We start from the raw sequence: 56877 nt of genomic DNA, 5'->3' as shown, positions 1-56877 counted from the left end.
TGCTGGCCCGCCGCTGCGCGCACACCGAGTTCCGCTTCGAGGCCACGGTGGACGCCGACCCCCGCTCGCCCCGCCAGGCCGCCGGACTCGTGCACCTCTACAACACCGAGCTCTGGCACTACCTGCACCTCAGCTGGGACGAGGCGCTCGGCCGCGTGCTGCGCCTCGGCGTCTGCGACCGCGGCAGGTACCGGGAGCCGACGGCCCCCGTCCCGGTCGGCGCCGGGCCGCTGCGGCTGCGGCTCGACGTGCGCGGCGCGGACGCCCGGTTCGCCTGGGCAGCCTGGACCGCCGTCGGCGACGACAGCGACAGCGACGCCGAGGCCGAGGCCGACGGCGGCGGGCCGGACCGGGAGGGCACCGGGCCCGGGCCGCGTTGGCAGGACGTCGGGCCCCGGCTGGACGCCGCCCGGCTCTCCGACGACTACGCCACCGTCGGCGACGAGAGCACCGGCCACTACACCGGTTGGGGATTCACCGGCGCCTTCACCGGCGTGTGCGCCCAGGACCTGACCGGCGCCCGGATGGCCGCCGTGTTCTCCGACCCCGTCTACCGCGCCCCGGCCCCGGTTCCGGCTCCAGCGCGGGTGGGACGGCAGCACGGTGAGCACTGACCCGCCCCGCGGCCGCGCGCACTATCCTGCTGTGACCCGGGGCGGGGCCGGCGGACCGGCCGCCCCCGGACCGCGGACCACGAGGAACGGACGGCAGATGGCGGGCCAGGCACGACACAAGGTGACGATCGGCGAGATCGCCGCCGAGGCCGGTGTCTCCAACGCCACCGTCTCCAAGGTGCTCAACGGGCGCAGCGACGTCTCCGCCGCGACCCGCGAACGCGTCCAGGAGATCATGGACCGGCACCACTACCAGCGCCGCCGTCCGCGCCGCCGCGGCGGCATCGTCGACCTGGTCATGAACGAGCTGGACAGCCTATGGTCGATCGAGATCATCCGGGGCGCGCAGGAGGCCCTGGCCGAAGCGGGCGTGAGCATGGTGCTCTCCGCCGTCCACGGCAGCAGCACCGGCACCGGCGAGTGGCTGGAGCAGATCGCGGGCCGCCGCTCGGACGGCGCCATCCTGGTGGTCTCCGACCTGACCCCGCGTCAGCGCGCCCGGCTCGCCGCGCTGAAGGTGCCGTTCGTGCTCGTCGACCCGGTCGGCAGCGCGGACGCCGGAGTGCCCACCATCGGCGCCACCAACTGGGCGGGCGCGATCTCCGCCGTCGACCACCTCATCGGCCTCGGCCACCGCCGGATCGCGCACCTCGCCGGCCCCCGCCAACTGCTGTGCAGCCGGGCCCGCGCGGACGGCTACCGGGCCGCCATGGAGCGCGCCGAACTCGCCGTCCCCGACGGCTGGCTGCGCTTCGGGGAGTTCAACGACGCCTCCGGTCGGCGCCAACTGACCGACCTGCTCGACGAGACCGCCGCCGCCGGCGGGCTCCCGCCGACCGCCGTCTTCGCCGCCAGCGACCTCCAGGCGTTCGGCGCGTACACCGCCCTGCGCGAACGGGGTCTGCGCATCCCGCAGGACATCAGCATCGTCGGCTTCGACGACGTCCCCGTCACGCGCTGGAGCGACCCGATGCTCACCACCGTCCGCCAACCGCTCCAGGACATGGCCGCGATGGCCGCCCGCACCCTGCTGCGCCTGGTCGACGGCGAGGAGGTCGACCTGCCGCGGGTCGAACTCTCGACCCGCCTGGTCCAGCGGGAGAGCACCGGCCCGGTGCCCCCCGGACCGGACACCCCGCAGTAGGGCCGCGGCGCCCGAACGGCCGGGCGGACCGGGCGGCCGGGTCGGACCGGTCAGCCGAGGTCGGCCTGCATGCCGGCGAGCAGCCAGTCCAGGGCGCGGTGGAACTCGCGCTCGCGGAGCAGGTGTTCGGGCTCGCGGGGGTGGTCGGGGAGGACGCCGGAGTCGGCGAGGCCCGGGAGGTCGCGGACGGCCTCGGTGATCTCCTCGACCAGCTCCTCGGTGCTGGTGCCGGCCTCGGCGGCCTTCTCGGCCCAGTTCACCTCGGTGGAGGTGAAGCCGTAGGTGTACTGGAAGATCGCGGAGAGGGCGGCCATCGCGTCCGTCCCGGAGAGCGGGGAGGCGCGGGCGATCTCCAGGGCGCGGGCCGAGAAGCGGACCGAGTTCGGCCCGATGTTCAGGTAGTCGGCGTAGATCCGGACCGCCCAGGGGTGCGCCAGCATCGCGGCCCGCCACGTCACGGCGAGGGCGCGCAGGCCGGACTGCCAGTCGGTGCCGTCCCCCGCCCCGGGCAGCACCATCTCGCCTGCCACCACGTCCAGGGCGAGCTCCAGCAGGTCGTCCTTGTCGGCGACGTACCAGTACAGGGACATCGGCGTGACGTCGAGCCGGGCGGCCAGGGCGCGCATCGAGAACTTCGCCTCGCCCTGCGCGTCCAGCAGCCGGACCGCCGCGGCGACGATCACCTCACGGTCCAGGCTGCCCGGACCGCCCTCGCCCGCGCGCGGGGAACGGCGGCCGCGCACCGGCCCCGGGGTGAGCCACACGCTCTTCTTGACCTGCGAGGCTCGCTTGGTGGCCACGCTGCTCCTTCGCTTCGACGGGGTGCCACCACGGTACGGCTCCGGGCCCGTGCGGCGAGCACGGGCCCGGCGGGGGACCGGCCCGGACCGGCCCGGCGGGGGCCGGAGGGAAGGGAGGGGAGGAGGCCGGAGGGGGCGGAGGTCAGTGCGGGGCGGGGACGGCCTCCGGCTCCGGCCGGGCCGCGGGGCCGGCCGGGGCCGGGCGGTCGGCGCGGTACAGCAGGGCGGCGGAGAGCAGACCGCCGAGCAGCACGGCCGCCGCGCCGATCAGCTGACTGGACGTCAGCCCGTGGGCGAAGGAGCTCCGCACCGCGCCGCGCGCGGCCTCGCCCGGGGCGGCGGCCAGGGCCTCCGGCAGCGACTTCGCCGCCGCGGTCGGGACGCCCTCCGGCAGACCCGCCGCGAAGCGCGAGCCGAGCACCGCGCCGAGCACCGCCACGCCCAGACCGCCGCCGAACTCGGTGATCGTGCCCTGCACGCCCGCACCGGCCCCGGCCCGCTCTGGCGGGATGGCGCCCATCACGGCCGCCGCCATCGCCGGGCCGGCGACCGCGATGCCGCAGCCCATCAGCAGCAGCCCGGCCAGCAGTCCCGGGTACCCGTGGCCCGAGCCCATCGCGGCGAGCAGGGCCAGGCCGCCGGCCAGCAGGCCCATGCCGAGGGCGACGGCCCCCGCGAAACCGATCTTCGGCAGCAGCCGGGCGCCCACGCCCGACAGGTTGAGCAGCACGATCACCAGGGCCAGCGGCGACATCCGCAGGCCCGCCTCCCACGGCCGGTAGCCGAGCACCAGTTGCAGGTACTGGGTGAGCAGGAACAGCGAGCCGGCCATCCCGAAGGCGACCAGGATGCCGCCCGCCACCGCGCCGTTGAAGCGCCTGTCCCGGAAGAAGCCCATGTCCAGCATCGGGGTGGGGGTGCGGGCCTCCCAGGCGACGAAGGCCGCCAGCGCGGCCAGGCCGGCCACCGCCGCGAGCAGCACCGGGCCGGAGCCCCAGCCGTGCACCGGCCCGGAGATGATCGCGTACACCAGGCCGACCATGCCGACGGTGGACAGCACCGCGCCCGGCACGTCCGGCCGGCGGCCCGACGGGTCCCTGCTCTCCGGGAGCAGGCGGGCGACCGCGGCCAGGCCGAGCAGCGCCACCGGGATGTTGACCAGGAAGATCGAGCCCCACCAGAAGTGCGCCAGCAGCGCGCCGCCGAGCAGCGGGCCGCCCGCGAAGCCCAGCGAGCTGACCGCCCCCCAGATGCCGACCGCTTTCGGCACCTCGGGGCCGTGGAACACCTGCATCACCACCGCCAGCGTGGTGGTCATCAGCAGCGCGCCGCCGATGCCCATGCCGGCCCGGGCGGCGATCAGCTGCCCGGAGGACTGGGCCAGGGCCGCCGCCGTCGACCCCAGGCCGAACAGCGCGAGACCCACCAGCAGCGCCCGCTTGCGCCCGTACCGGTCGGACAGGCTGCCGGCCGTCAGCAGCAGGCCGGACTGGACCAGCGCGTAGGCGTTGATCATCCACTGGACGTCGGCCGTGCCCGCGCCCAGGTCCTCCGTCAGGGAGGGGACGGCCACGTTGAGCACGGTGTTGTCGAGCAGCACCACCAGCGTGGCCAGGCAGACCACCGCCAGGATGACCCACCGCCGCGGGTGCGGAGCGGCGGTCGGGGGGACGGACGGCTGTGACAAGGGGGCTCCCGGGGACGGCGGGCGCGGCCGGTCGACCGCGCGTTGTACACCGTAGAGGAGTCCTTCTACGGTGTACAACGGATTTCCCCGGGATCGGGCGGGCGGCGCAGTCCGGGGGTGGCGGTTCCGATCAGGGCGACGGCGGCGAGGCAGAGCAGGCCGCCGCTGATCAGGGCGGTGGTGCCCGAGGTGGCGGAGGCGACCAGGCCGCCGCGCAGGTTGCCCAGGTCCGGTCCGGCCTGTCCGACGACCTGCTCGGCCGCGCCGACCCGTCCCAGCAGCGCGTCCGGGGTGTGCAGTTGGACGACGGTGCCGCGGGCGACCACGGACACGGTGTCCGCCGCACCGGCCAGCACGAGCAGCCCCAGCCCCGGCCACGGGCTCGACACCAGGCCGAACAGGGCCAGTGCGACGCCCCAGGCCGCGGCGGCGGCCAGCATCACCGGTGCCTGGTGCGGCCGCCGGGTGAACGCCCCCGACAGGACGGAGGCGGCGACGCCGCCCGCCGCGATCGCGGTCAGGAACAGCCCCAGGGTGCGCGGGCCGCCGTCGAACCGCTCCGCGTTGACCAGCGGGAACAGGCTGATCGGCATGGACAGCACGGTGGCGGCCAGGTCGGTGAGCAGCGCGGCGCGGACGACCGGCGTCCGGGCCAGGAACGCCAGGCCGTCCCGCACGTCGCGCAGCCCCGCGCGGCCCGCCCGGGCGGTGCCGGGAGCGGCGTCCGGGCGCATCCGGGGCAGGCGGAGGGTCGCGTACAGGGCGGCCGCGAAGCTGAGCGCGTCGGCCAGGTAGCAGCCGCCGACGCCCGCCCACGCCACCAGCAGCCCGCCCAGTGCCGGGCCGAGCAGCATCGCGCCCTGGAACGCGACCCGGTTCAGGGCCAGGCCCGCCGCCAACTGCCCGGGCGGGAGCAGCCGGGGCGGGAAGGTCCGGGCGGCCGGGCCCGCGACCGCGACGAAGACGGACTGCCCCGCCACCAGCGCGACCACCCCGGCGGGCGGGAGGTACCCCAGCGGCGCCTGGGCCGCGAGCAGCAGCGCGCACCCGGCCTGCCCGGCGGTGGCCAGCAGGTACGGCGTCCGCCGGTCCGAACGGTCGACCAGCGCGCCGGCGAACAGCCCGAGAACCAGCAGCGGCACCGCCTGGGCCAGGCCCACGGCGCCGGTCCACACCGTGCTGCGGGTGTGCTCCCAGACCTGGAACACGACGGCCACCAGCGCCATCTGGCCGCCGAGGCCGGAGACCGTCCCGCCGAGCCACAGCCGCCGGAACGCGGGCGACTCGCGCAGCGGGGCGACGTCGAGCAGCAGCCGGCGGCCGGTCACCGCCACCGCGGGTCACCGGCCAGCCGTCCGAGGATCCGCTCGTGGAAGCTGCGGCGGGCCAGTGCCCGCTCGATGTCCTCGACCACCCGGCTGAGCGGGTACGGGATTTCGGCCTCCAGCTCGGCGAGCGCGGCCTCGGTGGCCTCCCACTCGGCGGCCAGCCGGCCGACCACCTCCCGCGCCTTCGCGGTCAGCGCGACCTCCTTGCTCCGGGCGTCCGCCCCGGGCGCGGTCTCCACCCAGCCCGCCCGCCGCATCGCGGCCACCTTCTGGCTGAGCGCCGAGTGCGTGTGCCGCACCGACTCGGCCAGCTCGGTGATGGTCATCGGCCCGCGCGCGTGCAGCCGGAGCAGCTCCGGCACGAAACTCGGCCGCAGCCCCTCGACGGGCACCTCGGCGTAGACCCGGCCGATCTCCTCGTCCATCGACGCCTGGAGCAGGCGGAGCGGGCGCCAGAGGCTCAGCTCGGTGGGGTCGACGGGGCCGGCTGGGTCGTGTCGGTCGTCTCGGTCGTCTGGGTCGGCGGGCCCGACCGGGCCGGCGGGGGCGGGGGTCTCGGTCACGCGGGGCACTGTAACAGCGCTTGTACAAGTGCTGTCGCATCTGGTCAGGGCACGGTGGGCGGGGCCGGTTCGCCGGGGAGGGGGGTGCCGGTGCGGACTAGGGTGACGTCCGGGGCCGGGGCGATCCGGGTGCCGGGCGGGAAGGGGAGCGGCTCGTCCGGGATCAGGTCCTGCCAGTCCGGGGCGCCGGGGCCGGGGAGGCGGTAGCGGGCGCCGATGTCGGTGGCCCGGACGGTGACGGCGCCGTCCTGGAAGGAGACCAGCAGGGGGGCGCTGTCGACCGAGAGGGAGAGCGGGAACGAGGACCCCTCCTCGACGGTGAACTGGCCGGAGCAGAACTGGTCGGTGACGGCTTTGAGGTGGGCGACGGCCGGGCGGGGGGCGGCGGGGAGCAGGGGGGTGCGGTGTTCGGTGCAGACGGCGTCCAGCCCTTCGACGCTGGGCAGCGGCGGCGGGGTCGGGCCGGGGGCGTAGCGGGCGCACCCCTCGGTCGGGCAGCGCCAGTTGCGCTGCGCGAGGTGGCCCAGGTCGGCGGAGGACGGCCGGGGGGCGGGCGCGGGGCGCGGCAGCAGCCGGAGGGTTCCGTCGGGTTCGGCGTGCGGGACGAGGCGGGTCACCCACCGGCCCAGCGGGCCGTCCGGGAGGGCCGGGTCGGAGGAGATCACCGGGGTGTCGAGGATCGTGGCGAGTTCGAGCAGCCGGGCCCGGTGCGGGGCGGCGGCCTCGACCAGCTCGTTGTCGATCCAGTCGCGGACGACCGCGCGGTCCCGGCGGTCGAGGCCGTCCAGGACGGCCGGGTCGACGACCGGGTGGATGCCGGTGGCCGGGTCCCGGCGGTGGCCGATCAGGGCCCGCAGGAGCGCGTGGACCTGCTCCACCAGGCCGGCCGGAGTCGAGCGGATCAGGTCCGTGAGGTCGAGCAGCGCGTCGGCGGCACCCGGGACGGTGGTGAACGCGCCTTGGATTCGGTCGAGTCGGGCCGGGTGCGGGGTGGAGTGCGGGGCGCCGAGCCGGTCCAGCGCGGCGGTGGCCACGACCGCCCACCAGTGGCTCCCGGCGGCCAGGGCGAGGTCCAGGGCGAGCCGGTAGGCGTCGGCGGCCCGGGTCCGGTCGACGGACTCGAGGCGGTGACCGCCGTCGACGGCGTCGCAGATCAGCGACTCGTCCCGGCCGGGGCGGAGCGGCACCGCGCCGGGGGTCGGCGTGGCCAGGGGGTCGACCAGCAGGATGCGGGCCCCGACGCCGGTCAGGGCGGACAGCAACTCGTCGGGCCGGGGCGGGGCTCCGCCGTCCGGTCGGCGGGCGCTGAGGATCAGCAGCAGGTCCGTGCGGTGCAGGGCCAGGTGCTCCAGGACGGCCTCCCGGTCGGGTCGTTCGAGCCCCATCCGCTCGCCGAGCTCCTCCCACCGCCGGGCGGGGTCCAGGCCCTCGCCGGGCACGCGGACCTGCCGGACGCGGTCGGTCAGCGGGCCGAGGCAGCGCAGGACCGTGGCCAGCGGCAGCCGCGTGGTGGTGTGGAACTCCCGCGGGGCGGTGTCGTGGCGGCCACCGGTGAGCCAGGACACCAACGCGTCCAGCAGGTGCGCGGGTTCGGGCTCCCGCGCTTCGGCGGGCCCGGCCCCGGGGGTGAAGAACGGCAGCAGGTCGTCCGTGGTGTCCGCCGTGGCGAGGGTGCCGATGTGCAGGCGTTCCCGCAGGTGGACCCCGGTCTCGGGCGACTCGAAGACGCCGACGGCGAAGGCGGTGAGCAGGCCGGACACGTTCTCGGAGAAGACCGGGGCGGGGGAGTTGCGGACCAGCAGGGTGAGGGCCGGTCTCCCCGGCGGCGGGGTGGCGGGTCCGGCGCGCAGCGGGTGCTGGTCGACGATCAGGAGCAGACGGCCGAGGCGGCCGAAGGCGCGGCGGAACTCCTCCAGCCCGACGCGGCGGATCCGGCGGGGGCGGGTGGCGGACAGGCCGTCCGGGAGCAGGAGTTCGGCCTGCTGGCCGAAGGCGGCCATCGAGTGGCCGGCCAGGTAGACCGCCACCAGGTCCCCGGGGCCGAGGCGGACCTGCCGCGCCCAGGCGCGCAGCACGTCCACGGCGCTCCCGTCGCCGGTCGGCCCGGCCTGCTGGTAGCCGAGCCGGCCGAATCCGGTGGCGACCCGGGCGGCCGCCCTGAACAGGCCGGCCGCGTCGGGTTCGCCCTCGCCGGGGACGGCGGCCCCGATGACGCGGAGGAAGAAGCGGCGGCCCGGGGCGGGGACGGGCACGGGGGCACCGGTGTGGGCCCAGGGGCGGGCGCCGGCGGGGAGGGTGAGCGGGCCGTCCGGGTCCGGGAAGAGCGCGGTGAAGCGGGCGCCCAGCACGGCGGCGTGGGCGGCCAGGTGCGCGGAGACGGTGTCCACCACCTGCTGGGCCTCGTCGCGGCGCAGGGTGGCGAGCAGGCGCTCCCGGACACCGGGGGCGAACTCGTAGGCGCGGCCCAGGGATTCGGTGGACGGATCGTCCGGGACGGCGCGCAGCAGGCCGCTGAAGACGATCTCGGCGAGGTCGGCGGGCGGGCTGTCGGGCAGCAGCGCGGACTGCACCAGCCGCATCACGCCGAAGTTGAGCGGTACGGCGGACAGCAGGGCGGCGAGCCGGAACACCCGGGGCTGGGCCTGGGCCAGGAAGGAGTCGAAGTCGCCGGTGGGCAGGGCGGGGCGGTCGTCGGCCGGGGGTCCGGCCGGCGGCCGGGACGGGCGGCCGGGGGCGAGCAGGACGGCGGGCGCGTCGTAGGCGTGCGGCCCGGCGGTGGCGCGGGCCCACGGGGCGAGCCACTCGGGGGAGAGCCCGAGGACCGGCACGGCGAGGGTGCCGGGCGGCTGCGGGGGCGGGACGAGGGCGTACGGGGTGAACCGGGGGTGCGGGTCGGCGGGGGCGGCGGTGCGGAAGCGGCCGGGCTCGGGGGCCAACGCGGTCTGCGCCCACAGGTGTTCGGGCAGGGTGTGCAGGACGGCGGTCGGCCCGGCCTGGGCCCAGCGGCGCAGGGCGGCGCGCAGGCGCGGCCCGGCCCAGTCGGGGTGGACGCCGTCGGTGAGGACGAAGGTGGCGGTGCGGCCGGGCGGCCGGGCGGCGGTGTCGTCCTCCGGGGCGTCGGGGCCGGTCAGGCGGTGCAGCCGGACGTCCCGGAAGATGCCGGAATCGGCCAGCAGGGTGGCGAGTTCGCGGGCCTGCGGCTCCCACAGCGCCGCGCTGTCGCCGTGCGCGTCGACGATCAGCCGGACGCCGAGCCAGCGTTCGACGGCGGGCACCAGGACCGGCCACCAGCGCGGGTCGCGGGCGAGGCGTTCGGCGGTGGCGTCCTCGTCCAGCGCGGTGCGGTCGGCGGACGGCACGCCGCGCTTCAACGGGCGCAGCGCGCGGGCGAGTTCGCGGCGGCGGGGGAGGGCGCGGTCGGTGCCGACCCGGACCGGCGAGGCGGACAGCGGCGGGGTGCCCGCGGCGGGCGCCGGGCCGGGCAGGTGGAGCGGGCGGCGCGGGGCGGGGAGCGGATCCCGCCGCGCGGGGCGGGGGTCGGCCCGGTCGGTGGGGACGGGGCGGTGGACGCCGGGCCGCTGGAGCCTGACCGAGGCGGTGTCGACCTCCCCGGGAGCGGGGGACGGGCCGCCGCCGAGGCGGGCGTGCAGCCACAGCAGGTCGGCGAGTTCGCGCCCGGTCGGGGCGGGGCCGTCCGGACCGGTGAGGTCGGTGAGCAGGGCGGCCAGGCGGTGGACGGCGTCCCGTCCCGGGCCGGGGACGCCGCTCACGGCCGGCCGGGCGGGGCGTCGTTGAGGTGCTGCATGACCAGGTCGAGCAGGCGGTCCCGGTCCGGCCCGGCCGCCCCGGCGGACGGCGCCAACAGGTAGACGGCGTTGAGGAGTTGGTCGGTGGCCAGCTCCCCGGTCGCGGCCCGGGACAGGAACGCCCCGACGGCGGCCTCGGCCGCCGCGCCCGCGCCCGGCAGGTGGGCCTCGACGATCGCGCGCAGCCGCGCGCCGTCCTGGTGCGCCGACGGCAGGTGCAGCCGGATGCAGCGGCGCAGGAACGCGGGCGGGAACTCCCGTTCGCCGTTGCTGGTCAGGACCACGAACGGGAACGCCCGGCACTGCACCGCCCCGCGGGTCACCCGCACTGCCGGCCCGCCGTCGTGCGGACGCACCGCGACGGTCGGCTGCTGGTCGGCGGCCCGGGTCAGCTCCGGGATCTCGAAGCCGCCCTCCTCGAACACGTCCAGCAGGTCGTTGGGCAGGTCCAGGTCGCCCTTGTCGATCTCGTCGACCAGCAGCACCCGGGGCAGCGCGTACGGGGCGAGCGCGGTGCCGAGCGGGCCGAGGCTGACGTACCGCCCGAGGTCAGTGGCGTCGGACGCCCCGGCCGGGGCGTCGGGCCGGTGGCGGGCCAGGCCGGCGTCCTCCAGGCGGCCCAGCGAGTCGTACCGGTACAGGCCGTCGCGGAGCGTGGTGCGGCTGTTGACGGACCAGCGCAGCACCGGGCCCAGCCGCAGTTCGCGGGCCACCGCGTCGGCCAGGGTCGACTTGCCGACCCCCGGGTCGCCGCTGACCAGCAGCGGACGGCGCAGGTAGAGCGCGGTGTTGACGGCGTCGACGGTGCGCTCGTCGGCCCGGTACGCGGCCCGGTGCGGCAGGCGGCGGCGGCCACCGCCGACCGCGTCGCGGTCCACGGCGGCCAGGGTGCCGTCCCGGCCGCCGTCGAACTCCCGCCAGGGCGGCGGGGGCGGCAGGTCGGCGATCCGGTCGTGGGGTCGGTCCACGCCCTGGTAGATGCGCCAGAGGGTCATCGCGGGAGTCCTTCCGTGGCAGGGGCGGGGGCGGGGGCGGTGGATGCGGTGGAGGGGGCGGGGGCGGTCACCGGGGAGGGGGCGGCCGGGGCGAGCCGGGTGCGGGGCAGTTGGCGGGCCGGGTCGTCCCAGAGCAGCACCACCCGGTCGCCGAGCGGGGCGTCGGGGGCGTCCGGGCCCGGGTGCCGTTCCGCCTCGTGCAGCTCGGCCTCGTTGCGCAGGTCGCGGATCCGGTCGGGGGCGGCGTCCCGGTGGGTGTCGGCCAGTGCCGTGCGGGCCGCGCGCAGGAAACGGCCGTCCGGACAGTCGCCCCGGCCGGGGGCGGTGCAGCCGGTGGCGCAGGCGCCCTGGTCGAGCGGGCGCGGGTCGGTGCCGCGCTCCCACAGCATCACCGGCACGCCGGAGGCCACCGCCACCCGGAACGCCTGCGCCAGCGCACCGCCGCGCGGGGCCCCGGCCAGGACCAGCGCGGCCAGCTCCGGAGCGGTGTTGAACGCGGCGTCCAGCGCCTGCGGACGCTGCTGCCGGCCGCGCCCGCACACGCAGACCAGCGCCCGGTCGAGCGACTGCCCCGCCAGGTGCTCCCAGCGCATCAGCCAGGGGCGGTGCAGCCTCGGCTCCTGGTGGCGCTCCAGCGGGCGGACCACCAGCCGGTGCTTGCGGCCCAGCGTCCACCACTCCAGCTCCGGCCAGAGCCGCCAGCCCGCGTAGTCCTCGTCCAGGGCCTCGTGCGGCAGGATCAGCTCCACCAGCGCCGGCCGCCCGGCCGCCCCGTCCAGGGCCTCCAGCGCCTCCACCGTCTCGATCTGCGGCGGCAGCGACTCGGCCAGCAGGCGCAGCGCCTGGGGGAGCGTCAGCTCGGCGGACTCGGGGCCGGCCGGGACGATCTCCTCCGCGCCGCGGAACTGCCACACCCGCACGTGGTAGCGGCTGCGGTCGCGCAGCGAGTGCCGGACCCGGCCTATCACCGAGGGGCGCACCGCAGCGGCCGGACGGGACGGGTGCTGCGGCAGGGCGGACGGCGGGCTGCTGTCGATCCGCTGCCGGGCGGCCTCGCCCCGGCCGGTCTCCCCGGCCCGGATCAGCACCCGGTCGCGCAGCGCGCGGGTGAGCGGCGCGTCCCCGGGCAGGGCGCGCACCAGGTCGGCGCAGTAGGCGAGTTCGGGCGTCAGGTGGTCGCCGCCGAGGGTGACCCGGGCGGCCAGCTCCTGGTAGACGTCGCGGCGGTCGAGCAGCGGCAGGTCCGGTTCGAAGGTGCCCGGCGGGGCGGCGCGCAGGAACGCGGCGCGCAGGTCGGCGGCGGAGTCCGGGGGCAGTTCGGCGAGCAGCGCCAGGAACGCCCGGTCCGCGGCGCGTTCGGCGGTCCGGGCGGCGAACCGTCCGGCGGTCCGGGCGGCGGCGGGTCCGTCCTCGTACCCGGTGGACGGCGGGGCGTCGGCGAGCGAGCGCCAGCGGGCGTCCACGGCGTGGAAGCGGTCGTGCGCGGACAGCACCCGCCGGTACGCCGCCGGGTCGAGCAGCCGCAGCGCCGACACCGGCACCCCGTAGCCGCCCATCGCGCTGTCCTCCTGCCGGGTGGCCTTCACCACCGCCGTCACCCCGCCCGAACGGTGGCTGAGCACCGGCCCGCCCGACAGCCCCGGGTTGACCTCGCCCGCCACCAGCTCCAGCATCGCCCGCCCCGGCTGCCCGGTCCGGCCGCCCGCTGCCAGGACGGCCGTCCGCGGACCGAGGTCGCGGGTGAAACCGGTCGCCGTCACCCGCGTCCCGGACGGCGGCGCCTCCGGATCCAGCCAGACGCACGGGTGGCCGGGCGGCGGGTCGGCCAGCTCCAGCAGCGCCAGGTCCGGGAACGGGTAGAGCGGTCGACCGGCGGCCTCGGCGGCGTCCGGCGCGGCGGCGAGCACCGTGGCCGGGTGCGCCGCGCCCTCGTACTCCACCCAGGCCCGCTCGCCCGCCGCGCCGCCGGCGACGTGGGCGCAGGACAGCACGAAGCCGGGCGCGACGAAGAACCCGCTGCCCTCGGTCCGGCCGTCCACCCGGACCCGGCAGCGTTCCAGCAGCGCCTGCAGGGCGGTCAGCGGATCGAAGTTCCGCATCGGGCGCGGGCCCCCGCCGCGCTCAGGCCCCGGCGGCGGGGCCGCGGGGCGCACCGGAACCGCCGGGCGCACCGGAACCGCCGGGCTCGTCGGACCCGCCGGACCTGCCGGGCGCGTCCGGCCCGTCGGACCCGCCCGGCTCGTCCGGCTCCTCGGCCGGGGGCTGTTCGGCCGGGGGCCGCTCGGCGGACGGGCCGCCGGAGGTCCACTTGAGGGCGACCTTGAAGGTGGCCTTCCCGCCGACACCGGTCAGCGCGGCCACCACACCGCCGCGCCCGGCGGCCAGCTCCAGCCCGAACTCGACCGACACCTCGTCGGGCCGGACCGCCGCGACCGCGTCGCGCACATTGGCGGCGACGGCGTGCAGCGACTCCTGAAACCCCTCCAGCCGGGTGGCCAGCTGGTCGCCCAGCCCGGTGTCGCGCGGACCCGACGGGCCGTCCACCAGCGCCCAGACCGTCTGCCCGTCCGGCATCGCCAACTCGACCAGCTGCTGCATCTCCCCGCCCCTCGCCACGGCGCCGCTCCCCACGGCGGCCCCCATGCTAGTGCCGCGGACCGGGCCGGAGCCCCGGAACCGGGCACCCGGACCGGGCGGAGGGGGTGCGGGCGGAACGCGCCGCGCGGCGGAGGCCCGGCGGCGCACGGCGGAGGCCCGGCAGGGCGCGGCCGACGCCCGGCGGGGCGCTCTCCGCGGCCGTCCGTCGTCCGGAGGTGATCGGTTCCGTCGGCGGGGTAGGCGGTGCGGCGGCACCGTACTGCCGTAGCTTCGAACCCGTTCAGGACTTGACCGAGTAGGGCGAAGCATGACCGAAAGAAGGCCGTCGCTATGACCGATCGCGGTTCCCCCGCGCTGCATCCCGCAGTGAAGGGCCCCGCCCGCCTGGCCCTGATCGTCGGGGCACTGGGGGTGGTGTTCGGGGACATCGGGACCAGCCCGATCTACACCCTCCAGACGGTGTTCGACCCGGACGACCCGCACCCGGTGCCGGTCAGCACGGACAACGTGTACGGCGTGGTGTCGCTGGTGTTCTGGTCGGTGGTGGTCGTCGTGCTGGTCACCTACGTGCTGCTGGCGATGCGCGCCGACAACGACGGCGAGGGCGGCATCATGGCGCTGATCACCCTGATCCGGCGCTCGGGCGCGAAGGCCGGGCGGAAGGCGGCGGCCGTGCTGACCGTGCTGGGGATCTTCGGCGCGGCGCTGTTCTTCGGCGACAGCATGATCACCCCGGCGATCTCGGTGCTGTCCGCCGTGGAGGGCCTGGAGGTCGTCCAGCCCTCCCTGAAGGACGCGGTGGTGCCGCTGACGGCGGGCATCCTGGTCCTGCTGTTCCTGGCGCAGCGCCGGGGCACGGCGGCGGTGGGGCGGGTGTTCGGGCCGGTGATGATCCTCTGGTTCACCGTGGTCGGGGCGTGCGGCGTGCGCGGCATCACCGCGCACCCGCAGATCCTGCGCGCGCTGTCGCCGACGTACGCGCTGGGCTTCTTCGTCGGGCACTTCGGGACGGCGTTCTTCGCGCTCGCCGCGGTCGTCCTCGCGGTCACCGGGGCGGAGGCGCTCTACGCCGACATGGGGCACTTCGGCCGTCCCGCGATCACCCGGGGCTGGCTGTTCCTGGTGTTCCCCGCGTGCATCCTCAGCTACCTGGGACAGGGCGCGCTGATCCTGGACGACCCGGCGAACATCAGCAGCCCCTTCTTCCTGCTGGCACCGGGCTGGGCCCGCTGGCCGATCGTGCTCCTGGCCACCGCCGCCACCGTGATCGCCTCGCAGGCCGTGATCACCGGCGCGTACTCGGTCACCTCCCAGGCCGCGCAGCTCGGCTACCTGCCGCGCCTGCGGATCGCCCACACCTCGGAGTCGACGATCGGCCAGATCTACGTCCCGTGGGTCAACTGGCTGCTGATGGTCTCCGTGCTCACGCTGGTCTTCGCCTTCCGCAGCTCCGCCGCCCTGGCCTTCGCCTTCGGCATGGCCGTCACCGGCACGATCACCATCACCACCCTGCTGTTCTTCTACCTGGCCCGCACCCGCTGGCACACGCCGCTCTGGCTGCTCGCCGTCGGCGCGACCGCGCTGCTCACCGTCGACCTGCTGTTCGTCGCGGCGAACGCCACCAAGTTCTTCCACGGCGCGTGGCTGCCGCTGCTGATCGGCCTGGCCGTGTTCACCGTGATGACGACCTGGCAGCACGGCCGGCGGACCGTCACCGCCGAGCGGGAGCGGCGCGAGGGCCCGCTGCGGGAGTTCGTCGACCAGCTGCACGACGGGCGGGTGCCGGCCGCCCTGGTCCCCGGCACCGCGGTCTTCCTCAACCGGGGCAAGGAGACCACCCCGCTGGCGCTGCGCGCCAACGTCGAGCACAACCACGTCCGGCACGGCCAGCTGGTCATCCTGTCGATCAGCACCGAACCGGTGCCGCGCGTCCCGGTGGAGGAGCGGTGCGTGGTCGACAGCCTCGGCTACGGCGAGGACGGGATCGTCCACGTCACCGCCAGGTACGGCTACATGGAGACGCCGGACGTGCCCGCCACGCTGGCCCTGCTCGACCCGGCCGACACCGAGGGGACGCTCGACCTCGACCAGGCGTCGTACTTCCTGTCGAAGATCGAGCTCCGTCGGGGCGAGCAGCCGACGATGGCGCCCTGGCGCAAGCGGCTGTTCATCGCCACCTCCTACATCACCTCCGACGCCGCCGAGTACTTCGGCCTGCCCCGGGACCGGACGGTGATCATGGGCGCGCAGATCGAGGTGTAGCCGGTCCGGGGGAGCGGTGCGGGGAGGCGGCCCGTCCACCGGTGAGGGCGCACCCCGTCAACGTTCCGTCAGGGCGGACCGGATCGGTGCAGTCGCCGCGTCAAGAACCGGCCGGTCCGCGGACGGCGGGTGTCCACTGGAGGCACGGACGGGGCCTGCCGGAGGCTCCCGCCGCTCCCGGACGAAAGCGACCACGCCATGACCGACCTGCGGCTCGTCCCCGCGCTGCCCGCACCCGCACCCGCGTCGACGGCGGACCGGAACGGGTCCGGCGGAGCGGACCTCCGCCGGCCACCGCGCGGCCCGGCGCCCGGGGCGCTGCCCGACGGCACCGGCGGCACCGGCGGCACCGACGAGGACCGGCAGGCACCCGGCCGGGCCCACCGGGCGGTGGGCGCCGGGCACTGCCGCTTCGCCGCGTCCTACGAGGACTGACCGCACGCCTCCCGCCGGAGCCGGGGGCCGCCCCGCCCGGCGGCCCCGGCCCGGTGTGCGCGGAATCTGCGCACGGGGTTCACACCGCGGTCGCCGGGAGGACCGGGCCGCCGTGCTGCCATGGAGACATGGCACACGTGTCGTTCCTCGTCGTCCTGGTCGTCGTGACGGCCCTCGCCTTCGACTTCACCAACGGTTTCCACGACACCGCCAACGCCATGGCCACCTCGATCGCCACCGGTGCGCTCAGCCCGCGGACCGCCGTGCTGATCAGCGGCGTCCTCAACCTGGCGGGCGCGTTCCTGTCGACCGAGGTGGCCCGGACGGTCTCGGGCGGCATCGTGGACGACGCGCTGGTCACCCCGGGGGTGATCTTCGCGGGGCTGGTCGGCGCGATCCTGTGGAACCTGACGACCTGGCTGCTGGGCCTGCCCTCCAGTTCCTCGCACGCCCTGTTCGGCGGCCTCATCGGGGCGGTCTGCGTGGGCGTCGGGACCGGCGGCGTCCACTTCGTCACGGTGGTGCAGAAGGTCCTGCTGCCCGCGCTGCTCTCCCCGCTGATCGCCGGCGCGGCGGCCCTGCCCGCCACCTACCTCGCCTACCGGCTGACCTCCGGCGGGCGGCGCGACCGCCCGCGGGCCGCAGGGTCCGCGGGGACCGCGCGGCCCGGGCCCGCCGACGCGGCCGTCCCCGAGCGCGGCTTCCGGGTCGGGCAGGTCTTCTCGGCGTCCCTGGTCTCGCTCGCCCACGGCACCAACGACGCCCAGAAGACCATGGGCGTCATCACCCTGACCCTCATCTCGGCCGGGGCGCTGGACAGTTCGGCCGGGCCGCCGCTGTGGGTCGTGGCGGCGGCGGGCCTGGCCATCTCGCTGGGCACCTACCTGGGGGGCTGGCGGATCATCCGGACGATGGGCCGGGGCATCACGGACATCCACCCGCCGCAGGGCTTCGCCGCCGAGACCGCCGCCACCGCCGTCATCCTCTCCTCCGCGCACCTGGGCTTCCCGCTCTCCACCACGCAGGTGTGCTCGGGCGGCATCCTCGGCGCCGGGCTGGGCCGCCGGCTCGCCGAGGTGCGCTGGGGCACCGCCGGGCGGGTCGCCGTCGGCTGGGCGCTGACCCTGCCCGCCGCCGCGGCGGTCGGCGCGCTGGCCGCGCTGCTGGTGGTGCACGGCGGCACCCTCGGGATCGCCGTCACCGCGCTGGCGGCGCTCGCGCTCAGCACCGTGATCGTCCTCGCGGCCCGGCGGGCGCCGGTCGACGCCTCGAACGTCAACGACGACCACACGGTGGCCCTGCGTCCGGCCCCCACGTCCGCCTGACCCGTCCCACCGCGCCCCGGGAGGGCCCGTGCACATCAACTGGACCGCGCTCGGCCAGGTCGCCCTGGTCGGCATCGGCGCCACCACCGCCCTGGTCTGCCTGTTCGCGACGGGCCTGCGGGCCGCGGACCGCGCGGCGGCGGCCCCCGCGCCCCGGCGGCCGCCGCTACGGCTGGCCGCCGGCCTGTGCTTCCTGGCCTGCCTGACCGCCACCGCCTACGGCCTCTACCTGATCGTGCCCGCCTTCCACTGAGCGTCCGCCGCTCCCGCCGGAGCCCCGGCTCACCCGGCCTCCGCCGCCGCGCGCAGCGCCGCCGCCGCGTCCCCCACCAGCGGCGCGCCGTGGCCGAACACCGCGTGGGCGGCGCCGAGCCCGGCCAGGCGGTGCAGCGAGGCGACGGCCCGGGCCCGGTCGGTGTTGAACACGCCCAGCGTCGCGCGGCCCACGTTGGCCACCGCGTCGCCCGTGAACAGCAGGTCCGGGCCCGGCAGGTGCAGGGCCAGCGAGCCGTCGGTGTGCCCCGGCACGCCGACCACCCGGGCCCCGCCCCCGAACGGCAGCACGTCGCCGTCCACCACCTCGACGTCCACCGGGCACGGCGGCGCGGGCGGCAGCGCCGGCACCGCCGCCCGGATCGGACGCTCGAACTCCTCCAGCACCGGCGGCGCGCCCACCGCCTCGCCCCGGATCACCGGCGCCTCCACCCGGTGCGCCACCACCGGCACGCCCCCGTAGCGCGCCGCCAGCCGGGCGGCACCACCCGTGTGGTCCTCGTGCCAGTGCGTCAGCACGATCCGGGCCAACTCCCCGCCCGGCACCGACTCCACCAGCGCCGCGACCCGCTCCTCCGTCCCCACCGCCCCGCTGTCCACCAGCGTCAACTCCCGTCCGTCCGACCACAGGTAGACCGCGCCGACCGGCAGGACCAGCATCCGCAACCCCGGCAGCACCTCGATGACGTCCATGCCGGCAGTCTGCCCGCCCACCCCGCCCCCGTCCCCCGGATCTGCCCGTGGCAGACGGGCAACCCGGACCGGCGGCGGACCGCCGACGGCGCGGCGCACCGGACGGGCGATCCGCGGACCGCCTACCCTGGGACAGCACGGACGGAAGGACGTGACGACGTGGCCCACCGGATCGACGGCAGCGCGGGGGACGTCATCGCCGCGCGCCTGCGCACCCTGACCGCCCAGCTCGCCGCCCTCGCGCCCGACGTCCGCGCCGACCGCCCCGACGCCGTCCACCGGATGCGGACCGCCGCCCGCCGCCTGCGCAGCGCCCTGCGCACCCACCGCCGCCACCTGCGCGGCGACCACACCGCCACCGAGGACGAACTGCGCTGGCTCGGCCGGGCCCTCGGACCGGCCCGCGACACCGAGGTGCTCGGCGCCCGCCTGCTCGCCCAGGCCCGCGAACTGCCGCCCGGCGGCGACCGCGAGCGCGTCCTGGCCGAACTCACCGCCTGGAGCGCCCGCGAGGCCCGCGAGGCCCGCGTCCGGGTCCGCACCGCCCTCGACGGCGAACGCTTCCGCCGCCTGCTCACCACCCTCACCGCCCTCGCCGCCGACCCGCCGCTCACCTCCCGGGCCGCCAAGCGCGCCGGGCCCGAATTCACCCGGGCCCTGCGCCGCGAGCACCGCCGCACCGCCGAACGCCTCGCCGCCGCCCGCCGCGCCCCCGAGGGCCCCGCCCTCGAACGCGCCCTGCACGACGCCCGCAAGGCCGCCAAGCGCGCCCGCTACGCCGGGGAGAGCGCCGGCCGCCCGGCCCGCGCGTTCACCCGCCGGATGAAGGCGCTCCAGGATGTCCTCGGCCGCCACCAGGACGCCGTCGTCGCCCGCGACACGCTCCGGGCCCTCTCCGACGGCGGCTTCGGCTACGGCGTCCTCTACGGCCGGCAGAGCGCCGAACTCGGCTTCGCCCGCGAACTGCTGCCGCAGGTCTGGGAACAGGCCGCCCGGCGGCCCCGGAAGCTGCGCTGAGCGCCCTCCCCCGCCCCCGGACGGCTCAGGCCGGGTCCAGCCCGGCGGCGACGGCCGCGGTGCGCAGCAGGTCGTCGACCATCGGGAGGGTCAGGCGCCCGGTGTAGGTGTTGCGCGGGCTGACGTGGAAGCAGCCGAAGAGGTGCAGCTCGGGGCCGTCACCGGTGGCGGGCAGGACCGCGTGCGCGCCGTGGCCGAAGACCGGCTTGGGGCGCGGGACCCGCCAGCCCGCGGCGGCCAGCACCGGCAGCACGGCCTGCCAGGCGAAGCCGCCGAGGGCGACCACGGCCCGCACGGTCGGGCGCAGCTCGTCGAACTCGCGGACGATCCACGGCCGGCAGGTGTCGCGTTCGGCGTTGGTCGGCTTGTTCTCCGGCGGGGCGCAGCGCACCGGGTCGGTGATCCGCACGCCGTGCAGCCGCAGGCCGTCGCCGTGCCAGGTGGACTCCGGGCGGTTGGCCAGGCCGAGCCGGTGCAGCGAGGCGTACAGCACGTCGCCGGACGGGTCGCCGGTGAAGATCCGGCCGGTGCGGTTGGCGCCGTGCGCGGCGGGGGCGAGGCCCACCAGCACCAGCCGGGCGTCGCGGGGCCCGAAGCCGGGGATCGGCCGCGCCCAGTACTCCTGCTCCCGGAACGCCCGCCGCTTGACCAGCGCGGTCTCCTCCCGCCAGGCCACCAGCCGCGGGCAGGCCCGGCAGTCGACCACCAGCTCGTCCAGCTCGGCCAGGTCGCGGACGCGCGGGGCCAGGACGGCGGGGGAGGAGTCGGCGGGCGGTTCCGGGAAGGAAGCGGGAAGCGGTTCCATGGACCGATCCTACGGGCGGCGTCCGCCCCGGGAGAGGAGGGCGCGGAGTAGCGTGGAGGTACGGGTCCGGGCACCGGTCGGGCCGGAACGTCGGGTCGAGGTGACGGCGATGATCGTGGTCGGCGCGGTGGTCGCGCTGCTGGTGGTGCTGGGCCTGTACGCCGGGCTGAGCGTGCGGATGGTGCAGCAGACCCAGCTCGGGGTGGTGTTCCGGTTCGGCCGCGTGCTGGACGGGGTGCGCGGGCCCGGGCTGGCCCGGATGGTGCCGGTGGCGGACCGGATGCGGCGGGTGAACGTGCAGATCATCACCATGCCCGTCCCCGCGCAGGAGGGCATCACCCGCGACAACGTGACCGTCCGGGTCGACGCGGTGGTGTACTTCAAGGTGGTCGACCCGGTGAAGGCGGTCGTCAACGTCCAGGACTACCACTTCGCGATGTCGCAGGTCGCGCAGACCTCGCTCCGGTCGATCATCGGCAAGAGCGAGCTGGACGAGCTGCTGGCCAACCGCGAACCGATCAACCAGGGCCTCGAACTGATGCTGGACAGCCCGGCGCTGGGCTGGGGCATCCAGATCGACCGGGTGGAGATCAAGGACGTGGCGCTGCCCGAGTCGATGAAGCGCTCGATGGCCCGGCAGGCCGAGGCCGACCGGGAGCGGCGGGCCCGGATCATCACCGCCGACGGCGAGTTCCAGGCGTCCGCGCGGCTCTCGGAGGCCGCGAAGGTGATGTCCGCGACGCCCGCCGCGCTCCAACTGCGGCTGCTCCAGACGGTGGTGGAGGTCGCCGCGGAGAAGAACTCCACCCTGGTGCTGCCCTTCCCGGTGGAGCTGCTGCGCTTCCTGGAGAGCTCCACCGACCGGGCCGCCGCACAGACCGCGCAGGCCGCCCGGGCCGCGCAGGCCGACGGCGACGGACCCGCCGGGCCCGGCGCCCCGGCGGGAGAGGTCGGGGCGCCGGACCCGGGCGTCGAGCAGCTGGAACTCCCGCAGGTCGCCGCCGCCGCCGAACTCGCCGCCGGCTCCGGCCCGTTGCGGGTGGCGCCGCCGCACGCGGCCTGACCGGCCGCCGCCGGCGGTGGCGGCCCGCCCCGGCCCGGGGCGAGCATGGGAGGACGGATGTACCGTGCGCGGGGACGCCGCGCACCAGCCAGCTCGGGAGGTCCGGACATGACCACCGCGAAAGAGATCATGCACTCCGGCGCGGAGTGCGTCACCGGCGAGCAGACCCTCGCCGAAGCCGCCCGGATCATGCGCGACCGCGGGGTCGGCGCGCTGCCGATCTGCGGCCCGGAGCAGAAGCTGCTGGGCATCCTCACCGACCGCGACATCGTGCTCGGGTGCGTCGCCGAGGGCCGCGACCCCGCCGCCGTCCGCTGCGCCGAACTCGCCGCCGGACGGCCGCTGGTGATCGAGGAGGACGAGGACGCGGACCTCGTCCTGGAGGTCATGGAGGAGCACCTGGTGCGCCGCCTGCCGGTGATCAACCACCCCGACCACCAGCTGGTCGGCATGATCACCGAGGCCGACATCGCCCGGCACCTCTCGCAGGACCGCCTGGCCGAGTTCGTCACCGCCATCACCGCGCGCTGAACCCCGCCCCGCCCCTGCCCGCTCCTGCTCCTGCCGTGGCGGGTGCGGGTGGCGGGTGCGGGCGTACAGGCGGGGACCGAGGGCGGCGGCCGGCGGTGACGCGGCGCCGCGCCCCGGGCACGCGCGGTGCACCGGGTCGTGGGGGCGGCGTCCGCGGTGCATGGTGGTGGGGTGGGAGTGCGGCGGAGACTGGCCGGCCTGCTGAGCGAGCGGCGCACCGGACGACTGATGGTGCTGCTGCCGATCGGCCTGATCGTGCTGATCTCGGCCATCGACATCTCGATCTCCCCGAACATCCACCTCGGCCCGCTGCTGGTGGTCGCCCCCGCCATCACCCCGTCCTTCGCGGGCACCCGGCTGACCGTCCTGATCGGCCTGCTCGCCCTGGTCGCGCAGGCCGTCATCGCCGTCCTGCACGGCGGCCTGTTCACCCCTAACCACCAGGCCCAGCTGGTCGCGCTCGCCGCGGTCACCGGGGTCGTGGTCGCCTACACCCGCATCCACGAGCGCCACGGCCGCGAACTCGACCGGGTCCGCACCGTCTCCGACGCCGTCCAGCGGGTCCTGATGCGCCCGCTGCCCGACCACGCCGGCCCGCTGCTGATCGCCACCCGCTACCTCGCCGCCGACGACGAGGCCAACGTCGGCGGCGACCTGTACGCCGCCGTCCGCACCCCGCACGCCACCCGGCTGCTGATCGGCGACGTCCGCGGCAAGGGCCTGGCCGCCGTCGGCGACGCCGCCGCCCTGCTCGGCGCGTTCCGCGAACTCGCCCACCACCACGAGGACCCCGCGCGGCTGGCCGACGCCCTCGAAGCCTCCTACCGCCGCCACCTGGCCGAACTCACCGACAGCGGCCAGGACGTGCAGGAGAACTTCACCACCGCCCTCGTCCTCGACCTGCCCGACGACCGCCCCACCGCCCGGATCGCCGACTGCGGACACCCCCCGCCCCTGCTGCTCACCCCCCGCGGCGCCCACCCGCTGCCGCTGCGCCGCACCGCGCCCCCGCTCGGCATGAGCGCCCTGGGCCCGGTCGAGCGCCGCACCGAGGAGTTCGACTTCCCGCCCGGCAGCACCCTGCTCCTCTACACCGACGGCGTCACCGAGGCCCGCGACGCCGCCGGCGCCTTCTACCCCCTCCCGGACCGGACCGGCCCGCTCCAGCCCGCCGGGACCCCCCGCGCCCTGCTCGACGCGCTGCGCCGCGACCTGCTCGACCACGTCGGCGGACGCCTGATGGACGACGCCGCGCTGATCGCCGTCACCCGGCCGCTCGCCGTCACCCGGCCGCGCTGAGCGCCGCCCGCGCGCGGCCCGATGGCGGGAGCCGGACGGGCGGGAAGGCCCGTCGGCGGGTTCACGGGGACGGCACCAGCCGGGTCAGCCGCGGCGCCAGCCACGGCTTGCGGCCGCCCGCCCGCAGCAGGCCGCGCGCGACCGCCTTCCACTGCGGGCTGCGCCGGAACGCCACCAGCAGGAAGGCGACCGGGTCCGCGGAGATCCGGCAGTCCGGCGTGCGGGGCGCGGGGCCGGTGGTCACCGTCATCGCGCCGTCCCGCACCGCCAGGAACAGCCGCGGGCCGCCCCGCACCGCGAGCTCGAACACCACGTCCACGCCGCGCGCCCGCTCCCGGTCCAGGGCCAGCGGCATCATCACCGGCATCGCCTGGCCGAGCACCAGCCGGGCGTGCTCCGGCTCGATCCGCCACGGTAGGCCGGTGGCGCGGGCGATGTCCAGCCCGTGCACCAGGCACTCGCTGAGCAGCAGACCGGTCGACGCGGCCACCGTGAGCGCCGGCTCCGGGCCGTACCACGGGGTGGCGACCGGGGCCTCCGGGGCGAGCGGCGCGGTGGCGCGCAGGAAGAGCTCGGCCCGCTCCGCGATGAACCCCGCCCGCCGCTCGCCGGTCCGCTCGCCCACCAGTGCCACGGCCCGGGCGTTCACCGCCGCCATCCGCGGCCCGAACGCCGGCTCCCCGCCCGGCAGCACCTCCGCCCAGTCGACCGGCTCCTCGTCCGACACCGCCGAGCAGTACGCCCAGAACACCGCCGCCAGGTGCGCGCCGACCTGCCCCGCCGACCACTGCGGCAGCGCCGAGCGGTGCCGCAGCCCGTGGGTCCGCTCCAGCAGCACGCACAGGCGGTCGACCGTCCCGGCGAGCGCGGCCCGGGTCGCCCGGTGGGCGACGGCGGCGGGATCGGTGCGGTGGTCGGTCATGGCGTCGGCCCCCAGACGGCTACGAGTGCGGCGCCACGCGCCGGACCGGCAGGCTACCGCCCGGTAACGGACGGCGGAACCCACCGCGGAGGAAGAGCGGACGAAAACCGGCCGCCCGCGCGCGCCCGCCGTCCGGACCCCGCGCCCGCCGCCCGGCCCGCGCGCCTCCCGGCACCGGGCTCCGCGCCTCCCGGCATCGGACCCTGCACCTTCCGCCACCGGGCCCCGCCGCCCGGAGGGGGCTGCCGGCGCAGGTGGGGCGGTGGATAGGCTGGGGCGGCCGTGGCGTTGCCGGACCCGAGGAGCGTGCAGTGCGACCGATCGCCGACCGACCGATCCGTTGGGGCGTGCTCGCCACCGGCGGCATCGCCACCTCCTTCGTCGAGGACCTGGCCGCCGTCCCCGGCGCGGAGGCGTTCGCCGTCGCCTCCCGGCGGGAGGAGTCCGCCCGGGCCTTCGCCGGGCGGCACGGCATCCCGCACGCGTACGGCAGTTGGCAGGAGCTGGCGGCCGACCCCGAGGTCGACGTGGTCTACGTGGCCACCCCGCACTCCGCGCACCACGGCGCGACCGCGCTGCTGCTGGAGGCGGGCAAGGCGGTGCTCTGCGAGAAGCCGTTCACCCTCAACTCGGCCCAGGCCGCCGAGCTGGTCACGCTGGCCCGCAAGCGCGAGGTCTTCCTGATGGAGGCGATGTGGACCTACCTCGACCCGACCGTGCGGCGGATCACCGAGCTGGTCGCGGACGGCGCGATCGGTGAAGTGCGCTCCGTACAGGCCGAGTTCGGGTTCACCGCGCAGGAGGACCCGGCGCACCGGCTGTGGGACCCGGCGGCGGGCGGCGGCGCCCTGCTCGACCTCGGGGTGTACCCCGTCGCGTTCGCCCAACTGCTGCTCGGCGCGCCGGAGTCGGTGCAGGCGTGGGCCCGGCTGACCGACCTCGGGGTGGACGCCAACACCGGCATCCTGCTCGGCCACCCGAACGGCGCTACCGCCCTGCTGTCCTGCTCGCTCGACGTGCAGTGCGGCCAGCGGGCCGCCGTGCAGGGCAGCGCGGGCCGGATCGAGATCGAGCGGGACTTCTTCCACCCGGCCGGGTTCACCCTGTACCGCGACGGCGCCGAGCCCGAGACCTTCACCGGACCGGCGAAGGCCGGGCACGGCTACGGGCTGGAGGCCGCCGAGGTGATGCGCTGCCTGCGGGCCGGCGAGACCGAGTCGCCGCTGGTGCCGCTGGACTCCACGCTGTCCGTGATGCGCACCCTGGACGCGGTCCGGGAGCGGATCGGGGTCCGCTACCCCGGCGAGTGACCCGCCACCGGCGCGGCGGGGCACTGGACCCGCCGCACCGGCGCGGGGCGCGGTGGCGCACCGGCGCGAAGGTGAGGGAGCGAGGGGGACGAGGGAGCGAAGCGGCGGTGAACGCCGCGCGGCGGGTGCGGGGGAGTGCGTCCGGGGTCTACCGGGCGGCGGGGATGCGGTGCTTGAATGTCCGCCAACAATCCCCGCCCCCACGACAGTTCGGGACACCCCTGTGACTACGCGCGTCAACCCCATGCCGCGGTGGACATCCGTACCACTGCGCTGCGCGGTGATCCTCTCCCTGGTGGCCTCCTTCGCGGTCTTCTTCGTCGGCGCCGCCGCCCGGCCCGCCCAAGCCGCCCCCGCCTGCGGGGTCCTCTCCTCCGGTGCCGCCCCACAGGCCGTCGCCGCGGTCGGTGCGGCCTGCGACCAGATCGGCACCCCCTACTCCTGGGGCGGCGGCCACGGCTCGGCGCCCGGCCCCAGCTACGGCAGCTGCGACGCCTCCAACGGCGCCCCCAACGACTGCCACGTGCGCGGCCTCGACTGTTCCGGACTGGTCCGCTACGCCTACTACCTCGCGGTCGGCGCCGACGTGATCAACGGCACCACGTACACCCAGTGGCCGAGCTCCCGCGCCGTCGCCCGCTACTACCGGTCGGACGGGACGGCTCCGCTGCTCCCCGGCGACCTGGTCTTCTTCGGCGGCACCGCCTCCACCATCCACCACGTCGCCATGTACCTCGGCAACGGCTACATCGTCGAGGCCCCGTACTCCGGCGGCTACGTCCGGGTCGCCGCCCTGTCCTCGCACGGCGACTACTACGGCGCGATCCGCCTCTACGGCCCGGGCGGCGGCAGCCCGACCCCGCCGCCGTCGAACGGCGGCCAGTACTGGGTGGACACTTTCGCGAACGCCGCGGTGTACGCGTCGCCCACCGGTACGGCACAGACGGGCACGCTGTACCAGGGCACCAACTACGTGTTCTGCAAGGCGTGGGGGCGGGAAATCGCGAGCGGTTCGTCGTACAACCACTGGTGGTTGAAGACGGATCCGGACGTGGGCCCGGGTGGTCAGTGGGTGTCGGCGTTCTACCTGTCGCGGTGGGGCAACGACGTGGCCAAGGACAACAACGGCACGGTGATCCCCGACTGCGCGGGCGGCGGCGCCCCGCCCAGCACCGGCAAGTACTGGGTGGACACCTTCGCGAACGCCGCGGTGTACGCGTCGCCCACCGGTACGGCACAGACGGGCACGCTGCACCAGGGCACCAACTACGTGTTCTGCAAGGCGTGGGGACGCCAGGTGGCGAGCGGGTCGTCGTACAATCACTGGTGGTTGAAGACGGACCCGGACGTGGGGCCGGGTGGTCAGTGGGTGTCGGCGTTCTACCTGTCGCGGTGGGGCAACGACGTGGCCAAGGACAACAACGGCACGGTCATCCCCGACTGCTGACGGCGCGCCGCCGGTGCGGCCGCGGCCCGCTCCACGCGGTGGTGGAGCGGGCCGCGGCCGCACCGGTCCGGGCCCGGTGGGCCCTCAACTCCCGTCGTTCCTGTCGGCCTGCTCGAAGGCCCGCAACAGCACCTCCGCTAGGTGCAACGGCCGTGCGTCCGGCTCCAGTTGGGTGATCTGGGTGCGGCAGCTCAGACCGTCGGCGAGCAGCAGCGTCCCCGGGTCGGCGGCCCGGACGGCGGGTAGCAGGGCCCGTTCGGCGGCGGCCACCGACACCTCCCAGTGGCCCCGCTCGAAACCGAACGCGCCCGCCAACCCGCAGCAGCCGGAGTCGAGTTCGCGGTTGTCCAGGCCCAGCCGGGCGGTGATCCGCCGGTCGGCACCGGTGCCGAGGACGGCGTGCTGGTGGCAGTGCACCTGGGTCATCGCCGCGCCGGACAGCTCCGGCAGCTCCACCGCCCGCCCGTCCAGGAACTCGTCCAGGAACTCGGCCAGGGTGCGGATCCGGGACGGGAGTTCGGACGTCCGGCCGGGCAGCAGCCGCGCCCAGTCCGCCCGCACGGTGGCCGTGCAGGACGGCTCCAGACCCACCACCGGCAGGCCGGGCGGCAGTTCGCCCAGGTTGCGCACCGAGCGGGCCACCACCCGCCGGGCCAGGCCGAGTTGCCCGCTGGCGACCAGCGTCAGCCCGCAGCACACCGGCCCGGACGGCAGCACCACCCGGAAGCCCAGCCGCTCCAGCACCAGCACGGCCGCCCGGGCCGGGGCCGGGTCCAGGAGTTCGGACATCGAGTCGGGCCACAGCAGCACCGCCGGGGCGTCCGCCGCCACCGGGTGCGCGGCCCGGTGGGCGCGGAACCAGGCGCTGAACCGGCGCTCCGGCAGTGCGGGCAGCTCGCGGCGCGGATCGACGCCGCCGAGCCGCTTGAGCACCGGCGCGCCGAACCGGCCGCGCAGCACGGCGTTGGCGGCGCGCGGCGCGAGGTGGGCCAGCCGCAGCCAGAGCGGCAGCCAGCCGAACGACAGGTGCGCGGCCGGACGCGGCCGGAACCGGTAGTGGTGGTACAGGAATTCGGACCGGTAGGTGGCCATGTCCACGTGCACCGGGCAGTCGCTCGCGCAGCCCTTGCAGCCCAGGCACAGGTCCAGCGCCTCGCGCACCTCGGGCGAGCGCCAGCCGTCGGTGACCAGCTCGCCGCGCAGCATCTCGCCGAGCAGCCGGGCCCGGCCCCGGGTCGAGTGCCGCTCCTCCCCGGTCACCATGTAGCTCGGGCACATCACCCCGGACGAGGTGTCCACGCACGTGCCGACGCCCACGCAGCGGTGCACCGCCGCCAGCAGGCTGCCGCCGTCCTCCAGGTAGGGCAGGGTGAGCGGCAACTCCCGTCCGGGGAAGCGCAGATCGGCGTCGAGCGGGCGCGGATCGACCAGCAGCCCCGGGTTCAGCAGGCCCTCCGGGTCCCAGATCCGCTTGAACCGGGCGAACAGCTCGATCACCTGCGGCGGGAACATCCGCGGCAGCAGCTCGGCCCGGGCCTGCCCGTCACCGTGCTCACCCGACAGCGAACCGCCGTGCGCCACCACCAGATCCGCCGCCTCCACCATGAACTCCCGGAACTCTTCCGGCCGTTCGCGCAGCGGAAAGTCCAGTCGCAGGTGCACGCAGCCCTCGCCGAAATGCCCGTACGGCACCCCGCGCAGCCCGTGCCGCTTCAGCAGCGTGCGCAACTGCCGGAGGTACGAGCCCAGTTGATCGACCGGGACGGCGGAGTCCTCCCAGCCCGGCCAGGCCGCGCCGCCCGGCCGCCCGTCCGGCCCCGGCGGCAGCCGGGTGACGATGCCCGCCCCGGCCTCGCGGATCGCCCACAGCGCCCGCTGCTCGCCCGGGTCGGTCACCAGCACGGCCGTCGCGGACCGCTCCCGCCGCACCGCGTCCGCCAACTGCCGTGCCCGGTCGGCGGCTTCGGCGGGCGTCGCGCCCCCGGTCTCCAGGAACAGCCAGCACGCGCCGTCCGGCAGCCGGTCCAGCACCGGCGGGCGCGGGCCGGACGCCAGCAGCGCGGCCACCAGGTCCGCCGCCATCCCCTCGCAGGTCAGCGGTGCCAGCGGGAGCAGCCCGGGGACTGCGTCGGCCGCCGCCGTCTCGTCCGGGTAGCCCGCCACCACCAGCGCCCGGGCGGCCGGTTCGGGCACCAGCCGCACCGTCGCGCCCAGCAGCAGCGCGCACGTCCCCTCGGTGCCGGTGACCGCCCGGACCAGGTCGTAGCCGCGCTCGGGCAGCAGTGCGTCCAGCGGGTAGCCCGAGCCGCGCCGGGGCAGCACCGGCATCGCCCGGCGCAGCAGCCCCAGGTTGTCCGCCGCCAGCGCCTGCAACTCCCGGTGCAGCCGGCCGACCCGGCCCGGGGCGGCGGCGAGCGCGGCCCGCTCGGCCGGCGGCAGCGGGCCGGTGACGGACAGCTCGGTGCCGTCGGCCAGCAGCAGGTCCAGGCCGTGCAGGTTGTCGGAGGTGCGGCCCCAGGCGAGGGAGTGCGAACCGCAGGCGTCGTTGCCGATCATCCCGCCGAGCGTGCACCGGCTGTGAGTGGACGGGTCCGGCCCGAAGCGCAGCCCGAACGGCCGCGCGGCGCGCTGGAGTTCGTCCAGCACCGTGCCCGGCTCGACCCGGGCCGTGCGCCGCTCCGGATCGACCTCCAGCACCCGCCCGAAGTGCCGCCGGAAGTCCAGCACCACCGCGCCCGGCCCGATCGCCTGACCGCCGATGCTCGTCCCCGACCCGCGCGCCACCACCGGCACCCCGTGCTCCCGGCACACCCGCAGCACCGCCCGCACGTCCGCCCGGTCGAGCGGCTTCACCACCCCGCGCGGCACCTGCCGGTAGTTCGACGCGTCCTGCCCGTACACGGCGCGCTCGGCGGTGTCGAAACGGACCTCGCCACGGACGGCGGCGGCGAGGGCGCGGGCGAGATCGGAGGCCATGCCCCGATCATCCCAGGCGGAGCCGCGCCCGCGCGGCTTCGCCGGCCTCTCCACGCCCCTGCACGCGCCCTCGGTGGTGTGGAGAGGCCCTGCTGATGAGCTCGCACCGCACCTGCCCGCCCTGGACGCCGGAACCGCCGGAGCGGCGTCCGTCGCGGGGAAGCCGTCGCCCGTCGACCGCCACCTCGCGATGTGGTTCCTCGACGCGACTGCTCCCGGCCTCGGGCCAGTGGCCGGTGGCCGGTGGCCGGTCGCCGGGCTGAACGACGCCCCGGCGAACCCGACCGGCCACCCCGGCCGCGCGGCGAGACGGACCGGAGCATCCACCGTCACCGGCGGGTGGGAAAATGGCTGTCCGGCCGCGCGGCACGGTGGTAGACATCCGGCGTGGAGAAGAATCTTGAATTCCCGGACCTGCTGGGACTGATCGACGAACGGTCGACCGCCTTCCGCGCCTCGGTCGCCGCCGCGCCCAGCCTCGACGCGCAGGTGCCGACCTGCCCGGAGTGGACGCTGTTCGACCTGGCGAAGCACCTGGGCGGGGGAGACCGCTTCTGGGCCGCCATCGTCGGTGCTGGGCCCGCCGACGGCCCCCCGGCCGAAGCCGTCGCCGCGCGCGCCGCGCTGGACGTGCCGCGGGAGCGCGAGGCCCTGCTGGCCTGGCTGGCCGCGTCGACGCAGCTCCTGCTGGGCGCCCTGCGCGAGGCGGGCCCGGACGCGGGCTGCTGGGCGTGGTGGAGCGCGCTGCAGACGCCGCGGAGCTCCGGCGGAGTCGCCCGGCACCGGGTCCAGGAGAGCGCGGTGCACGCCTACGACGCCCAGCTCGCCGGGGGAGCCCCGCAGCCGCTGCCGACCGGGCCGGCCCTCGACGGCGTCGAGGAGTTCCTGTTCACCTGCGTCGCGTCGCCCAGCGCCTGGCCGCACGAGCCCGCCACCTTCGACTTCCACGCCACCGAGGGCCGCTCCTGGCGCCTCACGGTCGACGGCGACGGCGCCCGCTCCGCCCGTCTCCCCGCGCCCGCTGCCGCGGACGGTGCGGGCCTGGAGCCGGCCGGCGTCTCCGTCCACGGCACGGCCGGTGAGCTGGTCCTCTACCTGTACGACCGCGTCCCGGCCGGGTCCCTGCGGGTCGACGGGGACGCCGGGCTGCTCGACCTGCTCCGGGCCTGGGAGCCGGAGGAGTAGGCCGGAGCAGTGGGTCGGGGGGAACAGGCCGGGGGAACAGCTCAGGGCAGTCAGGGCAGCAGGGCGGGCCGGCGGCGCCGGTTCATGCCACCAGCCGCTTGGGCCGCCCCGGAAGTCCGGGGCGGCCCAAGCGGCCGGTGCGGTGCGGGCGCGTCCTACCAGCGGTACCAGCGGTGGCGACCGCCGGAGGGGTGGGCGCCGCGGGCCACGAAACCGACCAGCCAGACCACCAGGACGATCACGGCCACCAGCCACAGGACCTTCACTGCGAAACCGGCGCCGAACAGCAGCAGAGCGAGGAGCAGGACCAGTAGAAGGGGAACCACGACAGCCTCCAGGATCTCGATGTCGCGGCCTCTGCTGCCCCCGGCCACCGCGAATATTCGTGGGAATCTTCCGTCCGGCACGGGGCACCCGGTTGTTCGTCAGCGTGAACGACAGCGTGAAACCGGCAGCCAGGAGGCAGAGATGAGCATGGGCGACAAGGTCGAGAACACCGGCGACAAGCTCAAGGGCGCCGTCAAGAAGAACGTCGGCAAGGCCGTCGGCAACGAGCGCTTGGAGGCGGAGGGCCGGGCTGACCAGGCCAAGGGCGACCTCAAGCAGGCCAAGGAGAACGTCAAGGACGCCTTCCGCAACTGAGCGGCCCCCCGCCGCTCCGGTCAGGGTCCGGCCCGAAACGGTCGGACCCGGACCACTCCGCCGCACGACCCACCGGTCGTGCGCGGCAGACCAGTTGGGCACGACCCACCAGTTGGGCACGGCCCGCCAGCCACCGCTGCGCCGCACGCGCAGCGGACACCGACTCCGCCCCGGCGTGATCCCACATCTCCGCCGCGGCGGTGCGGCCGGTGAAGCATGACCCGGCCGAACGGCCCCGGGCATCGGGCACCCTCACCGGTGCGTGCCCGGGGCCGCGCCGCGTCCCCACCCCACCCCCGGCACCGCCCCGGCCGGTCCCGCCCGCGCACCGGTCGTCCCCGAGGGGCTTCGACTCGCCGCGACGGGGCAACCGGACGGTGCCCCCAGCACAGGCCCGCGAGCGGAACGGACCCACGACGATGAAGATGCCACCGGGACTGCGCGTCGTCACCACCGGCGCGGCGGACGGAATACGCCGTCGGCTGCTGGTGCCCCCCGACGCGGCCCCGGCCGCCCCCGTGGCCGACCCCCCGCCGTCCGAGGCGCCCGCACGGCGTTCCTCGCTCGCCCGCCTGCCCGGGTTCTCCACCGGACTGCGCCTGGCGCTCGGCGCACTGACCGGCTGGTTCCTCTTCCGCCAGCTGCTGCGCCTGGAGGAGTTCCTGACGCTGCTCCTGCTGTCCGCCTTCCTCGCGGTCAGCCTGGAGCCGATCGTCGCCGCGCTGTGCCGGCGCCGGCTGCGGCGCGGCTGGGCGGTGGCCGCCGTGCTCGGCGTCTTCCTGCTGCTGACCGCGGGCTTCCTGCTGCTGGTGGTCCCCCCGGTGGGCCAGGAGGCGGGCGTACTGGCCCGCCGCATCCCGCTCTGGCTGGACCAGGTGCACGACCACCACTCCCTCCTCGGCCGGATCGAGGACCGCTTCCACCTCGCCGAGCAGGCCAAGAACGCCCTCGGCGGCAGTGGCGGGCCCGGCCTGATGGGCGGCGTCCTGGGCGCCGGACGGCTGCTGCTCGACACCGTCACCTCGGTGACCGTGGTCGCCACCGTGACCCTGTACCTGATGGCGGGCATGCCCGACATCAAGGAGTTCTGCTACCGCTTCGTGAAGGGCAGCCGCCGCGCCCGGGCCCGCGAGCTCACCGAGGAGATCCTCACCCGCACCGGGCGCTACATGCTCGGCAACCTGGTCACCTCGGTGATCGCGGGCCTCGCCACCGCCGTGTGGTGCGCCGCGGTCGGCGTGCCGTACGCCGCCGCCCTCGGTGTGTTCGTGGCCCTGATGGACCTGGTGCCGATCGTCGGCTCCACCATCGGCGGCATCGTCGTCAGCCTGGTCGCGCTCGCGGTCTCCTGGCCGGTCGCCCTCGCCACGGCCGGTTTCTACATCGGCTTCCGGCTGCTGGAGGACTACCTGATCATGCCGCGGACGATGAAGTTCGCCGTCGACGTCCACCCCTTCGTCACCATCGTGGCCGTCCTGGTCGGCGGCGCGCTGCTGGGCATCGTCGGCGCACTGGTCGCCGTCCCGGCCGCGGTCGCCCTCGGCCTGCTGCTGGACGAGTTCGTCTTCCCGCACCTCGACCACCGCTGACCGGCCATCGCCGGCCGACCACCGTTGGCCGCCCACCGCTGACCGGCCGGGGCGGCGACCGGCGTCGAAGGGCGATCAAGGGGTAGGCGCACCCGGGGCGGCACCGTCGCCGCCCCGTCGCCGAACCGAGGAGTGCACCATGACCGACACCGTACTGGCGGAGGACCTGTACCGGTTCGAGGACCTGCTGGCCCCCGAGGAGGCCGAGGTGGTGCGGCGGGTCCGCGACTTCCTGGAACGGGAGGTCGCCCCGCACGCCGACGAGTGGTGGGGCCGGGCCGAGTTCCCGCACCAGCTGATCCCCCGGTACGCCGAACTCGACATCTGCGGCCTCGCGTACCGGGAGAAGCCCGCCAGCAGCCTGCTGAACGGCTTCATCGCGCTGGAGATGGCCCGGGTGGACGCCTCGATGGCCACCTTCTACGGCGTCCACTCCGGACTGGCCATGGGCAGCATCGCCCGCTGCGGCTCCCCGGAGCAGCGCGAGCGCTGGCTCCCGGCGATGGCCCGGATGGAGCGGATCGGCGCCTTCGCGCTGACCGAGCCGCAGGGCGGCTCCGACGTCGCCGCCGGACTCCGCACCACCGCCCGGCGCGACGGCGACACCTGGGTGCTGAACGGGGCCAAGCGCTGGATCGGCAACGCCACCTTCGCCGACCTGGTGGTGGTCTGGGCCAGGGACGAGGAGACCGACCACGTCCTGGGCTTCGTCGTGCAGGGCGACAACCCGGGGTTCAGCGCCACCCGGATCGAGAACAAGATGGCGCTGCGCACCGTGGAGAACGCGGACGTGGTGCTCACCGACTGCCGGGTCCCCGAGGCGGACCGCCTGCAGCGGGCGGAGGGCTTCCGCGACACCGCCGACGTGCTGCGGCGCACCCGGAGCGGGGTGGCCTGGGAGGCGGTCGGGGTGATGCTCGGCGCCTACCGGATCGCGCTGGACTACACCCGTCAGCGCGAGCAGTTCGGCGGCCCGATCGCCCGCTTCCAGCTGGTCCAGGACCTGCTGGTGCGGATGCTCGGCAACGCCACCTCCTGTCTGGGGATGGTGGTGCGGCTGGCCCAGCTGGAGGACGCCGGCACCTTCCGGGACGAGCACTCCGCCCTGGCCAAGGCGTACTGCACCACCCGGATGCGGGAGACCGTCGGCTGGGGCCGCGAACTCCTGGCGGGCAACGGCATCGTGCTGGACTACAGCATCGCCCGCTTCGTCGCCGACGCCGAGGCGCTCTACTCCTACGAGGGCACCCGGGAGATCAACACCCTGATCGTCGGCCGGGCCGCCACCGGCATCGGCGCCTTCGTCTGACCCGGACGGCCCCGAAGGACTCGACGTCCCCGAAGCCCCTGACGCCGGACCAGGGTTGACGGGTGGTCACCGCTCCCTGACGCACCGCCGCCCCGACCTCCCGTCAGGAGCTTTCCGGCGAGGTGGTGTGCTGCTGCGGGATCACCGGCAGCGCCGGGTCGGCCAGTCGGGGGAGCGGGGCCGCCACCGGCGCGGCGGTGGCGGCGGGAACGGGAGCGGTGACGGCGGGAGCGGGAGCGGTGGCGGGAACGGGGGCGGTGGCGGCCGGGGGCACCGGCTGGATCTTGTCGTCGCGCTCGTCGTCGCCCGCACCGGCCTTGGTGGTCAGGACGGTGTCGAACACCTCGCGGAGCTTGTCGGTGGCCTGCTTGGAGAACAGCCCGCACAGCCCCGCGATCCCGGCGAAGCCGTAGGGGTTGGTGGCGGTGCCGTCGGTGCCGTTGGCGAACAGGCCGCCGCGCAGCAGGAAGTACACCAGCAGGGCGAGCGCGCCGCCGATCGCGGTGCGCAGCAGGTACCAGGGCAGCCAACTGGGCAGCAGCTGCCGGTTGCCGGCGTAGGTGGCGAAGGAGGTGGCGGCGTGCACGAAGCTGCCCAGGCCGCTGGCGGCGAGCACGGCCAGCAGCATCGCGGTGTTGGAGGTCAGGTGCCAGGGGCCGAGGCCGAGCACCGTCCACGGCAACGGGTCGCCGGTCGGGGCGTGTTCGGCGGTCAGCGTGGTGAGCGGCGTCCAGACGCTGATCAGCACCGCCATGCAGGCGAACGCCTCGACCAGCAGCAGCGCTCCCAGCGGCAGCAGCGCCCAGCCGGACAGCTGCCGCTGGGGCGGCAGTTGGCCGGACGGTTGCGGGGTCGGCCCGCCGGCGGTCCCGGACGCGTCGGTGGCCGACGGGTCCGCGGCCGGGGCCGGCGTCGGAGCCGCTGACGGGGAAGCGGAGGAGGACATCGGGGAGTTCGCCTTCCGGTCCGGTGGTGCCTGCACGGAACTGGGCGCGGTGCGCTGGGCGCAGGGACGGACGCCGACTGTCCGCGCGGACGGACTCTACCCTCCGCACCCGTCCGACGGTGCGTCAGGACGCGGCGTGGGACGCGCCGGGACGTGCCGGGCCCGGTCGGGAAACGGCGGGCGACGGGGCGCGACGGGGTGCGCGGTGGAGCGGACGGAGCGTCAGGGCGTCGGGTCCCCGCGCCCCCGCGCGCCCCGGTCCGGTCCCGTCCCGCTCCGCCGCGCGGCGGTTCAGCGGCGCCCGCCCGCGAGCCGGGAGAACTTGGCGACCTCGAAGGTGGCGTACGAATTCGAGGCCAGCAGCGAGAACTTGATGCCCTCGCGGCCCTCGGGGCGGCGGTACCCGGTCGGCAGGAAGCGCCTGTAGTGCTCGGCGGCGCGCTGGAAGAACTGCGGGCGCTCGGCGCGGGTCAGGCACCCGGGCAGGTCGAAGACGAACAGGTAGTGCCGGACCATCCTGGTGAACAGGTGCGGGCGCACGGCGGCGGCGACCGGCCCGGTCCCGGCCGGCTGGGCGTCCAGCAGCTCGAAGGTGCTCTCGTAGCGGTCGAACACGTCGAAGTGGCTGGCGCCCTCGCTGCCCGCCGGGTGCAGGGTGTGCCGACGGCGGATGGTGACGCACTCGCGGTCCAGCACCGCGACCCGGGTGGCGGCCAGCAACGAGCGGTGCACCGCCGAGATCTCCTCGTAGAAGCCGTCCGGGAAGGCCGGGATGGTCCCGCTGCGCATCAGCCGGTCCCAGACGAGCGGCGGGGCGCCGAACAGCTCGGGGCGCTCGGCGGGGGAGAACACCGCGGGCCCGGCGGCGGCCAGCAGTTCGGCCGCGTTGCCCGGCCAGACCTTGCCCCGGTACTCCCGGTTGTGGCCGAACAGCAGCACGTCGACCTCGCCGGTCTCGGTGAGCCGCGCGTCCATCGCCTCGAACGCGTCCTCGGGCAGCAGGTGGTCGGCGTCCAGGAACAGCAGGTACTGCCCGCGGGCGTGCGCGGCCCCGGCCATCCGGGCCCGCCCGATGCCGGTCTCGGCGTCCAGCCGCAGCACCCGCACCCGGGCGTCACGCAGTTCGTACGCCTCGACCAGCCGCTCGGGACAGTGCTCGGACGGGGTCTGCACCACGATGATCTCGAATTCGCGGAAGGACTGCCCGAGCAGGGAGTCGAGGCATTCCTTCAGTTGTCCTTGCTCGTCGTAAGCGGGCAGCACGACGGTGATCAGTGGTGGGGCCATGGCCGGGAGGCTAGGGGTGGGGACAGCCTCAGGCAAAGGTCGGAAGCCGCACCAAAGCGACGATACCGGACACCGGCCACGGGAAGTTCGCGTAATCTTCACCGAACGGACATGACTGTGCGATGAAATGTCCGGATAGGGGACGGAACGCCGTGACTTGCTGACGTATCGTCAGATGTACGCCCGGTGGCCGAGCTGCGGAGACACCGTGCGAGCACGCCCCCGGAGTCGCCCGATCAGTACCAGTTGTGCGCCTGCCAGAACGACCACGCCGCGCACGGGCTCCCGTACGTCTCGTTCATGTACGCCAGCCCCCAGGTGATCTGGGTGGCCGGGTTGTCCCGCCAGTCGGCCCCCGCCGACGCCATCTTCGAACCCGGCAGCGCCTGCATCAGCCCGTACGCGCCCGAGGACGCGTTGGTCGCATGCACGTCCCAACTGCTCTCGCGCTCCACGATGTTCGAGAAGCACTGCAACTGGCCCGCCGGGACGATCCGCGCCGCGATCTGCTGCGGCGTCCCGCCGTACGGGGAGGCCGAGGGCAGCGACGAGGACGGGGACCCGGCCCGGGCCGACGGCGAGGCGGTGGCGGACAGCGACGGGCGCTGCTGCGCGCGGGCGGCCGCCGACGCAGAGGCGGACGCCCGGGCCTTCGCCTCCGCGGCGGCCTTCGCCTGCGCGGCGGCCTCGGCCGAGGCGGACGCCTCCGCGCTCGCGCTCGCACTGGCGCTGGCGTCGGCCTCCGCCCGGGCGGACGCCTCCGCCGCGGCGGACGCGGACGCGGAGGCCGACGCGGACGCCTCGGCCTCCGCCTCCGCCTGGGCCTGCGCCTGTGCCTGGGCCTCGGTGGAGGTGGCGGCGGACGCGGAGGCCGAGGCGGGAGACGGCGATCCGAAGGCGTCCGCGGACAGTTGCGGGCTGCCGGCCAGCACCGGGTCGGCGGTGGCGCCGGCCGCGCCGCCGTTCTGCGGCAGCGCGAGCGCCAGGGTGGCGGTGCCCGCGACCGCGAGCGTGGCGATGCCGGTCACCAGGGTGTGCCGGTGGCAGTGGAGCTTCTCCGAAAGGGTCAGGGTCCTGCGGTGGCGCATGGCGACCTCTCCTCGCACGGGGCCGGACGGCCGGGACGGACACGCCGGCCGCCGACCGGGACGCGGAGCGCGCCACGGGCCCGGCGGCCGGAGGACCGGCCGGGGCGCACCCGGTGCACGCGGTGGCAGGAGTCCGGCGGCCGAACCGGCCGGACTGCCTGGGGACGGGACATTCTTGACAGACGCCGGACAGCCGAACAACGGCCCTCGGAACTACGCCCCGTAGTAGCGGACCCGGCACCCCGAGCGGCACCGCCAGGGCCCGGCCGCCCCGCGCGGCCGGTGGCGACCGCTGTCCCCGGTCCCCCCGAAAACCGCCTCCGACCTGCCAGTTCACCGACCGGTCGCCCGTCCGCCGACCGCCCCGGGGGTCCCCGCCCGTGATCCGCCGCACACCAACTATCCGGGATCGTCGACCGCCGCCCCGATGTGCGCGGGCTCACAAGGGGTGATCGGGAACCGAACCCGGACCGGCACGCAGCGCACCCGGACCACCACCCGCCGTCCACCGCGCCGGGCCCACCGCCGATACTGGCCCGATGATGATCGCGGTCGTGGCGGTGGCGGCCCTCGGGCTGCTCGGACTGATGCACTGGTACCTGTGGCGACGCCTGGTCCGGGACGTCTCCCGCCCCGGCGGCCCCTACCGGCGCACCGGCACCGCGCTGGCCCTCCTGCTCCCTGCGCTGATGCTGCTGGCGCTGATCGGCGGCCGGGCCTTCCCGCTCGCGGTGGAACGCTGGTTCGCCTGGCCCGGCTACCTCTGGGCGGCCCTCGGCCTCTACCTGCTGCTCGCCCTGCTGGCCGGCGAGGCACTGCGTCCGCTGCTGGTCCGCCTCCGCCGCCCCCGTCCGCGCGCTGCCGCCGCCCGGCCGGAGACCGCCCGCCCGGAGCCTGCCGAACCGGAGTCCGCCCCGCCCGCCGCGCCGGTCGAGCCCGCCGAGCCCGCCGAGCCCGCCGAGCCGGTCGAGTCCGCCGAGCCGGTCGTGCGGAGCGCTGCCGAGAGCACTGCGGAGAGCGCGGTCGAGAGCGTCGCCTCACGTCGGCTGTTCGTCTCCCGGGTGGTGGCCGGCGGAGCCGCGGCGGTGGCCGTCGGGGTGGTCGGCACCGGCACGTACGGGGTGCTGCGCGGGCCGCGGGTCAAGCAGGTAACGGTGCCGCTGGCGAAACTCCCGCGCGTAGCGCACGGCTACCGGATCGCGGTGGTCAGCGACATCCACCTCGGGCCGATCCTCGGCCGGGCGCACACCCGGCGGATCGTCGACACCATCAACGCCGTCCAGCCCGACCTGATCACCGTGGTCGGCGACCTGGTCGACGGCACCGTCTCCGAACTCGGCCCGGCCGCCCGCCCGCTGGCCGACCTGCGGGCCAGGGACGGGGCGTACTTCGTCACCGGCAACCACGAGTACTTCTCCGGCGCCGCGCCCTGGGTGGAGTTCGTCCGCGAGCTGGGCGTGCACCCGCTGGAGAACGACCGGGTCGAGCTGCCCCGGTTCGACCTGGCGGGCGTCAACGACCTCGCCGGCACCGCGCACGGCCAGGGCCCCGACTACGACCGGGCGCTCGGCGACCGCGACCGCACCCGCGCCGCCGTCCTGATGGCGCACCAGCCGGTCACCATCCACGACAGCGTGCGCCACGGCGTCGACCTCCAGCTCTCCGGCCACACCCACGGCGGTCAGCTCTGGCCCGGCAACTACCTGGCCGAACTGGCCAACCCCACCGTCGCGGGCCTGGAGCGCTACGGCGACACCCAGCTCTACGTCACCCGCGGCGCGGGCGCCTGGGGCCCACCGGTCCGGGTCGGCGCGCCCTCCGACATCACGGTCGTCACCCTCGCCTCGCTGCACGCCTGACGCCCGGGGCCGGGACGCCCCGGGCCGCCCGGCCCGGGGCGCGCGGCCGGGACGGAGGCGGGGGGCCGGGTCGTCAGGGGTGCATCCGGGCTCCCTTGAGCACCTTGTCCACCGCGTTGCGCGGGCCGTGCAGGGCCAGGCCGACCAGGTCCAGCGCCGTGGTCGGCACGGCCCGGACCGCCGCCCGGTTGTCGCGGTCGTTGCCGGTGGCGAACAGTTCCGCGGTGAACACCGCCGTCGGCAGCCCGCGCGCCAGCGCCCGCCCGTGCGCGGCGGCCAGCAGCTCGGACCCGCCCTCCAGGACCAGCACCGGCTGGCGGAACATCGGCAGGTAGTCCGCGCCGTCCGCGTCCAGGTACGGCTCGCCGATCAGCTCCGGGACGGCGGTGCCCAGCCCGCTCACCAGGAAGGCCGTCACGTTCAGCCGCTGCCACGGTGCGAGGTCCGCGCGGAGCAGCACGGCGATCTTGCTGTCGAAGCGGACGGGCGCGGGGGAGGGGCCGGTGCCGGGAGCGGGGTCGGGGGAGGTCGGGGTGTTGTCCATGGAGTGAGCGTGCCGCCCGCCGCGCCGTCCGGTCTTGTACGTTCTTCGCATGCCCGCAGCGCCGCCGGAGGAGACCGCCGCCTGGCGCCCGTCCGTCCCCGGCGTGGTCGAGGTGTTCCACGCGCACTTCACCGTGCACCGCTACCCCATGCACGTCCACGAATCCTGGACGCTGCTGATCGTCGACGACGGCGCCGTCCGCTACGACCTCGACCGCCACCGCCGGGGCACCCCGCACGACATCGTCAGCCTGCTGCCCCCGGACGTCCCGCACAACGGCTCACCGGCCACCGAGGACGGCTTCCGCAAACGCGTGCTCTACCTCGAACCAGGCCAACTGGGACGGGAGTTGATCGGCCCGGCGGTCGACGGGCCGGACCTCGCCGACCCGCTGCTGCGCCGCCGGGTCGGACAGCTGCACACCCTGCTCGGCCGGCCCGGCGAAGAGCTGGAGGCCGAGAGCCGGCTGGCCCTGATCGCCGAACGGCTCCGCCACCACCTGCGCCCGCGCGCCACCGCTGCCGCGCCGGCCCCCGCCGCCGGACTCGCCCACGGCCTGCGCGACCTGCTCGACGCCCGCCTCACCGAACGCACCACCCTCGCCGACGCCGCCGACCGGCTGCACGCCCACCCCGCCCACCTGGTCCGCACCTTCACCGCCGCGTTCGGCCTCCCCCCGCACCAGTACCTCACCACCCGCCGGATCGACCGCGCCCGCCGCCTCCTGCTGGACGGCCACCCCCCGGCCGCCGTCGCCACCGCCCTCGGCTTCCACGACCAGTCCCACCTCGCCCGGCACTTCCGCCGCATCGTCGGCACCACCCCGGGCCGCTTCGCGGGGCGGCGCCGGTGACCGCGGGGCGAGCGGCGGGGCGGGGCGGGCGGCGCGGGCGGGTGAAAGTTTCAGCGCGGAAGGGCCGTCGGCGGGGGTTCCGCTGCGGGTTCGGGGGCCGGGGCCGGGGCGGTCTTGACGGGACGGTGGCGGGGTGGCTGCATGGGCGGCTCCGCCACCCCACCGATCCCTGCCGGGGAGACCTGCCATGCGCCCGACCCACCCCGTCCGAGCCGCGCTCTCGCTGGCCGTGCTGCTCGCGTCCGGCCTCGGACTCGCCACCGCGCCCGCCCAAGCCGCCGCGCCCGCCGCGCCCGCCGCGTCCGGGGCGCGGACCCTCGCCCCGGACACCCGGTTCTACGTCGACCCGGCGAGCAAGGCCGCGCAGCAGGCGCTGGCCGACCTCAAGGCGCACGACCTGGCGGGGGCCGCCGCGATGGCGCAGCTGGCGTCCTGGCCCATCGCACAGTGGTTCAACGGGACGGCGACCCCGCAGGAGACCACCGACGCGATGGCTGCGCTCCAGGCGAAGGCCGCCCTGGCCCGGCAGGTGCCGGTCACCGTGGCGTACAACGTGCCGGGCCGGGACTGCTCGCAGTACTCGGCGGGCGGCGCGTCCAACGGCACCGAGTACGCGGCCTGGATCGACGCCCTGGCCCGCGGCATCGGCGACCGCAGGACGGTGGTCGTCCTGGAGCCGGACGGCCTCGCCCTGTCGCCCGCGTTCTGCGGCGGCACCGCCGCCCAGCAGCAGGACCGCCTCGCCGAGATCTCCGGCGCCGTGGACCGGCTGGAGCGCCAGCGCGGCGCGATCGTCTACCTGGACGCCGGGCACAGCACCTGGCAGAACGTCGGCACCCAGGCGCAGCTGCTGATCGACGGCGGCGTGGCGCGCGCGCAGGGCTTCTTCCTGAACGTGTCGAACTACCAGACCGACGCCTCGCTGATCCGCTACGGCACCCAGGTCTCGCAGTGCGTCTGGTACCTGCGCAACACCCCGGGCGCCACCGCCGACTCCTGCGCCAACCAGTACTGGCCGGACGCCGACGCCGACGCCTGGTACGCCGAGCACGTCCCCGCCACGGCCGAGCTGACCCACTTCGTGATCGACAGCAGCCGCAACGGCCGGGGCCCGTGGACGCCGGAGCCCGGCAAGTACACCGGCGACCCGCAGACCTGGTGCAACCCGCCCGGCCGCGGCCTGGGCACCCGCCCCACCGCCGACACCGGCCGGGCCCTGCTGGACGCCTTCCTCTGGGTCAAGGTCCCGGGCGAGTCCGACGGCAGCTGCACCCGCGGCACGGCCGGCCCGGCCGACCCCGAGTACGGCTCGGTCGACCCGGTCGCGGGCGGCTGGTGGCCCGCGCAGGCCCGCTCCCTGGCGGACAACGCGACCCCGAAGCTGACCTTCAACACCCACCTGTTCCCGTCGCACTGACGGCACCCGATCGACGGACGCCCGGGCGGGCCCCACCCGCCCGGGCGTCCGCGCGTCCGCAGTCCCGCGCCTCCACCGGCTACCCGGCCCCGCCGCCGTCCGCAGGCCCGCGCCTCCACCGGCTACCCGGCCCCGCCGCCGTCCGCGTGCCGGGCGACGATCTCCCGCATGGACGCCAGGAAGCCCTCGACGGTGGCCCGTTCGGCCGGGGACAGCCCGTCGACCAGGGCGACCGTCTCGCCGATCAGCGGCCCGAAGAAGCCCTGGCCGAGGGCCACCGCCCGCTCGGTGACCTCCAGCAGCACCCGCCGCCGATCGTGTGGGTCGCGGGCGCGGCGGACGTGGCCCAGCCGCTCCAGCCGGTCCAGCACGGCGGTGGTGCCCGCCGAGTTGACGCCCAGCTCGCGGCCCAGCCGCCCGGGCGTGGCGGGCGTTCCCGTCCGGGCGGCATCCAGCAGCGCGATCAGCGCCCGCAGGTCGGTCGGGTGCAGGCCGTGGCGCTGCGCGAACGCGGCGGCCAGCAGGTCGAGTTCGACGGTCAGCGCGCGCAGCTGGTGGACGGTGCGCAGGCCCGGGCCGGGGTCGGTCATCCGGTCGGCCTCTCTGGGGACGGGGGCGGGGCAGGACGGGGTGATTGTTCGGGGGCGGCCCCGTCCCGCATAGTATCTCGCTGAGCGAGAAGCTTGCTGCACGAGATGATTGCCGAGCGAGACGACTGCCGAGCGCGGCAACTGCCCGAGGAGCCCCTATGGGATTCGACCGGTCCGCCTTCCTGTCCGCCTACGACGCCCTGCTCGACCGCTGGCCCGTCCCGGTCGACCCCCTCGACCTCGCCACCCCGTACGGCACCACCCGGGTCAACGCCGCCGGACCGCCCGGCGCCCCGCCCCTGCTGCTGCTCCACGGCGGCGGCGCGACCGCCGCCGGCTGGTGGGCCAATGTCGGCGAACTCGCCCGCACCGCCCGGGTGTTCGCCGTCGACCGGATCGGCGAGGCCGGCCGCTCCGACCCGGCGGGCCGGCCCCGACCGCGCACCGTCGAGGACCTGCACGGCTGGCTGGACGCCGTCCTCGACGCGCTCGGCGTCGACCGCGCCGACCTGTGCGGGCACTCGTACGGCGGCTGGATCGCCCTGTCCTACGCGCTGCGCCGCCCCGCCCGGGTCTCCCGGCTGGCGCTGCTCGACCCGACCGGCTGCTTCACCGGCTTCCGCCTCCCGTACCTGCTGCACGCCGCCCCGCTGCTGGCCCGCCCCAGCGAGCGCCGGGCCCGCGCCTTCCTGGCCTGGGAGACCGGCGGCGCCCCGCTCGATCCGGACTGGGTCCGCCTGTACGGCCTCGCCGCGGCCTTCCCCGCCGCCCGCCCCGTCACCGGCCCCCGCCCCGGCCCCGCGGCGCTGGCCGCCCTCGACGCCCCGTGCCTGGTCCTCCCCGCAGCCGACAGCCGCAGCCACGACCCGCACACCCTCGCCGCCCGCGCCACGGCCCTGCTGCCCCGGGCCCGGGTCCGCACCCTGGCCGGGGTCTCCCACCACGGCCTGCCCCACCTGCACCCCGCCGCGCTGAACGCCGAACTCGCCGACTTCCTGGCCCGGTAGGAGCCGTCTCCACCCCCGCCGTCGCCCACAAGGCAGCCGCGCGGCGGCCGGTGCGGTGCGGGCGCGCGCCGGGGAGTCGCGGGGCGGTGGGCGGGGGCGCCGGGCGGCGGGTCCATACTTGGGCGGTCCGTCCGTCGAGAGGCATCCTCCGCATGGCCAAGAACTCCGCCGCACCGCGTGCCCGCGCACGCCGGGCGCTGCTGCAACTCACCGGGGTGAGCCGCTCGTACGGCGGCCGGGAGGTGCTGCACCCCGTCGACCTCGACCTGGCGGCCGGCGAGTGCGTCGCCCTGCTCGGGCACAACGGCTCCGGCAAGTCGACCCTGCTGCGGATCGCCGCCGGGCGCGACCTGCCGACCAAGGGCACGGTGCGCTTCGACGGCCTGGCGATGAACGAGAACGACCCCCGGATCCGGGCCCGGGTCGCGGTCGTCGGCGACACCGTCGCCTGCTACCCCGACCTCACGGTGCGCGAGCACCTGCTGCTGGTCGCCGTCGCGCACGGCGTCGCCGACGCCGCCGACTGGGTCGACCAGGTGCTGGCGGACCGCTCGCTCACCGAACGGGCCGACGCCCTGCCCTCCGCCCTCTCCTCGGGGCAGATGCAGGCCCTGCTACTGGCCTGCGCGCTGGTCCGGCCGCGCGACCTGCTGCTGCTCGACGAACCCGAGCAGCGCCTCGACCCGCAGGCCCGCCGCCGCCTCGCCGAACTCCTCACCGCGGAACTCGCCGACGGGGTCGCGGTGCTGCTGGTCACCCACCACGGCGACCTGGCCCGGGAGGTCGCCGACCGGGTGGTGGTGCTGGAGGAGGGGCGGGTCGTCCGCCAGGGCCCGCCCGCCGAGATCCTCGCCGCGGACGCCCCCGGCTACCCCGCGTCGGCCGGGGCCCGGTGAACCGCCCGGTGAACCGCCCCGAGGCCCAGGCCGGAGCCGCGGCCGGAGCCACCGCCGGGGGCGAAGCCGAATCCGTGACCGGGGCCGGGGCCGAAGCCGAGGCGGCGGCCGTGGCCGTGGTCACGGAGGACCGGCCCGAGGACGCGGCCCCCGCCCCCGCCACTGCCGCCGAGTGGACGGCGGACGACGACTGGACCGACGAGGCGCTGGCCCTGCTGCGCGCCCTGCGCGCCCCGCACCGGCGCAACCGGTTCAAGCAGGTCGCCTTCGGGCTCTACTGCACCCTGCTGATCCTGGTGATCTGGGGCGGCGTCCCCAGCTTCGGCCTGTTCCTCCAGGCGTCGATGGGCGCGGACTACACCACCCACGGCCCCGGCCTGCTGGCCGCCCTGCCCAGCGGCATCGCCGCGGCAGGGCTGGCGACGCTGCTGCTGGCCGTCCGCGACGGACTGTGGCGCGGGCCGGTCGTCCCGCCCCGGGCCACCACCGACTGGCTGCTGGCCCACCCGGTCCGGCCCCGGCCGGTGCTGCGCCCGTGGTTCTGGCTCTCCTGCGGGCTGGCCGCCCTGCCCGGGCTGGTGCTGGCCGTCGGCGGCATGGTCGCGCTCGGCCTGACCGTGCGGGTCGGCCTGCCCGCCGCGCTCGGCTGGTGCCTGGTGGGCGGGGTGTGCCTGCCGCTGCTGGGCGTCTGCGCGGGCCTGCTGGTGCAGCACAGCCCGCGGGCCGCCCGCTGGGCGCGCACCCTGACCCCGTACGCGACCGTGCTGGTCCTGGCGCTCGCGGTGCAGAGCGGGCTGGCCGTCGCGGGCCACCCCGTGTCCTGGCTGGAGCGGGTCGAGCTGTGGTCGGGCCCGTGGGGCTGGGCCGGGATCGCCGCGCTGGCCCCGACGCCCGCCGCCGTCCCGGGCGGCTGGTTCGCCGCCGCGCTGCTGCTGGTGCCGACCGCGCTCGGTCTGGTGCTCGCCGACCGGGCCGTCGCCACCGTCCCGCTGCCCCTGTTGCGCGAGCGGGCCCGGACGGCCGCCGGGGTGCTGGCCGCACTGCGCACCGTCGAGCTGCGGGCCGCCCGGCTGGCGGTGGCCGGAGCCTCCGGCGGCGGACGGCCGCTGCGGGTCCGGCTGCCCGCACCCCGGCGGCCCCGGCTGGTGCTGTACTGGCGCGACGCCCTCTCGCTGCTGCGGGCCCCGGCCCGGCTCGGGCGCGCGGTGCTGCTGACCGTGCCGGCGCTGCTCTGCGCGGTGCTGGCGCACGGCGCCCGGGGCGGGCTGTCCTGGGCGGTCACGGTGCTCGCGCTGCTGTTCGGCTACCTGGCCGCGGCCCAGCTGCTAGAGCCCGCCCGGATCGAGACCGACGACGTCCGCCGGGCGTCCTGGTCCCCGTACCCGTTCGCCGAGCTCATGCTGCGCCACGCGGTGGTGCCCGCCGGGCTCGGGCTGGTCCTGGCGGCGGCCGGGGCGGGCGCGGTGCTGGCGTCCGGCGGCGGTGCGGCGGCCTGGCTGACGCCGCTGGCCGTCCCGCCGCTGGTCGCGGCCGGGCTGGTGAACGCCTGCCGCGGCGCGGCCCGCCGCGACCTGCTGTACCGCTCGGCGCAGCCGTCCGGCGGGAGCACCGGTGTCGCGGTGTTCGCCGCCTGGTACGCGGCCGGACCGGCGGTGGCCCTGCCGGTGCTGGCCCTGCCGTTCTCGGCGGCGCTGCGCGCCGGGTCGGCGTCCTCGCTGGTCCAGGCGCTGGTGATCGCCCTGGTGCTGGCCGCGCTCCTGCTCTACTGGGCCCACGCCCGGGCGGGCCGCCTGCCCGCGCAGAGCCGCCCCGGTCCGGCGGGGCCGCAGTAGGGCGGCGGCGGGGCAGCGGAGGGTGATCGCCGCCGGTAGCGCCGGGCGACCGCGCCGGAAGCGGCTCCGGACGCCCGGAGCGGGTGGGGCAAGTGGGGGTGATCGGTGCCGCGCCGCCCGTCGAGCGGCCCGACGACGCCCGGCCGAGGCCGTCGCGTGGGTCGCGGTCCGGGCGGACGTCCGGCAGCATGCGACGCATCCGGCGTCGTGGTCGTGCTTCCCCGGCGTGCCCGGTGCTTGCCCTCCGCCGTTCCTGCCGTCCTTGGGCGGGCCGGGGCCGTCGGCAAATTTGCGGTACCGCACATATACGCAAACGCAAGTTTGCGTGAAGGTAAGTGCGGGCACGAACATATGCGTCGGCGCATGATTGCGGGCGCGCAGGACGATGTGGAACGCTGATGCCCGTGACGACGCCTGGGCTGCGGGAGCGGAAGAAGCGGGCTACCCGGGAGGCGCTGCGCGAAGCGGCGCTGCGGCTGGCCCTGGAGCGGGGGCCGGACGAGGTGCGGGTGGAGGACGTCGCCGAGGCGGCCGGAGTCTCGCCGCGCACTTACCACAACTACTTCGCCGGGCGGGAGCAGGCGATCGTCTCCGCCGTCACCGCCGACCGGGAGGAGCGGGTCGCCGCGGCGGTCGCGGCCCGGCCCGCGCGGGTGCGGCTGGCCGACGCGGTCACCGACGCGGTGGTCGAGCAGTACACCGGCACTGGCGAGCGGGCCCCCGAGGCGCTGCGGCTGATCGCCGCCCGGCCCGCGCTGCGCGAGGCGTTCCTCGGCACCACCGCCGGGATCGCGGCCCCGCTCGCGGCGGCGATCGCCGGACGCCTGGACGGCGCGGGGGCGGAAGGGGCCCGGGTTCTCGCGGCGGCCACCGCCGCCGCGGTCCGGATCGCGCTGGAGGACTGGCTCCGCCCGCCCGCGACCGGCCCGGCCGGGGGCCAGGCCGGCCCCGACGGCTCGCTGCCCGAGCGGCTGCGCGCGGCGCTGGCCCCGCTCGGGCCCGCGTTCGACGCCGCAGAGCGGCCCGCCCGTCCGGTGCGGCGGGTGGTGCCGAACCTGCGGGTGGCGGGGGAGGGGGAGCGGAAGCGGTCGGAGAACCGGGAGTTCTACGGGCGGCTGGGGTTCGAGGAGGCCATGAACCACGGCTGGATCATGACGCTGGCCGGGCCCGGCAGCCCGACCGCCCAGGTGAGCCTGATGGCCCGGGACGCCACCGCGCCCGTGGTGCCGGACCTGAGCGTAGAGGTGGCCGACGTGGACGCCGCGCACGCCGCGATGCTGGCCGCGGGGGCCGAGATCGTCCACCCGCTGAGCGACGAGGAGTGGGGCGTGCGCCGCTTCTTCGTCCGGGACCCGAACGGCCGGGTGGTGAACGTCCTTGGCCACCGCTGAGCGGGCGGGGTGGTCACCGGGCGGGCGGCCACCGGGCGACTACCAGCCGGTGCGCAGGCGGTAGGAGGCCGTCAGGTCGCGGACCTCCGCCGAGCGCACCACCTCGCGGCCCAGCACGGGGCGCAGGTGCTTGTCGAGCAGCCGCAGCACCTCCTCCGAGAGCCGGGCCTTGAGCCCCTCCGGCCGTCCGGGCAGCAGGCCGATCGCGATGTGCACGAAGGCCACCAACTGCCCGTCCGCGGCGTCGACCCAGGTCTCCGCCGCCGGGCGGAAGAAGGTCTTGCACACGCCCCGGGACGCCACCCACTCGCGCACCAGCGGGTGCAGCTCGCGGACGAAGCCGGGGCGGTCGAAGGCGTCGGCGAGCTGCGGCGAGTAGTCGACGGTGATGTGGGGCATGGCGAGACCTCTCCGCGCAGACGCTTGGCTTCTACATCCACCCATCCTCTCCCCGGCCCACCCCACCCCCGCGCCCGGGGTGCCCCGCGCGCCCGCGGAGCGGACACCACCGGGCGGACAGCGATCACCAGCGCCCCCACCACCGCCCGCCCGGCCCACCGCCCGCCCGGCCCGACACCGCCCGCCCGGCCCGATTCCGCACCGCACGCGGGTCGACCCGGACCTCCGCGGCCGTCGGCGGGAACCAGTCGATGCCGTGGGCGTGCGGTCAAGCGGGTAGCCGCGCGCGCGCCTCGGCGGATCCGGGTGGTCCAGCGCGCGGACCCGCTCCTCCTCGTCCTCGTCCACGGCCCCCTCCTCGGCCCGTCCCGTCGGCTGCCTGACGCGCTGTCACGCCAACGGGCACCGGTGGGAACCGGCTCGCCGACCCGGGAAATCCGGGCGCGGCCATTGGCCCGCTCCGAGCCGGGAGTGTAGGAATGGGCGTATGACCCGGTTTCGGGCAGCACCCGGTGCACGCAGCGTGGCGGGCGGTACCCCTCCGCGACGGCTGTCCATCGCCGCACGTCCCGCCCCGGCGGCCCGCGTGGCGCCCGCCCCCGCCGGACGGCCCGGATGAGGCCCGCCGCGGACGGGCGGGGCCGGCACCGCGATCCCATACCGGTCGTCGTCCGCGAGGCGGTGCTGCTGCTCGACCCCGACCGGGTGCTGCGCCACGCCAACGACGAGGCCCGCCGCCTGCTCGACCTGCCCGCCGACTGCGAGGGCCGCCCGCTCGACGCGTTCGACCTGCCGCCCGCCCTGACCGCGCTGCTGCACGGCTCCGAGGAGTTCACCGACGCCCGCGCCGTCGTCCACGACCGCGTCCTCGGCGTCGATCTGCACCCCACCGACCGCTCCGGCGGCCCGTCCCACCTGATCGCCACCCTGCGCGACACCGCCCCGCTCAACGGGCCCGACACCGCCCGGCTGCGCCTGGAACTGCTCTACCGGGCCGGCGCCTCGATCGGCACCACCCTCGACATCACCCGCACCTGCCAGGAACTCGCCGCGGCCCTGGTCCCGGCGTTCGCCGACTTCGCCTGCGTCGACCTGTACGAGGGCGTGCTGGCCGGCGGCGAACCGCGCCCCGGGCAGAGCCGCCCGCTGCACCGCGCCGCGCTGGCCGGCATCGGCGAACTGCCGCCGCTGCTGGCCCCCGGCTCGCCCGTCCCGCTCGTCCCCGGCACCCCCCGGGCCCGGGCCGTCGCCGGGCTGCGCTCGGTGGTCGAACCGGACCTGTCGTCCGCGCTGGCCGCCTGGGACGAGATCCACCCGAGCACCGTCGCGGCGATGCGCGACCAGGGCGTGCACACCCTGGTCACGGTGCCGCTGGCGGTCGGCGGGACGCTGCTGGGCGTGGCCACCTTCTGGCGGGCCCGCCCGCGCCCGGCCTTCGACGAGGAGGACCGCACCCTCGCCGAGGAACTCACCGCCCGCGCCGCCGTCCTGGTCGAGAACGCCCGCCGCTACACCCGCGAGCACACCATGGCCGTCGCCCTCCAGCACAGTCTGCTGCCCGCCGGGCTCCCCGAGCAGCACGCCCTGGAGGTCGCCTCCCGCTACCTGCCCGCGCAGGCCGGCGTCGGCGGCGACTGGTTCGACGTCATCCCGCTCTCCGGCGCCCGGGTCGCCCTGGTGGTCGGCGACGTGGTCGGCCACGGCGTGCACGCCGCCGCCACCATGGGCCGGCTGCGCACCGCCGTGCACACCTTCTCCTCGCTCGACCTCGCCCCCGACGAACTGCTCGGCCACCTCGACGCCCTGGTCAACCGCCTCGACCAGGAACACCCCGCGCCCGACGGCAGCGAACGCCCGATCACCGGCGCGACCTGCCTGTACGCCGTCTACGACCCGGTCGCCCGCCGCTGCACCCTCGCCCGGGCCGGCCACCCGCCGCCCGCCGTCGCCTACCCCGACGGCCGGGTCGAGATCGTCGACCTGCCCGCCGGGCCGCCGCTCGGCCTCACCGGCATGCCCTACGAGAGCGTCGAACTCGAACTCCCCGAGGGCAGCCGGCTGGTGCTGTACACCGACGGACTGGTCGAGTCCCGCAGCCACGACCTCGACCACGGCCTGAAACTGCTGCGCGCCGCCCTCGCCCACCCCGGCCGCGACCCCCGGCAGACCTGCGAGGACGTGCTGGCCGCCCTGCTGCCGGTCAACCCCGCCGACGACACCGCCCTGCTGGTGGCCCGCACCCGCGCGCTGCCCGCCGACCACGTCGCCGACTGGGAGGTCCCCGCCGACCCCGCCGCCGTCGCCCGCGTCCGGGCCGCCGTCACCCGCCGCCTGGCCGACTGGGGCCTGGCCGACCAGGCGTTCGCCGCCGAACTCGTGCTCAGCGAACTGATCACCAACGCCATCCGGTACGCCGCCCCGCCGATCCGGGTCCGGCTGCTGCGCGACCGGGCGCTGATCTGCGAGGTCCGGGACGGCTCGGCCACCTCCCCGCACCTGCGCTACGCCACCGACACCGACGAGGGCGGGCGCGGCCTGTTCCTGGTCGCCCAGCTCGCCGAGCGCTGGGGCACCCGCTACCCCGCCAGCGGGAAGGTCATCTGGGCCGAACTGCCGCTGGCGGAGTGACCGGGGGACGGACCGGGAGACGGGCCGGGGGACGGACCGGTGGGAGGGCCGGGAGACGGGCCCCGGGCCGGGCGCTCACTCCTCGCAGAGCTGCTTGAACAGCTCCAGGTCGGCGCGGACCGCCTCCTCCACCGCGTGGCTCTGCGCGTACCCGGCGTGCGGGCCGCCCAGCGACTCGGTCAGCTCCTGCGGGTCGTACTCCAGCCGCAGCTGCACCCGGGTGTGCGCGGCGTCCAGCTCCCGCAGCGCGAAGGTGCCGCGCAGCGGCGGACCGTCCACCGTCTCCCAGCTCATCACCCGGCCCCGCCCGTGGTCGGTCAGCTCCGCGTCCACCGCGTGCCGCTCGCCGCCGAACTCCACGTCCAGGTGCGCGTGGTGCCGGCCGTGGGCGCTGGCCTGCACCACCCCGGCGACGAACAGCGGGTACTCGGCGACCCGGTGCAGCTGCGACCAGGCCGTCCCGACCGGGGCGGTCACCTCGATCTGCTCCTCCAGCGTCCGCATCGGTCGGACCTCCGTTCCGTGCACCCCGAGGGCGCGCTCCCTCCAGCCTGCCAGGGGCCGGGCCGGGCGACGACAGCACGCGGACGGCGCCGGGGCCGGGACACGGGCGGACAGCGCACCGCCCCGGCCGGGGAACGGCCGGGGGCGGTGCGGTGCAATACGCCGCGGGGACGGGCGGCGGTGGCTCAGTCCTCCGGGAACTCCCCGTCGAACACGGCCGCCAGCCGCAGGTACGGGGCGGCCTCGGCGGACCGGCCCTGGCGCTCCAGGACGCGGCCGAGCACCAGGTGCGCGTAGGACTCCACCGGGTCGCGCGCGATCACCTCGCGCAGCTGCTCCTCGGCGCGGCGCAGCTGGGCCGAGTGGTAGTAGGCCCGGGCCAGCAGCAGGCGCGGGCCGACCTGCTCGGGCACCTCCGCGACCACGCCGGCCAGGATCAGCGCGGCGTCCGCGTACGCCTTGGAGTCGAAGAACAGCCGGGCGCGGGCCCAGCGTTCGGCCGCGCCCTCGTCCGGGGACACCAGGGCCGCGCCGAGCGGGCGGGGGTCGGTGGGGCGGAGGTCGGTGGTCATGGGCTGCTCCTTCCCGTTTCCGGGTCTCCCGCCGGGCCGCACCGGCCCGACAGGTGGTTGAACCTTCACCGACCTGGAGGTATTCCGGGCGGTGCGGCGGGGCCCTCCCACCCGGCCCGACCCGGCGTCGCCGCAGCTCATCGGCCTAGCAACTCAGCGGCCCAGCGACCCAACGGCCCAGCGGTCCAACGGCTCAGCGCGGGGCCGACAGCTCCAGCAGGCGGTGCATGAACGGCACCGGCAGGGCCGGGTTCGCCGCCGCCGCCTCCGGCTGCGCGTCCGGCTCCAGCGCCCGCAGCAGCGCCCGCCACGGCAGCCGCGGATCGGCCGCCGCCGCCCGCGCCACCAGGGCGTCGCGGTCCGCCGCCAGCGCGGCCGGCACCTCCGGCGCCAGCTCCGGATCGCGCAGCGCGGCCAGCCGCAGCGCGGGCTCCGGGCGCTCGGCCCAGCGGGCCAGGCCCGGCGCCGGGAACCGGGCGTCCGCCAGCAGCGCGGCCGGGCCCAGCAACTGCCCGTACACCGAGCGCAGCAGCGCGCCCGGCGCGTCCGCGCAGTGCTCCGCGAGCGCCAGGCGCACCCGCAGCTCACCGTCGGCCGCCAGCACCGCCACCACCGCCCGCGGCAGCCGCTCCAGCGAGGCGACCGCGCACCGCACCAGCGGGTGCGCCGAGCGGGCCAGCCGCAGCAGCTCCGCCGGATCGTCCGCCCGCTCGGCCACCCACGGCAGCGGCGGCGCGGCGTCCGGCAGCCGGCAGGCCACCGCCGCGCGCTGCTCCTCGGTCAGGTCGGGGCGCAGCGACACCGCCAGGCGCACCGCCCCGTCCGGGTCGGCCGCCAGGGCCAGCGCCAGGTCGGTGGGCAGCCGCGGGTTGCCCGCCGCGGCGGCCCGGATCCGCGGGTCGTCGTCCAGCACCAGCCACTCGCCCAGCGGCCGCTCCAGCGCCGCGGAGGCCGCCGTCCGCTCCCGGCGGGCCGGGTCGCTCTCGGCGATGTACCCGGCCAGCGTCACCGGCAGCTCGCGCTCCACCCGCAGCGCCCGCCGCACCGCGGCCCGCACCGCCGGGTCGCGGTCGGCCCGCAGCCCGGTCCGGATCCAGGGCGGCAGCTGCGGCCAGGACTCCGGCCGGACCGCCGCCGCGCGCACCGGTGGCGAGGTGTCCTGGGCCAGGGCCGCCAGCAGCTCCGGCGGCAGGCCCGCGCAGCCCGGCACCAGGCGGCGGGTCTCCGGGTCGCGGTCGGCGGCCAGCGCGGCCAGCGCCGCCGGGGGCAGCGCCACCCGGTGCGCGGCCGACGCGGCGGCCCGGCGGACCCGGCGCTCCCGGTCGCCGGCCAGGGCCGCCAGCGTCCGCGCGGACAGGTCCGGGCGCTCGGCCAGCGCCGCCCGCACCGTCCACTGCGGGTGCCGCAGCGCGGCCTCCAGCACCGGCGCCGGCAGCTCCGGGCGGCGCACCGGCCCGAGCGGTTCGGCGCCCTCCGCCAGCAGCCGCAGCAGCACCCCGGCCGGCGCCCCGGGATTGGCCGCCAGCCCGCGGCACCAGGCCCGCACCGGCGGCGGGCCGGACAACGGGTGCCAGACGGCGGCCGGTTGATGTGCGCTCAGACCGAGCACGTGCGAGTACCTCCCCCGGAACGGCAAACGCCATCGACCCTACCCGCGCGGCGGCGGTGCGTGCGCCGGTTCCGCCAGGCCGGCACAGCCGGGAGAAGACATGTCGGAAGTGTGCGCACGGCACGCACGTCCGAAGGAGAACGCCCCCGGTCGTGGCACCGGGTGCCACGACCGGGGGCGCGGGCCGGGCGCCGGTGGGGCGGCGGCCCGGAGACCTTCGGGGGGTGCTGCCGCCGGGGCGCTCAGGGGCGGGGCGCGAGCCGGAAGGTCAGCATCCGGCCGCCCTCCTCGCTGGTCACCAGGTGCACCCGGGCGCCGATCGGCACCGCGCCCGGCAGTCCGCCGAGCACGGTGGCCTGCACGGTGAAGCCCTCGTCCAGCACGATCAGGTACGGCCGCCCCAGGTGCGGGCCGCGCCGGGTCGGGCGCAGCAGGCGCTGCACCGTGCCCTGCCCGCAGGCCCGGGCGGGCGACAGGTCGGCCGAGCCGCACACCGGGCACAGCAGGCAGGACGCCGCGCTGGCCGAGTGGCACCAGTGGCAGCGCCGGTAGTCGAGTTCGGCCTCGCCGGCCGAGCCGGCGGAGTGCGCGGGGAAGGGCTGTTCGGCGAAGGGCTCGAACGGGGCGAGCGGGGCGTGCGGGGCGTGCGGTGCGGACGGGGCGAGCGTGAGGGTCATGGCCGTCTCCTCCCTGGACCTGGGTGCGCCGCCGTACCGCCGCCCGGGAGCGAGCGTGCGGTCGGGGCGTCTGCCAGAAGGACGGTATGGCACTCAGTGCCTCGTGTAAAGGTACCGAGTGCCAGTCATATCGGACGATGTTCGACAGGCTGTCAGCTCTGCGGCCGGACCGGCCGACCGGCCCGTCAGCCCTCCAGGGCCGCCTCCACCCCCTGCACCACCCGCCACATCGGCGTGCCGCGCCGGGCCACCATCACCACCACCTCGTCGTCCTGCGAACTGCCGCCCCCGCCGCCCTCCGCGCCGTCCCCCCAGGTCGCCGCCACCAGTTGCAGCGCCTCGTCCACCGCCGCGCCCACGTCGCCCTCGCCGCCCGAGCGCAGCCAGGCCCGCAGCGCGTAGTTGTGCGCCGCGACCACCGCCGCCGCGATCACATCGGCCCGCAGCGCGCCGTCCGAGCGGGCCGCGTACCGGGTGCGCAGGTGGCCGGCCAGGGTGCGCTCGTAGCGCCAGACCACCGACAGCTCGTGGATGCGCAGGGTGGGCACCTGCTTGGTCAGCCGGTAGCGCCCCACCGAGAAGGCCGGGTTGCCCGCGTACATCCGCAGCACCAGCCGGGCCGCGTCGCACACCTGCTCCACCGGGTCGCCCGCCGGGTCGGCCGCGCCCAGGAAGGCGGTCATGTCCGCCAGGCAGCCGTCGTGGTCGGGGAAGACCACCGCCTCCTTCGACGGGAAGTACCGGAAGAACGACCGGCGGCCGACCCCGGCGAGCGAGACGATGTCGTCGATCGTGGTCTGCTCGAAACCCCGCTCCGAGAACAGCTCGAACGCCGCCTCGACCAGCGCGTCCCGCATCGTCGGCCGGGCCGCTCCGCCGCCGGGCGCCCGGTCCTGCTCATGCACCTCGCTCATACCGGGACGGTAGCACCGACCAGGCGGTTCGGGCTGGGCCGGACGGCACTGAGTGTGCATAATCGGGGGTACTGAGTGCCACACCGAGGAGACTGCCATGACCCAGGACTTCGACCTCTACCGGCTCGGCGAGGAGCACGTGATGCTCCGGGAGTCGGTGCGTGCGCTGGCGGAGGCGAAGATCGCTCCGTTCGCGGCGGCGGTGGACGAGGAGGGGCGTTTCCCGCAGGAGGCGTTGGACGCGTTGCGGGCGGCGGAGCTGCACGCGGTGCACGTGCCGGAGGAGTTCGGTGGTGCGGGGGCGGACGCGTTGGCGACGGTGCTGGTGATCGAGGAGGTGGCGCGGGTGTGCGCGTCGTCGTCGTTGATCCCGGCGGTGAACAAGCTGGGGTCGCTGCCGGTGCAGCTGTCGGGGTCGCGGGAGTTGAAGGCGAAGTACCTGGGGGCGCTGGCGCGCGGCGAGGGGATGTTCTCGTACTGCCTCTCGGAGCCGGAGGCGGGTTCGGACGCGGCGGGGATGCGGACGCGGGCGGTGCGCGACGGGGACTTCTGGGTGCTGAACGGGGTGAAGCGGTGGATCACCAACGCGGGGGTGTCGGAGTTCTACACGGTGATGGCGGTGACCGATCCGGAGAAGCGTTCCAAGGGGATCTCGGCGTTCGTGGTGGAGAAGGGCGACGCGGGCGTCTCGTTCGGGGCGCCGGAGAAGAAGCTGGGGATCAAGGGCTCGCCGACGCGTGAGGTGTACTTCGACGACGTGCGCATCCCGGCGGAGCGGATGATCGGCGCGGAGGGCACGGGCTTCGCCACGGCGATGCGCACGCTGGACCACACCCGGGTCACCATCGCGGCGCAGGCGCTGGGCATCGCGCAGGGCGCGCTGGACTACGCCAAGGGCTACGTGAAGGAGCGGCGGCAGTTCGGCAAGCCGATCGGCGACTTCCAGGGCGTGCAGTTCATGCTGGCCGACATGGCGATGAAGCTGGAGGCGGCCCGGCAGCTCACCTACGCGGCGGCGGCCAAGTCCCAGCGCTCGGACGGCGACCTGACGTTCTTCGGGGCGGCGGCCAAGTGCTACGCGTCGGACGCGGCGATGGAGATCACGGTGGACGCGGTGCAGCTGCTGGGGGGGTACGGGTACACCCGGGACTACCCGGTGGAGCGGATGATGCGGGACGCGAAGATCACCCAGATCTACGAGGGCACCAACCAGGTCCAGCGCATCGTCATGGCCCGCAACCTCCCC

The 56877-nt window shown here is 76.4% G+C and carries 49 protein-coding genes and 1 pseudogene (1 of these 50 only partly in view); 26 read left to right on the top strand and 24 right to left on the bottom strand.

Annotated features, from left to right (window positions below):
• On the top strand, positions 1–614 hold the final stretch of the coding sequence (locus tag K353_RS28755; RefSeq protein ID WP_111556430.1) for a glycoside hydrolase family 43 protein. The gene continues 1282 nt to the left of window position 1, outside the view; 614 of the gene's 1896 nt are visible here — the last part of the coding sequence; its start codon lies off the left edge, out of view; the stop codon is at positions 612–614.
• A gap of 97 nt (positions 615–711) precedes the next feature.
• Positions 712–1758, top strand: coding sequence for a LacI family DNA-binding transcriptional regulator (locus K353_RS28750; protein ID WP_111556429.1), 1047 nt, complete (start codon positions 712–714; stop codon positions 1756–1758).
• 50 nt (positions 1759–1808) lie between these two features.
• Here K353_RS28750 and K353_RS28745 read toward each other — a convergent pair whose 3' ends face one another.
• From K353_RS28745 to K353_RS28710, 8 genes are all read right to left on the bottom strand, one after another.
• Positions 1809–2558: a TetR/AcrR family transcriptional regulator gene (locus tag K353_RS28745; protein ID WP_111556428.1), complete on the bottom strand. Its 750-nt coding sequence runs from the start codon at positions 2556–2558 to the stop codon at positions 1809–1811.
• A 142-nt stretch (positions 2559–2700) separates the two neighbouring features.
• Positions 2701–4245 carry an MFS transporter gene (locus tag K353_RS28740; RefSeq protein ID WP_111556427.1) on the bottom strand — a complete coding sequence of 515 codons (1545 nt, stop codon included), beginning with the start codon at positions 4243–4245 and terminating at the stop codon, positions 2701–2703.
• Positions 4246–4310: 65 nt separating this feature from the next.
• Positions 4311–5573, bottom strand: coding sequence for an MFS transporter (locus tag K353_RS28735; protein WP_111556446.1), 1263 nt, complete (start codon positions 5571–5573; stop codon positions 4311–4313).
• Entirely contained in the window at positions 5570–6136 is a 567-nt protein-coding gene (locus K353_RS28730) for a MarR family winged helix-turn-helix transcriptional regulator (RefSeq protein WP_233533889.1), read from the bottom strand. The genes K353_RS28735 and K353_RS28730 overlap by 4 nt, the downstream gene beginning before the upstream one ends.
• Before the next feature lie 44 nt (positions 6137–6180).
• Positions 6181–9906: an SAV_2336 N-terminal domain-related protein gene (locus K353_RS28725; RefSeq protein ID WP_111556426.1), complete on the bottom strand. Its 3726-nt coding sequence runs from the start codon at positions 9904–9906 to the stop codon at positions 6181–6183.
• On the bottom strand, positions 9903–10937 hold the full coding sequence (locus K353_RS28720) for a MoxR family ATPase (RefSeq protein WP_111556425.1): 1035 nt from the start codon (positions 10935–10937) through the stop codon (positions 9903–9905). The genes K353_RS28725 and K353_RS28720 overlap by 4 nt, the downstream gene beginning before the upstream one ends.
• Entirely contained in the window at positions 10934–13036 is a 2103-nt protein-coding gene (locus tag K353_RS28715; RefSeq protein ID WP_146616591.1) for a trypsin-like peptidase domain-containing protein, read from the bottom strand. The genes K353_RS28720 and K353_RS28715 overlap by 4 nt, the downstream gene beginning before the upstream one ends.
• 22 nt (positions 13037–13058) lie before the next feature.
• Positions 13059–13535, bottom strand: coding sequence for a CU044_2847 family protein (locus K353_RS28710; protein WP_111556423.1), 477 nt, complete (start codon positions 13533–13535; stop codon positions 13059–13061).
• A gap of 330 nt (positions 13536–13865) precedes the next feature.
• Between K353_RS28710 and K353_RS28705 the strand changes: the two genes are divergently transcribed.
• The 4 genes from K353_RS28705 to K353_RS28690 all read left to right on the top strand — a co-directional run bounded on the left by K353_RS28705 (position 13866) and on the right by K353_RS28690 (position 17810).
• Complete coding sequence (locus K353_RS28705) at positions 13866–15797, top strand: potassium transporter Kup (protein ID WP_111556422.1); 1932 nt, start codon at positions 13866–13868, stop codon at positions 15795–15797.
• A gap of 198 nt (positions 15798–15995) precedes the next feature.
• Positions 15996–16232, top strand: a complete 237-nt coding sequence (locus K353_RS28700) for a hypothetical protein (RefSeq protein WP_111556421.1) — start codon at positions 15996–15998, stop codon at positions 16230–16232.
• Between the two features lie 128 nt (positions 16233–16360).
• Complete coding sequence (locus K353_RS28695; RefSeq protein WP_111556420.1) at positions 16361–17557, top strand: inorganic phosphate transporter; 1197 nt, start codon at positions 16361–16363, stop codon at positions 17555–17557.
• 28 nt (positions 17558–17585) lie between these two features.
• Positions 17586–17810, top strand: a complete 225-nt coding sequence (locus K353_RS28690; protein WP_111556419.1) for a hypothetical protein — start codon at positions 17586–17588, stop codon at positions 17808–17810.
• A 29-nt stretch (positions 17811–17839) separates the two neighbouring features.
• Here the strand turns inward: K353_RS28690 and K353_RS28685 are convergent, their stop codons facing one another.
• Positions 17840–18523, bottom strand: a complete 684-nt coding sequence (locus K353_RS28685) for an MBL fold metallo-hydrolase (protein WP_111556445.1) — start codon at positions 18521–18523, stop codon at positions 17840–17842.
• A gap of 159 nt (positions 18524–18682) precedes the next feature.
• Between K353_RS28685 and K353_RS28680 the strand changes: the two genes are divergently transcribed.
• Positions 18683–19540, top strand: a complete 858-nt coding sequence (locus tag K353_RS28680; protein ID WP_158585503.1) for a CHAD domain-containing protein — start codon at positions 18683–18685, stop codon at positions 19538–19540.
• 25 nt (positions 19541–19565) lie between these two features.
• On the opposite strand, the gene K353_RS28675 is transcribed toward K353_RS28680, so the two are convergent.
• Positions 19566–20345, bottom strand: a complete 780-nt coding sequence (locus tag K353_RS28675; protein WP_111556417.1) for a uracil-DNA glycosylase — start codon at positions 20343–20345, stop codon at positions 19566–19568.
• Positions 20346–20454: 109 nt separating this feature from the next.
• Here K353_RS28675 and K353_RS28670 point away from each other — a divergent pair, with 109 nt between their 5' ends.
• From K353_RS28670 to K353_RS28660, 3 genes are all read left to right on the top strand, one after another.
• Positions 20455–21408 (top strand): slipin family protein, encoded by a 954-nt coding sequence (locus K353_RS28670; RefSeq protein WP_111556444.1) that lies wholly within the window; start codon positions 20455–20457, stop codon positions 21406–21408.
• 108 nt (positions 21409–21516) lie between these two features.
• Positions 21517–21939, top strand: coding sequence for a CBS domain-containing protein (locus K353_RS28665; RefSeq protein ID WP_111556416.1), 423 nt, complete (start codon positions 21517–21519; stop codon positions 21937–21939).
• 171 nt (positions 21940–22110) lie between these two features.
• Entirely contained in the window at positions 22111–23238 is a 1128-nt protein-coding gene (locus K353_RS28660; RefSeq protein WP_370447674.1) for a PP2C family protein-serine/threonine phosphatase, read from the top strand.
• Positions 23239–23299: 61 nt separating this feature from the next.
• Here the strand turns inward: K353_RS28660 and K353_RS28655 are convergent, their stop codons facing one another.
• Positions 23300–24160, bottom strand: coding sequence for a maleylpyruvate isomerase N-terminal domain-containing protein (locus tag K353_RS28655; protein WP_111556414.1), 861 nt, complete (start codon positions 24158–24160; stop codon positions 23300–23302).
• A 311-nt stretch (positions 24161–24471) separates the two neighbouring features.
• Between K353_RS28655 and K353_RS28650 the strand changes: the two genes are divergently transcribed.
• Both K353_RS28650 and K353_RS34970 read left to right on the top strand, forming a co-directional pair.
• Positions 24472–25470 carry a Gfo/Idh/MocA family protein gene (locus K353_RS28650; RefSeq protein WP_111556413.1) on the top strand — a complete coding sequence of 333 codons (999 nt, stop codon included), beginning with the start codon at positions 24472–24474 and terminating at the stop codon, positions 25468–25470.
• A 244-nt stretch (positions 25471–25714) separates the two neighbouring features.
• Positions 25715–26917, top strand: coding sequence for a C40 family peptidase (locus K353_RS34970; protein WP_199528278.1), 1203 nt, complete (start codon positions 25715–25717; stop codon positions 26915–26917).
• 84 nt (positions 26918–27001) lie between these two features.
• On the opposite strand, the gene K353_RS28630 is transcribed toward K353_RS34970, so the two are convergent.
• Complete coding sequence (locus tag K353_RS28630; protein WP_111556412.1) at positions 27002–29893, bottom strand: FAD-binding and (Fe-S)-binding domain-containing protein; 2892 nt, start codon at positions 29891–29893, stop codon at positions 27002–27004.
• 387 nt (positions 29894–30280) lie between these two features.
• Between K353_RS28630 and K353_RS28620 the strand changes: the two genes are divergently transcribed.
• Entirely contained in the window at positions 30281–31078 is a 798-nt protein-coding gene (locus K353_RS28620) for a maleylpyruvate isomerase family mycothiol-dependent enzyme (protein ID WP_111556410.1), read from the top strand.
• A 155-nt stretch (positions 31079–31233) separates the two neighbouring features.
• On the opposite strand, the gene K353_RS28615 is transcribed toward K353_RS28620, so the two are convergent.
• A complete protein-coding gene (locus K353_RS28615) occupies positions 31234–31404 on the bottom strand; it encodes a hydrophobic protein (protein WP_111556443.1) in 171 nt (56 codons plus the stop codon).
• A gap of 142 nt (positions 31405–31546) precedes the next feature.
• Here K353_RS28615 and K353_RS28610 point away from each other — a divergent pair, with 142 nt between their 5' ends.
• From K353_RS28610 to K353_RS28600, 3 genes are all read left to right on the top strand, one after another.
• Positions 31547–31720, top strand: a complete 174-nt coding sequence (locus K353_RS28610) for a CsbD family protein (protein WP_111556409.1) — start codon at positions 31547–31549, stop codon at positions 31718–31720.
• 419 nt (positions 31721–32139) lie between these two features.
• Positions 32140–33309, top strand: a complete 1170-nt coding sequence (locus K353_RS28605) for an AI-2E family transporter (protein WP_233533888.1) — start codon at positions 32140–32142, stop codon at positions 33307–33309.
• A 139-nt stretch (positions 33310–33448) separates the two neighbouring features.
• A complete protein-coding gene (locus K353_RS28600; RefSeq protein ID WP_111556408.1) occupies positions 33449–34618 on the top strand; it encodes an acyl-CoA dehydrogenase family protein in 1170 nt (389 codons plus the stop codon).
• A 103-nt stretch (positions 34619–34721) separates the two neighbouring features.
• On the opposite strand, the gene K353_RS36120 is transcribed toward K353_RS28600, so the two are convergent.
• The 3 genes from K353_RS36120 to K353_RS34550 form a co-directional block, all read right to left on the bottom strand.
• Positions 34722–35564 carry a hypothetical protein gene (locus K353_RS36120; RefSeq protein ID WP_233533887.1) on the bottom strand — a complete coding sequence of 281 codons (843 nt, stop codon included), beginning with the start codon at positions 35562–35564 and terminating at the stop codon, positions 34722–34724.
• A 291-nt stretch (positions 35565–35855) separates the two neighbouring features.
• Positions 35856–36851 (bottom strand): glycosyltransferase family A protein, encoded by a 996-nt coding sequence (locus tag K353_RS28590; RefSeq protein WP_111556407.1) that lies wholly within the window; start codon positions 36849–36851, stop codon positions 35856–35858.
• A gap of 236 nt (positions 36852–37087) precedes the next feature.
• A complete protein-coding gene (locus K353_RS34550) occupies positions 37088–37939 on the bottom strand; it encodes a lytic transglycosylase domain-containing protein (RefSeq protein ID WP_111556406.1) in 852 nt (283 codons plus the stop codon).
• A gap of 539 nt (positions 37940–38478) precedes the next feature.
• Here K353_RS34550 and K353_RS28580 point away from each other — a divergent pair.
• Positions 38479–39798, top strand: coding sequence for a metallophosphoesterase (locus K353_RS28580; protein ID WP_111556405.1), 1320 nt, complete (start codon positions 38479–38481; stop codon positions 39796–39798).
• Positions 39799–39871: 73 nt separating this feature from the next.
• Here K353_RS28580 and K353_RS28575 read toward each other — a convergent pair whose 3' ends face one another.
• A complete protein-coding gene (locus tag K353_RS28575; RefSeq protein WP_111556404.1) occupies positions 39872–40342 on the bottom strand; it encodes a DUF2000 domain-containing protein in 471 nt (156 codons plus the stop codon).
• A 49-nt stretch (positions 40343–40391) separates the two neighbouring features.
• Here K353_RS28575 and K353_RS28570 point away from each other — a divergent pair, with 49 nt between their 5' ends.
• Together K353_RS28570 and K353_RS28565 are read left to right on the top strand one after the other, a co-directional pair.
• On the top strand, positions 40392–41195 hold the full coding sequence (locus K353_RS28570; protein ID WP_111556403.1) for an AraC family transcriptional regulator: 804 nt from the start codon (positions 40392–40394) through the stop codon (positions 41193–41195).
• Between the two features lie 187 nt (positions 41196–41382).
• Positions 41383–42612: a glycoside hydrolase family 6 protein gene (locus tag K353_RS28565; RefSeq protein WP_111556402.1), complete on the top strand. Its 1230-nt coding sequence runs from the start codon at positions 41383–41385 to the stop codon at positions 42610–42612.
• A 122-nt stretch (positions 42613–42734) separates the two neighbouring features.
• On the opposite strand, the gene K353_RS28560 is transcribed toward K353_RS28565, so the two are convergent.
• Positions 42735–43202, bottom strand: a complete 468-nt coding sequence (locus tag K353_RS28560) for a MarR family winged helix-turn-helix transcriptional regulator (RefSeq protein ID WP_111556401.1) — start codon at positions 43200–43202, stop codon at positions 42735–42737.
• Between the two features lie 158 nt (positions 43203–43360).
• On the opposite strand from K353_RS28560, the gene K353_RS28555 reads away from it, so the two are divergent.
• The 5 genes and pseudogenes from K353_RS28555 (at position 43361) to K353_RS28535 (ending at position 48328) form a co-directional block, all read left to right on the top strand.
• Positions 43361–44209, top strand: coding sequence for an alpha/beta fold hydrolase (locus tag K353_RS28555; protein ID WP_111556400.1), 849 nt, complete (start codon positions 43361–43363; stop codon positions 44207–44209).
• 152 nt (positions 44210–44361) lie between these two features.
• A complete protein-coding gene (locus tag K353_RS28550; RefSeq protein ID WP_111556399.1) occupies positions 44362–45105 on the top strand; it encodes an ABC transporter ATP-binding protein in 744 nt (247 codons plus the stop codon).
• Positions 45106–45215: 110 nt separating this feature from the next.
• Positions 45216–46937, top strand: a complete 1722-nt coding sequence (locus K353_RS28545) for a DUF6297 family protein (RefSeq protein WP_233533886.1) — start codon at positions 45216–45218, stop codon at positions 46935–46937.
• Positions 46938–47335: 398 nt separating this feature from the next.
• Positions 47336–47971, top strand: a pseudogene (locus K353_RS28540) (TetR/AcrR family transcriptional regulator); the annotation flags it as partial.
• Positions 47972–48328, top strand: coding sequence for a VOC family protein (locus K353_RS28535; protein ID WP_370447675.1), 357 nt, complete (start codon positions 47972–47974; stop codon positions 48326–48328).
• Positions 48329–48367: 39 nt separating this feature from the next.
• Here K353_RS28535 and K353_RS28530 read toward each other — a convergent pair whose 3' ends face one another.
• Positions 48368–48727, bottom strand: coding sequence for a 5-carboxymethyl-2-hydroxymuconate Delta-isomerase (locus tag K353_RS28530; protein ID WP_111556398.1), 360 nt, complete (start codon positions 48725–48727; stop codon positions 48368–48370).
• A gap of 615 nt (positions 48728–49342) precedes the next feature.
• Here K353_RS28530 and K353_RS28525 point away from each other — a divergent pair.
• Positions 49343–51355, top strand: coding sequence for a SpoIIE family protein phosphatase (locus K353_RS28525; RefSeq protein WP_111556397.1), 2013 nt, complete (start codon positions 49343–49345; stop codon positions 51353–51355).
• Positions 51356–51430: 75 nt separating this feature from the next.
• On the opposite strand, the gene K353_RS28520 is transcribed toward K353_RS28525, so the two are convergent.
• The 5 genes from K353_RS28520 to K353_RS28500 form a co-directional block, all read right to left on the bottom strand.
• Complete coding sequence (locus tag K353_RS28520; RefSeq protein ID WP_111556396.1) at positions 51431–51859, bottom strand: SRPBCC family protein; 429 nt, start codon at positions 51857–51859, stop codon at positions 51431–51433.
• 185 nt (positions 51860–52044) lie between these two features.
• Complete coding sequence (locus K353_RS28515) at positions 52045–52431, bottom strand: M48 family metallopeptidase (RefSeq protein WP_111556395.1); 387 nt, start codon at positions 52429–52431, stop codon at positions 52045–52047.
• Positions 52432–52624: 193 nt separating this feature from the next.
• Entirely contained in the window at positions 52625–54040 is a 1416-nt protein-coding gene (locus K353_RS28510) for a hypothetical protein (RefSeq protein ID WP_158585502.1), read from the bottom strand.
• A 242-nt stretch (positions 54041–54282) separates the two neighbouring features.
• On the bottom strand, positions 54283–54717 hold the full coding sequence (locus K353_RS28505) for a Zn-ribbon domain-containing OB-fold protein (protein ID WP_111556393.1): 435 nt from the start codon (positions 54715–54717) through the stop codon (positions 54283–54285).
• 185 nt (positions 54718–54902) lie between these two features.
• A complete protein-coding gene (locus K353_RS28500) occupies positions 54903–55631 on the bottom strand; it encodes a TetR family transcriptional regulator (RefSeq protein WP_111556392.1) in 729 nt (242 codons plus the stop codon).
• A 97-nt stretch (positions 55632–55728) separates the two neighbouring features.
• Between K353_RS28500 and K353_RS28495 the strand changes: the two genes are divergently transcribed.
• Positions 55729–56877: acyl-CoA dehydrogenase family protein (locus tag K353_RS28495; RefSeq protein ID WP_111556391.1), on the top strand; the 1149-nt coding region annotated here is incomplete at its 3' end.

It is taken from the genome of Kitasatospora sp. SolWspMP-SS2h, from assembly GCF_003259315.1.
In the GTDB taxonomy this organism is placed as follows: domain Bacteria; phylum Actinomycetota; class Actinomycetes; order Streptomycetales; family Streptomycetaceae; genus Kitasatospora; species Kitasatospora fiedleri.
Note: the sequence above shows the minus strand (reverse complement) of the source record. Positions and strands in the feature narration are given on the sequence as shown.

Bases quoted from the DNA above. Each gene is read 5' to 3' on its own strand.
- K353_RS28555 (WP_111556400.1), top strand. From the start codon at position 43,361: ATGGGATTCGACCGGTCCGCCTTCCTGTCCGCCTACGACGCCCTGCTC.
- K353_RS36120 (WP_233533887.1), bottom strand. From the start codon at position 35,564: ATGTCCTCCTCCGCTTCCCCGTCAGCGGCTCCGACGCCGGCCCCGGCC.
- K353_RS28750 (WP_111556429.1), top strand. From the start codon at position 712: ATGGCGGGCCAGGCACGACACAAGGTGACGATCGGCGAGATCGCCGCC.
- K353_RS28565 (WP_111556402.1), top strand. From the start codon at position 41,383: ATGCGCCCGACCCACCCCGTCCGAGCCGCGCTCTCGCTGGCCGTGCTG.
- K353_RS28685 (WP_111556445.1), bottom strand. From the start codon at position 18,523: ATGGACGTCATCGAGGTGCTGCCGGGGTTGCGGATGCTGGTCCTGCCG.
- K353_RS28705 (WP_111556422.1), top strand. From the start codon at position 13,866: ATGACCGATCGCGGTTCCCCCGCGCTGCATCCCGCAGTGAAGGGCCCC.
- K353_RS28590 (WP_111556407.1), bottom strand. From the start codon at position 36,851: ATGGCCCCACCACTGATCACCGTCGTGCTGCCCGCTTACGACGAGCAA.
- K353_RS28505 (WP_111556393.1), bottom strand. From the start codon at position 54,717: ATGACCCTCACGCTCGCCCCGTCCGCACCGCACGCCCCGCACGCCCCG.
- K353_RS28525 (WP_111556397.1), top strand. From the start codon at position 49,343: ATGAGGCCCGCCGCGGACGGGCGGGGCCGGCACCGCGATCCCATACCG.
- K353_RS28600 (WP_111556408.1), top strand. From the start codon at position 33,449: ATGACCGACACCGTACTGGCGGAGGACCTGTACCGGTTCGAGGACCTG.
- K353_RS28670 (WP_111556444.1), top strand. From the start codon at position 20,455: ATGATCGTGGTCGGCGCGGTGGTCGCGCTGCTGGTGGTGCTGGGCCTG.
- K353_RS28630 (WP_111556412.1), bottom strand. From the start codon at position 29,893: ATGGCCTCCGATCTCGCCCGCGCCCTCGCCGCCGCCGTCCGTGGCGAG.
- K353_RS34550 (WP_111556406.1), bottom strand. From the start codon at position 37,939: ATGCGCCACCGCAGGACCCTGACCCTTTCGGAGAAGCTCCACTGCCAC.
- K353_RS28560 (WP_111556401.1), bottom strand. From the start codon at position 43,202: ATGACCGACCCCGGCCCGGGCCTGCGCACCGTCCACCAGCTGCGCGCG.
- K353_RS28700 (WP_111556421.1), top strand. From the start codon at position 15,996: ATGACCGACCTGCGGCTCGTCCCCGCGCTGCCCGCACCCGCACCCGCG.
- K353_RS28605 (WP_233533888.1), top strand. From the start codon at position 32,140: ATGAAGATGCCACCGGGACTGCGCGTCGTCACCACCGGCGCGGCGGAC.
- K353_RS28575 (WP_111556404.1), bottom strand. From the start codon at position 40,342: ATGGACAACACCCCGACCTCCCCCGACCCCGCTCCCGGCACCGGCCCC.
- K353_RS28665 (WP_111556416.1), top strand. From the start codon at position 21,517: ATGACCACCGCGAAAGAGATCATGCACTCCGGCGCGGAGTGCGTCACC.
- K353_RS28710 (WP_111556423.1), bottom strand. From the start codon at position 13,535: ATGCAGCAGCTGGTCGAGTTGGCGATGCCGGACGGGCAGACGGTCTGG.
- K353_RS28520 (WP_111556396.1), bottom strand. From the start codon at position 51,859: ATGCGGACGCTGGAGGAGCAGATCGAGGTGACCGCCCCGGTCGGGACG.
- K353_RS28610 (WP_111556409.1), top strand. From the start codon at position 31,547: ATGAGCATGGGCGACAAGGTCGAGAACACCGGCGACAAGCTCAAGGGC.
- K353_RS28580 (WP_111556405.1), top strand. From the start codon at position 38,479: ATGATGATCGCGGTCGTGGCGGTGGCGGCCCTCGGGCTGCTCGGACTG.
- K353_RS28530 (WP_111556398.1), bottom strand. From the start codon at position 48,727: ATGCCCCACATCACCGTCGACTACTCGCCGCAGCTCGCCGACGCCTTC.
- K353_RS28720 (WP_111556425.1), bottom strand. From the start codon at position 10,937: ATGACCCTCTGGCGCATCTACCAGGGCGTGGACCGACCCCACGACCGG.
- K353_RS28715 (WP_146616591.1), bottom strand. From the start codon at position 13,036: ATGCGGAACTTCGATCCGCTGACCGCCCTGCAGGCGCTGCTGGAACGC.
- K353_RS28695 (WP_111556420.1), top strand. From the start codon at position 16,361: ATGGCACACGTGTCGTTCCTCGTCGTCCTGGTCGTCGTGACGGCCCTC.
- K353_RS28515 (WP_111556395.1), bottom strand. From the start codon at position 52,431: ATGACCACCGACCTCCGCCCCACCGACCCCCGCCCGCTCGGCGCGGCC.
- K353_RS34970 (WP_199528278.1), top strand. From the start codon at position 25,715: ATGCCGCGGTGGACATCCGTACCACTGCGCTGCGCGGTGATCCTCTCC.
- K353_RS28675 (WP_111556417.1), bottom strand. From the start codon at position 20,345: ATGGAACCGCTTCCCGCTTCCTTCCCGGAACCGCCCGCCGACTCCTCC.
- K353_RS28550 (WP_111556399.1), top strand. From the start codon at position 44,362: ATGGCCAAGAACTCCGCCGCACCGCGTGCCCGCGCACGCCGGGCGCTG.
- K353_RS28500 (WP_111556392.1), bottom strand. From the start codon at position 55,631: ATGAGCGAGGTGCATGAGCAGGACCGGGCGCCCGGCGGCGGAGCGGCC.
- K353_RS28570 (WP_111556403.1), top strand. From the start codon at position 40,392: ATGCCCGCAGCGCCGCCGGAGGAGACCGCCGCCTGGCGCCCGTCCGTC.
- K353_RS28655 (WP_111556414.1), bottom strand. From the start codon at position 24,160: ATGACCGACCACCGCACCGATCCCGCCGCCGTCGCCCACCGGGCGACC.